Source organism: Streptomyces lacaronensis, from assembly GCF_047337785.1.
Lineage (GTDB): Bacteria > Actinomycetota > Actinomycetes > Streptomycetales > Streptomycetaceae > Streptomyces > Streptomyces lycopersici.
The window spans coordinates 9,561,767-9,618,812 of record NZ_JBLHDK010000003.1; the positions used below are offsets into that span (position 1 = coordinate 9,561,767).

The window sequence follows — 57,046 nt, forward strand, 5'->3', positions numbered from 1 at the left end:
TACGGCTGCCAGGAGTTGGAGTTTTTCGTAGTCCGGTGAGCCGGGCGTGGCGGAGAAGACCAGCAGTTCCTGGGCCTGGTCGGGGTCCACCAGCCGCTGGCAGTACAGCTCCATCTCGCCCAGCTCCGCATGCCGGTAGCGCTTCAGGTCCTGATGGTGGGTGACGTCCACCTCGTGCAACCGCCAGAGTTCGGCGAATTCCGGACTGACCTCCAACAGTGCCGCGACGATGTCGCCGGCCCTGCCCTGAGGGTCCGCCGTGTACGCCACCCGGATTTCCACGGTGAAGACCCTGCCCCGCAGGGCGTGGTCCTCGACGGGATAGAGGTCGCGTTGCGCCGGGTCGGTGAACCAGCGATAGACCAGGTAGCGGGACATTCCGCTGAAGCGGGTGTAGTCGCCCAGCAGAGCGACTGCCGGGCGGGTCTGCAGCAGCGTCTCACCGAAGCGGGACATCACCAACGCGGGTGTGTCCGAGAGCCGCTCGACGATGCGCATCATGGTCGGGCTGACGTGATCCTCGCGCAGTACCCGCCGCGGCGCAGGGTGCCCGGCGAGGTCGAAGAGGTAATCCCGCTCACTCAGGCTGAGATGCAGCCCCCGGGCGAGTGCGGCGAGCACATGCTCGGACGGCATCGGGCCACGCTGCTGCTCGATCCGACTGTAGTAATCGACCGACATACCGGCCAGCGCCGCCACCTCCTCACGCCTGAGCCCACCGGTACGACGCCGAGAGCCGCGGGGAAGTCCGACGTCCTCCGGTTGCAGCACCTCCCGGCGTGCCCGGAGAAAATCGGCCAACAATGCCCGGTCCATCTCAACCTCCGCGAAGGAGACGCATCCGGGTCGCCGTACTGATGGAAACGCACTGCCTTCATGTGTCTTTTCTGTTTTCGCCCGAGAGGTCGCGGTGGCGCCGGGTACATCCGCAGGCTGTTGATCTTTGACGGTTGAAGTGCAGCCAAGGATAGGAACAGTCGTGCGAGGAAAGCGTGTACTTTTGCGACACCAGATGGGATTCCGGCGACATCATCAGGGAGACCTGTACCCCTGCCGGAATTCAGCGCTTCCACGGCCGACGGCTTCCAGGGAACGATGCGCTCGGTGACCCTGCAGGACACCGCCGTCAACGAACTCTGGGGCTCTCCCCCCCCGTGAGCACGCGCGCAGTCGGCAGACATGAGCACGATGAGATCAGGTTGTACGTCGGGCTGCGCGGCGCAGTGGCTCTGCAGGACCCACACGATCAGGGCCGTGACGCGTACGTCTCGGCCGGCACCTACTTCATGCACCACGTCGTGACGGAGAATCACTCCACACCACGCCCGAGATCGGCACCCGCATCTTCATCTTTCCCGGCGATGCCCTGCGCTCCCTGGTCGCCGGGAAACCCACGCGCCGGGCAGGCCAACTCGCCCGCGGCGCAGATCCTCATGGCACACACCAGCATGGTCCAGCGGACCGTGCGCGACCTCAGCCCGGCGGGCGCGCACGCGTCCCGCAACGCCCTGCTCGAACTCTGCCGAAGAACTGGCAGGTCGGCGCAATCCACCGTACCGGAAAAGGCCTTGCGCGCAGTCGGATCACCTTAACTTGACCTTAGGCCTGTGCGGCGTGGTCGTGAGGTGGGGCCTTGCTCCTTGAGACACGAGACACTGGATCCTGAGGATCCGAGAACGGACATCTCGTGGTCATGAAGCACTATAGGCCGCAGTTCAAGGCGGACGCTGTCGCGCTGTACAGGTCGCGGCCCGAGGCGACGATCCGGCAGGTCACTGCCGGTCTGGGAATCAACACCGAGACCTTGCGTGACTGGGTCGGGGCAGCTGGCGCGAGCCGGCCGCGGGGACGCCGGGCGGAGGTGCCGACCGAGCCGCCGACACCATTGGAGACGGAGAACGCCGTTCTGTGCCAGAAGACGTTGTGTGACGACAAGCGACTCATCCCTCCCCATCGTGTGGTTTGCCACGGACAACTTGTCCGTGGATAAGTACGGCCTTCATCCGGGTTGTGGGTCACGCGATGCTTGATCAGTCGCACACGGGAGGTTGAGATGGACCGGGCATTGTTGGCCGATTTTCTCCGGGCACGCCGGGAGGTGCTGCAACCGGAGGACGTCGGACTTCCCCGCGGCTCTCGGCGTCGTACCGGTGGGCTCAGGCGTGAGGAGGTGGCGGCGCTGGCCGGTATGTCGGTCGATTACTACAGTCGGATCGAGCAGCAGCGTGGCCCGATGCCGTCCGAGCAGGTGCTCGCCGCGCTCGCCCGGGGGCTGCATCTCAGCCTGAGTGAGCGGGATTACCTCTTCGACCTCGCCGGGCACCCTGCGCCGCGGCGGGTACTGCGCGAGGATCACGTCAGCCCGACCATGATGCGCATCGTCGAGCGGCTCTCGGACACACCCGCGTTGGTGATGTCCCGGTTCGGTGAGACGCTGCTGCAGACCCGCCCGGCGGTTGCCCTGCTGGGCGACTACACCCGCTTCAGCGGAATGTCCCGCTACCTGGTCTATCGCTGGTTCACCGACCCGGCGCAACGCAGCCTCTATCCCGTCGAGGACCACGCCCTGCGGGGCAGGGTCTGCACCGTGGACATCCGGGCGGCGCACACGGCGGACCCTCAGGGCAGGGCCGGCGACATCGTCGCGGCACTGCTGGAGGTCAGTCCGGAATTCGCCGAACTCTGGCAGTTGCACGAGGTGGACGTCACCCACCACAACGACCTCAAGCGCTACCTGCATGGGGAGTTGGGTGAGCTGAAGCTGTACTGCCAGCGGCTGGTGGACCCCGACCAGGTTCAGGAGCTGCTGGTCTTCTCCGCCGTACCCGGCTCACCGGACTACGAAAAACTCCAACTCCTGGCAGCCGTAGGCGATTAGGCCTCGTCAGTTGTCGTTCGGTTCACACACCGAAGTTGTCGCTTCGCGTATGCGGCAAAGCACGTCCTAAGAGTGCTTCGAACAAGAAATGAGGATCACATGACGCTCTGGACCCCGACTGCTGTCGGTGCTGCGGTCGGCAACCAGGCCGGACTGCGCATATGGCCCGACGGCTTCCACGTTCTCGACGGCGCAGCTCCCGAGGTCACCGTGCCCAGGGCCGCCCACGCCGGCGTGCGCAGGGCCGAGTCATGACGATGGCCTATCTGGCGCAGCCTGAGCAGCAGCAGAAGCTCGAATGGCTCGACGGGGGGACGTTCTCCGTGCTGCTCGACAAGGAAGCCACCGAGGGCAAGCTGACCGTGGGCCGCTTCGACGTCGCCCGGGGCGAAGCGCCCCCGTTGCACCTGCACACCCGCGAGGACGAGGTGTTCATGCTGATCAAGGGCACGGCCCTGGTCTGGTCCGGGGAGGAGGAGCACGAACTGCGCGAGGGCGGGATCGTGTACCTGCCCCGCAACGTCCCGCACGCCTACCGCATCACCTCCGACCGCGCCGACCTCCTGATGATCGACACACCCGGCGGCATCGAGGGCATGTTCCGCCACGCCGGACGCGACCTCACCACCCCACGCCCCGACGGCTTCGACATCCCCACATCCCTCCTGGCGGAAGCATCCGAACTCTACGGCGGTACCATCCTCGGCCCGCCGCGCTGAACCCGAGGACGCCGCGGGTCCTCGGCCGGCTGACCGACTCAGGTACGGAACCAGCATGGTCATCCGACCGGAGGCAAGTAGGACCGGTAGATCCGCAATCTCGCCACCGAAGCCGTCCTCGTTGCCCGAGAGGCCCCTCCTGGGCAGGCGGCCCGAAGCTCCGCAGATCCACATCGGGCACGCGCCCATTCAGGTACTTGGCTAGCCACATAATCGGTGATACGTTTTACGTGTCCAGCCACGTAATCGGTGTCACCAGTCAAACCATCGAAGGAGACAGCAGCTATGAAGGCCATCGTTTTCGACACGTTCGGCGGCACGGAGGTCCTGCACGAGGCGGAGACCGAAATCCCCGAGCCCGGCCCCGGCCAGGTCCGCGTCCGCGTCCGGGCGGTCGGCGTCAACCCCGTCGACGGAAAGATCCGCTCCGGGATCATGGAGGCCATCTTCCCCACCACGCTGCCCGCCGTCCCCGGCGGGGAGATCGCCGGGGTCGTCGACGCCCTCGGCGAAGGCGTCGACCGGCTGAAGGTGGGCGACGAGGTGCTTGGCTGGTCCGACACCGGCGCCTACGCCCAGTACGCACTGGCCGACGCCGCCGTCCTCGCCCCCAAACCGGCCGGTCTGGACTGGACGCACGCGGCCGCGCTGCCGGTGGCGAGTGACGGTGCCGACCGGGTCCTGGACCTGCTTGACGTCAAGGCCGGCGAGACCTTGCTGATCCACGGTGCGTCCGGCGCGCTCGGCACCGTCGCCGTCCAGCTCGCCGTCGCCCGCGGCGCCCGCGTCATCGGCACCGCCGGCCCGGCCAACCAGGAGTACGTCACCTCGCTCGGCGCCACCGCGCTGGTCTACGGAGAAGACCTGGTCGAGCGGGTCCGCGCGCTCGCCCCGAAGGGCGTAGACGCCGTGTTCGACGCAGCGGGCAAGGGGGCGCTGGAGGACTCCATCACCTTGCGCGGCGGCACCGACCGGATCGTCACCACCGCCGACTTCCGGGCCCGCGAACTCGGCGTCGTCTTCGCCGAGGGCCCGGCGCGGCGCTCGGCCGCCCGGCTGGCCGAACTCGCCCAGCAGGCCGCCGACGGCGCACTGGTAACCACGGTCGGCGCGACCTACCCTCTCGCCGACGCGGCCAAGGCCCAGCAGACCAGCGACGCCGGCCACAACCGCGGAAAGCTCGTCCTCACCGTCGACTGACCCCCTCTCCCACGAGCCGGCCCTTGCACCCTGCGGGACCGGCCCCGTACGGCCGCCTGCAACCAGCCGGCGGGCCCGTGTCCGCACGCACCCGTCGTGCGTCCAGACCGCACCCTCCCATATCCCTCCCGCACCGAAGGAAGCCCGCATGCCCGCCACCGACCTGAACCCCCTGTGGCAGCCCACCCGCGCCGGAGACATCCGGCTGCCGCACCGGCTGGCCATGGCCCCGATGACACGCAGCCGCAGCACCGCAGAAGGTGTGCCGACCGAGCTGAACGCCGAGTACTACGCCCAGCGCGCCTCGAACGCGCTCATCATCACCGAGGGCACCCAGCCGTCCGCCGACGGGCAGGGCTACCTGCTCACCCCCGGCGTCCACACCGAGGAGCAGGTCGCCGGGTGGCGCAAGGTCACCGACGCCGTGCACGCCGCCGGCGGGCGCATCGTCGTGCAGTTGATGCACGTCGGGCGCATCGCCCATCCCGGCAACACCCCGCACGGACGGCAGCCGGTGGCACCCTCCTCGGTGCGCCCGGCGGGCATGATGTTCACCGCGTCCGGACGGCAGGAGATGCCGCAGCCGCGGGCGCTGTCCGTCCAGGAGGTCGCCGCGACGGTCGAGGACTTCCGCCGCGCCGCCGCGAGCGCGATAGCGGCCGGCGCGGACGGTGTGGAGATCCACAGCGGCAACGGCTACCTCGTCCACCAGTTCCTCTCCTCCAACGCCAACCAGCGCACCGACCGCTACGGCGGCTCGCTCGATGGCCGCATCCGCTTCGCCGTCGAGGTCGCCGCCGCCGTCGCCGACGAGATCGGCGCGGGCCGCACCGGCATCCGGCTGTCCCCCGGCAACCCGTACAACGACATCCGCGAGGACGACACGCACGAGCTGTACCCGGCGCTGGTGCGTGCCCTCGCACCGCTGGACCTCGCCTACCTGCATCTGATTCACTCCGGCGATGAGCAACTGCTGGACACCCTGCGGTCGCTGTGGCCCGGAGCGCTCGTACTCAACCGCGGGGGCGCCGATCTCGCGGCGCGCGCCAAGGACGTCGCCGACGGCCGGGCCGACATCGTCACCGTCGGCGCGCTCGCACTGGCCAACCCCGACCTGGTCGAGCGGGTACGCTCTGGGGCGCCGCTGAACACGCCCGACCCGACTTTCTTCTACGGCGGCGGCGAAACCGGGTACACCGACTACCCCACCCGCCACGACGCCTGAGGAGAAGCGTGACGACCGACCCCGCCCCCATGCCCCCCAGCACGGCGCGCGACGGCCGCCTCAGCTACGCCATCTTCCAACTCGCCCGCGCCCACCGCGGCCACGCCGCCGCCATGCTCCGCAACATGAACCTGCACCCGGGACAGGAACTGCTACTCATGCAGCTCTTCGACCGCGACGGCCAGACCCAGTCCGAACTGCTGGACAGCGTCGGCCTCGACCACTCCACCGTCTCCAAGGCGCTGCGCCGCATGCAGGACGCCGGACTCCTCACCCGGGAGCCTGCCGAACACGACCGGCGCGTCATGATCGTCCACCTCACCGACGCCGGACGCGCCCTGCGCGACCCCATCGCGGACATGTGGCGGACCCTGGAGAAGATTTCCGTACAGGGCCTGACAGCGGAACAGATCGACACGTTCACCAGGACCGCATACGCGATCAAGCAGTCGGTCAACAAACGCGGTCACCAGGTCCCGTCAGGCGAGTAGGCCTCTCGGCCCGGCAAGGGGGCCGGTCGGGCGAGTCCCAGGGGCGGGCCGGTACATACCGAGCCGCGACCCGGGGCCCGGATCCGGTCGACACCGCCTGGGAAGGAGGCAGCCATGTGTACGTCCGGGTCCGGTGCGTATGTGGCGGTAGATCTCGACACTGTCCTCCTGCATGGCGGCAAACAGCCGTTTGGCGGTCTCCTCCTCTGCGGCCACGCCACGGAGCAAAGCCACGAAGGAGTTTGCCGCCGCTGAGGGGCATGCGTCGGACGTATGACCGGGCGATGCGCGTCGGCAACGACTTGGGATCGCCGGCCACCTCTGCCATCAGCCCAGCTCGGCGAAGGCGGCCCGTGCGGCTGCGACGATCGCGGCCCTGCGTTCTTCAGGGGGCCCGTCGGCGCTTCGTCGGCGGCTCGACGATCTCGCCGCTCGCGGTGTTGCTCCCTGTCGGCGTTGGTCCCTCCATACCGAAAGCGCACATCCGGTTACCAGGTAAGTGACCGTCTCGAAATTGGACCCGGGGTCGGCGTACCTCCGTTAGTGACCAAGCGGCCACCTGTGCGCCAAGGCACCTGCCCACCGCTGCGCGACCAACGCGCCGCTGTCCTTCTCTTCGATCAGAAAGAAGTTTCGTCATGACTCCTGAGCCCCTCACCCCCGCCAACACCACCGTCGTCCTCGTCGACTACGCCGTCGGTTTCGCGAACCTTCTGCGCTCCCACAACCTCACTGAACACATCAACAACGTCGTGGGCCTGGCGAAGACGGCGAAGTGGTACGAAAGCGGTCTGGTCGTGACCAACGGCCAGTCGAGCAAGCCGTCCGGACCGCTGTACCCGGAGCTGTTGGAGGCCCTCGGTGACCAGCCGGTCATCGAGCGTGCCGTCGACTTCAACTCCTTCCTGGACGAGTCGTTCGCCCAGGCGGTCCGGGCGGAAGGCCGGAAGAACCTGGTGGTCGGCGGCATAGCCACGGACGGATGCGTGCTGCAGACGGTGCTGGGCGGCATGCGCGAGGGCTACCGCGTGCACGTGGCCGTCGACGCCTGCGGCAGCCCCTCGCTCGAGGCACACAACGCGGCGGTGCAGCGCATGGTCCAAGCCGGCGCGGTACCGGTCACCTGGTTCTCCCTGGCCGCCGAGTTCCAGCTCGACCCCAAGTTCCACGACGCCCCGCACCGCATGCGGCTGATGCAGGAGAACGTGCCGTCCATGGGCATGAGTGCCCGGACCTTCGTTCACGCCCTGGAACTGGGCAAGCGCGCCGCCACGGCCGTCTGAACCCCTGGGGGCGGGCTCCGGCCCGCCCCCACCCCCACCCTGCGGGGGCCGCCCCCGCCTTCAGGAAAGGGATCTCGCCCGTGAACGACATACAGGGGAACTTGCCGCTGTCCGGACGGACCGTCGTGGTGGCGGGCGCGACCGGCGGCATCGGAGAGGGGATGACTCTCGCGCTGCTGCGCCAGGGAGCCACTGTTGTAGCTACCGGCCGCAGCGAGGAACGACTGGCCGGCCTCGTGGCTTACGCCAAGGACGCCGGTGAGGGCACCTTGATCACCCACACGGTCGATGTCGGTCACGCGGACAGCGAGTCGGTGCGCGCCCAACTGTCCGCGTACGGTGCGCTGGACGGTGCCGTCATCACTATCGGCGACTGGGGCAGCCCGGAGCGCACCGGCATCCTCGAGACATCCGACGCCGAGTGGCAGTCGATGATCGCGTCGAACCTGACGAGTCATTTTCACGCGTTGCGAGCGCTCACCCCGCTGCTGTCCCGGGACGGTGCCCTGGTGCATCTGAGCGGGTTCAGCGCGGAGATCCCCTACCCGTTCGCCGCACTCGTGGGCGCGACCAACGCGGCGAAGAAGTCGCTGGTGAGCTCCCTCACGGCGGAACTGGGCGGCGCCGGTCCCCGTGTCCACGAGCTGATCATCGGGCCCATCCGCACCCGCCCGCGTGCCGCGATCGGAGCGGACAGCCCCGGTTGGTTCAGTGCCGAGGACCTCGGCCGGCACGCGGGCCGCCTCATCGCCGGTGACGGCTCACACACCAAAGACCCGCTCCAGTACCTGGTGACCCGCGCCCACGGTGTACGGACCACACCGCCGAAGTGACGGATGCACGCAAGACCCTTCATCCACACGGACAACGCGGAGCACCGATGCAGACCACCGCCGGCCCACCGCCTGCACCCAAGCACACATTTCCCGAGAGCCTTGCCACGGTCACCATCCGGCCCGGCGACCGTGAATACGACGCCGTACGGCACACCTACACCCGCCTCGGATCCCCAGCTGCCGTGATCCGCGTCCGCGACCACCAAGACATAGCGGACACGCTGGCTCATGCCCGCACCACCGGGGTTCCCGTGACCGCCCGTAGCGGCGGCCACGGCATCAGCGGCCGTTCCACCAACGACCAAGGCATGGTCATCGACCTCTCCCGGCTCAACACCGTGGAAATCCTTGACAGCCGGTCCGGCCTGGTACGCGTGGAAGCGGGAGCCCGTTGGGGAGACGTCGCCGCAGCACTCGCACCCCACGGCCTGGGGCTGTCCTCCGGAGACACAGGAGACGTCGGGGTCGGCGGACTGGCCACCGCCGGCGGTATCGGCCTCATGTCCCGTCTGCACGGTCTGACCATCGATCACATGCGTGCCGCCGAACTCGTCCTGGCCGATGGGTCTCTCATCCGCACCGACCCCCAACACCGCCCGGACCTGTTCTGGGCCGTGCGCGGGGCGGGAACCAACTTCGGGGTGGCGACGGCCTTCGAGTTCCAGGCTCAGCCGGTGCGCGATGTGATCGTCGCCATGACCGTCTACGACGCCGCCGACACCGCCGCGTTCCTCACCCGGTGGGCGGCAGCAGTGGAGGCGGCCCCCCGCTCGCTCACCAGTTTCCTGACGTTCGTCGCAGGTCCCGGCGGGAGAGCAGCTGTGGCCCAGGCGATGACCGTGTACGCCGGCACCGACGCGACGCAGGCCCGCGCGGCCCTCGCCCCCCTGTTGTCGGCCGGGCCGGTCCTGCGCAACCACGCAACCGTCACTCCCTACCACCGGCTGCTGCCCGCCGGACACGAGCCGCAGCACGCGCAGCAACCGCTCACCGTGTCGCGCTCCGGACTCCTGGACCACATCACCCCGCCCGCCGCCGAGAGCATGGCAGCGCTCATGAAGGCGGCCGGCATGGTGCAGCTGCGCTCGGTCGGCGCAGCGGTCAACGACACACCGCCCACCGCCATGGCCTACTCGCATCGCACCCAGAACTTCTCCCTGATGGCCGCCACCGTGCCCGCACTGCGCGACGGACTCGACGAGCACTGGGAACGGCTCCAGCCGCATGTGAACGGGCTCTACCTGAGCTTTGAAACGCGTACTGGACGGAGACAACTGCAGGACGCCTTTCCCGGCCCGGTACTCGACCGGCTCGTCTCACTCAAGGCGCAGTACGACCCCGATCACGTCTTCGACAACAACTTCGCCCTGCCGTCGGTGCCGTTCCCGCACTGAATCCGAGGAGAGGACCACCCACCCGATGCCCAGCGCACACCTGACCGAAATCCAGTCCGTCCCCACCTCCGGTGCACGAGGCGTCGAGCCCTTCGACCTGGACGGCATGCATCTGCTCGCCATACCCCAGCTCGCCTATGACATGCCGGACACCCCGGCGAACATGAACGGAGGAGACAGCGACACGGATCTGCTTCTGCTCAAGCGAGGCGAGCGGGGATACGAGCCGTTCCAGCGCGTGCCGGCGCCGGGCGGCGAGGACGCGGAATTCTTCCGCATCGGCGACCGTGCCTTCCTGGCCGTGGCCAGCATCCGTACCGGCAACGGCCCTTACCGGTACGCCGCCTCGTCCCAGGTCCTCGAATGGGACGGCGCCTCCTTCGCCGAGTTCCAGTCCTTCGACAGTTTCGCCGCCAAGCAGTGGAGGCACTTCACGATCGAGGACCGGCACTTCCTGGCCCTCGCCCAAGGGGTCGTCCTTCCGGAACAGGAGGCCGACAACCGGCCTTCGCAAATCTTCCTCTGGGACGGTGAACGCTTCGCCCACTTCCAGGACATCGACTCACGGTGGGCCTACAACTGGCACGCCTTCACCGTCGACGGTCACCATTTCCTGGCGCACGCCGAGCATGTGGGCCCGTCGGTGCTCTACCGCTTCGACGGTGAGGAGTTCCGGCCCCACCAGGAGCTGGCCGACCGGCACGGCCGCGCGTTCGCACACTTCACCGCAGACGGCGAATTCTTCCTGCTGGTGGCCCGGCTGCAGAGCGACTCGCAGCTGCTGCGCTGGGACGGCACCCGTTTCGTCGTCCATCAGACGCTGCACGGACCGGGAGCACGTGAGTTCGCCGTCGTGCCAGGTCCGGACGGGACCGTGTACATCGTCCGCGTGAACTTCGTCCTGGGCACACCGGCAGAACCGACCACCGACCTCGACTCCGAGATCTACCAGTGGCGAGACGGGCAGCTGGTGCGGACGGAGACCTTCCCCACGACGGGCGCCACCGACGCCGCCACCCTCCACGACGACGAGGAGGGTCTGCTCATCGCCGTCTCCCACAGCCTCACCGCCGACGTGCGCTTCGCCGCCCGCACGGTCCTCTACCGCTTCACCCTCTGAGTTCTCCGATTCCTCCGTCCCGCTCCTCCACCCAGCCACAAGGAACGTCCATGACCGCCAACGAAAGCCCCGAGCTCGTCGACCTGTTCACCACCTACACGGCCGGTCCCACCAGCATCGGCTCCCACCTCACCCGTACCGCCGCCGCCGACACGGCCGCCGCGCCACTGATCGTCGCCACCGGCACCGACTTCGCGCTCTACCCCGGCGGCGGCAAGCCCCCCACGGTCGAGGGCTTCCGCTTCTCCACCAAGGGCTTCAAGGAACTCGCCGGGATCTCCCACCTCGGCCCCGCCCTCGCCACCCTGGTGCAGCTGCGGAAGAAATACGGCGCCCCCGGCTGGCGCGCGGACGCGGAGCGGCTTCTGGCCCAGGTGCGGCGCAGCCGGGAGGCGAACAGCGCCGAGTTGTGGCGCGACACCATCGCCGTCGAGACCTACCGCGGCCGTGAGCAGGCCATCGCCGACATGGCCGACTACACCTTCGCCGTCACCGACCGCTTCCTCAGCGCGGCCCTCGATGACGAGAGCCGTCTCGACGCCGCCACCCTGCGCAGCGATTACCTGGAAAAGGGCAGTGCCGAAGGGCACGGAACCATCATTCACATGATGATCGCCACGTTCTTCCTCACCGGGTTGGACATCTCCCGCCGGATCATCAGCTGGTTCCGTGAGCAGGAGATCGACTGGAGCCGGGCCATGGCGGTCATCGCCGGCAAGCAGGGGCGTCCCACCGCCGGTGTCACCTGGAACACCTCCAGCGTCGCCACCATGCTCCTGGGCGCCTCCGGCTACCAACTGCCTCCCGAACGCCTCTACATGGCACCCCACGCGCCCACCTTCACCACGCCGCTGGGCGATGACCTCTCCGAGGTGGCAGCTCTGGAAGAGCCGCTGCGCCAGATCTGGTCCAACACCCGCGCCACCGTGGAACTCGGCGATCTGATGTTTCCCGGACTGCCCCGCTACACCCCCGGACCCCTCGCCCTCCCAGACATCTCCGACCGGTCCGTCAACGAGATAAGCGAGATGCCCGTCATTCACGGCGCGAACGACTGGCGCGCCATGACCACCCGCCTGCGCATGGTGCTGGAGGACCCGAGGCAGCTGCTGTCCGGCTCGGTCACCGACTTTGCCGTCAGCCAGCTCGTCGCCGCCGACAACGATCCGGCCAAGGTGACCGTACCCGGCCTGGACAACGTCACCTACCCGACCGGCCTGTGATCACCGCAAGCGGAAGGCCCCGTGCCGCGGTACCTTCCGCCCGAAGCCAGGAGCACAGCACATGCCCCCGTTGACCTTCGACCAAGCCCAGCATCTCGACGTGGACGGCGGCCGGATCGCCTACTACGAGACGGGCACCGGCCACCACCCCGTCGTATGGGTGCACGGCCTGCCCCTGGACTCCCGGTCCTGGGCCGCCCAACAGGAATTCTTCGACCCCCACGCCCACAACGTCTTCCTCGACCTACGCGGCTACGGCGCTTCCGACAAACTGCCCCCCGCCGTGGACAGCGTCACCGCGCTGTACACTGCCGACCTCGCCGCCCTCATCACCCACCTCGGCCTGCGGAGCCCCACGGTGATCGGTTTCGCCTCCGCAGGGCACGTCGCGCTGAGATTCGCCGCTCAACACCCGCGGCTGCTGGGCAAGCTGGCCGTCCTCAACGGCTCACCCAAGTTCCGTCGCGGCGACGACTGGCCGTACGGCTTCGACGACATCGGCGTCGCCCACTTCACCGATGCCGCCCGTGACAACGGAATCGCGGGACTCACCGACGCGGTCCTCGACCCGGGCCTGGTCTTCGGCGATATCGGCCCTGACCGCGCCGCGGAGCTCGGCTCGTGGTTCCGCGACATGAGCTACAACGCGGGCGTTGCGACCCTGCTCGGCTTCTTCGACAACATCTCACTCGACGACGACCGTCACCTGCTGCCCGCCATCACGGTCCCCACCCTGGTGATGAGCAGCACGATCGGCCAGGAGGTACCTGCGAGCGTCTCCCTCTACCTCCGCCGGACCATCCCACATGCGCGTCTGGCCGAGCTCCCCGGCGCCGACCACTTCGCCTTCGCCACGCGCCCTGACCTCGTCAACTCCTTACTGCTCTCTTTCATCGACGATCGCCCCGTACCCGGCCGATGATCAGTGACCGCTGGTCCGCCTGCGGTCTTCATCGAGGTCGACTCCGCGGAGGCCTTCCGCAACGAGGATCTTGCCTCCCGTCTGTGGGTTTGCGGCGTGCATGCCGAACTCCACGTCCGGGCCGGCGGTTTCCACATCTTCGACGGCGTCACCCCCGCTGCTTGCCTCTCGGCAGCGGATCTTGCCGCCCGCTCCGTCGGGGGGCGCCGCACCCTGGGTGTCTGATTTCCGGACACCCGCCGATGCCCATGCCCGCCTACGAGTGGCAGGCCGGACCAGTTTCCCCGCCGACCTCCAAGAACGGAGTTCTCATGACGATGGCCTATCTGGCGCAGCCCGAGCAGCAGCAGAAGCTCGAATGGCTCGACGGGGGAACGTTCTCCGTGCTGCTCGACAAGGAAGCCACCGAGGGCAAGCTGACCGTGGGCCGCTTCGACGTCGCCCGGGGCGAAGCGCCCCCGTTGCACCTGCACACCCGCGAGGACGAGGTGTTCATGCTGATCAAGGGCACGGCCCTGGTCTGGTCCGGGGAGGAGGAGCACGAACTGCGCGAGGGCGGGATCGTGTACCTGCCCCGCAACGTCCCGCACGCCTACCGCATCACCTCCGACCGCGCCGACCTCCTGATGATCGCCACACCGGGCGGCATCGAGGGCATGTTCCGCCACGCCGGACGCGACCTCACCACCCCACGCCCCGACGGCTTCGACATCCCCACATCCCTCCTGGCGGAAGCATCCGAACTCTACGGCGGCGTCATCCTCGGCCCGCCGCGCTGAACCGCTCACGGACCCGAGTACCCGTGCCGGAACGGCCGCCACCCTGGCTACCGCCCGGGTCTCGAAGGCACTGCCTCCGAGGCGACGGCGGGCCCGTTTCCTTTCCCGCTCCCGACCACCGCGGCCGACGTCAAGCAAGCGCCGGTCGCTCAGGAGACTTTCATGCCCCTCCCTGTCCTGTTCGGCGCAAACGTAGAGCCAAGTGCCCTCCCCGTCGGCCGCTCCACTGAGCAGGCACTACTCATCGACAGCCTCGGCCTTGACCTTCTCACCATCCAGGACCACCCGTATCAAGCGGCGTTCGACGACACCTGGACACTGCTCACCTTCCTGGCCGCGCGGACGCGACATGTCACGCTCGTCCCGACGGTCAGTTCCCTGCCGTTGCGTCCCCCGGCGGTGCTGGCGAAAGCTGCGGCGACCTTGGACAGACTGACCGGCTCCCGGGTCCAGCTCGGCCTGGGTGCCGGCGCTTTCTGGGAAGCCATCGAAGCCATGGGCGGCTCCCGTCGCACGCCCAGAGAGGCCGTCGACGCACTTGAAGAGGCGATCACCGTCATCCGGGCCATGTGGAGTGGCGAGCGCAGTGTGCGGACGCACGGCGCGCACTACTCGCTGGCCGGCGTCCACCCCGGTCCGGCGCCGTCCCCCGGTCTGGGGCTGTGGCTGGGCTCGTACGGGCCCCGCACGCTGGCGCTGACCGGTGCGAAGGCGGACGGCTGGCTTCCCTCGCATGCCTACCTCGGACTCGACGCACTGCCCACGGCTGTCCGCCGCATCGACGACGCAGCTCTGGCGGCGGGCCGCGATCCGGACACGATCCGCCGGGTCTACAACATCGCCGGTGTCATCCAACCGGGGTCGGCCGGCCCGTTCCAGGGGCCCGCCGCCCAGTGGGCCGAGCACCTTGTCGCGCTCGTGCGCACCGTCGGGATGAACGGTTTCGTCATCTGGCCGGAACGAGACCACACCCGACAGATTCGCGCGTTTGCCGCCGAAGTCGTACCCGCGGTCCGCGAAGCCCTCGCACGGAAGACCTGACCACTCCGTGCTCTCGGGCCGGGCAGCACCCTCACACGACGGCACCCGCCGTACCTGTCGGAGTCCTTCCTTTCCCAGGGCAGCGCCTTCCTTCTCACCGGCCACGAGGGCGGCACGGTGAACCGCCCCTGTCCGCCCGCCCTCGAGAACGCCGACCACCCAACGATGCCCGCATCCGCCGTGTCGCCGCGCGCACCGGAGCCCGCGTCACCTCCACCGACCAGGTACTGGCCGAGCTCGCCGCCGGCTCCGCCGGCCCTCACGGACAGAAATTTCTGGTCTTTCTCTTCGACCCAGCCCCAGGTGATCCCATGAGCGACGAAACGCCCCTCCCCGACGGATTCGAGAGCATCACCGTCACGGCGAACGGCACCCGGCTGCATGCCGTGGTCGGCGGGTCCGGTGCACCCGTACTTCTTCTGCCCGGCTGGCCCCAGACATGGCGGGCCTGGCGACACCTCATGCCGGCCCTCGCCGCGCACGGTTACCGCGTCGTCGCGCCCGACCTGCGCGGCATGGGTGCCTCCAGCCGTCCCCCGAGCGGATACGACAAGGACACACAGGCAGAGGACATGCGTGAGCTCCTCGCGCAGCTCGGCATCCATGGCGGCGTGCGCGTCGTCGGGCACGACATCGGTGGCATGGTGGCCTTCGCCTACGCCCGTCGCCACCCCGAGGAGGTCGAACTCCTCGTCCTCGTCGAACTCGCCCTACCCGGCTTCGGCCTGGAGCAGGCGATGGACGTGGCCTCCGGCGGTCTGTTCCACTTCGGCCTCTTCATGACCGAAGAACTGCCCGAGCTGCTCCTCGAAGGCCGGGAGAGCGAATTCCTTACCTGGTGGTTCAACTGGTTGTCCGCGGTACCCGAAGCCTTCCCGCCGGAAGAGGTCGCCACCGTCGCCTCCTCCTACCGCGGATACGAGGCACTGCGCGCCGGCTTCGCGCACTACCGCACCCTCCTTGAGGACGGCCGCGTCAACCGGGCCTGGCACGAAACCGGAGCAACCCTTCCCATGCCCGTACTCGCCGTCGGCGGCGAGCACAGCACAGGCGCCCGACTCGCCGACAGCCTGGACACGGCCGCGCCGCACCTGACCGGCGCGGTGATTCCGGGCAGTGGCCACTTCGTGCCCGAGGAACGCCCCGACACCTTCGCCCGCGAGCTGCTCCCCTTCCTGTCTGCCCCGCCCCGGCCCGCCGGGCGCATCTGATAGCTCAGCACGGCTGGGAGTGCCCTACGGCACCTAACGGCGCCACCTCGCCCTGGCCACGGAACGGCTCATCGACCAACTGCTGCGCCAGACAACTACCGCGTCTGCAGCTCACCGACCCCGAGTCCGACAACCTAGATCATCTCTGCTGCATCGCATGGTTTTCCACGGACAACTTGTCCGTGGATAAGTACGGCCTTCATCCGGGTTCTGGTTCACGCGATGGTCGTACTGCCAGTGGCTGGTGGATCCCGAGCCGGGCCAGGAGCTGTTGCTCTTCTCCACCGTGTCCGGCTCACCGAGCCACGAAAAGCTCCGGTTCCTGGTAGCCGTAGGCGCCTAGCCTCGCCGGCTGTCGGTGGGCTCATAGATCGAAGTTGTTGCTTCGAAAGTGAAGCAAAGCATGGCCTGAGAGTGCTTCGAAAGCGAAGCACCTCACGTTATATCGAGAGACGAGGGTTTCCCATGAAGGCAGTGCGTTTCCACGAGTATGGCGAACCGAGCGTCCTGCGTTACGAGGACATCGAGCAGCCCGTTCCCGGCGTCGGACAGGTTCTGGTGCGGGTCGCCGCGACATCGTTCAACGGCGTCGACGGCAACATCCGCGGGGGCTTCATGCAGGGCCCCATCCCGGTGACGCTGCCGCACACTCCCGGCATCGACGTCTCCGGTACGGTCGAAGCGCTGGGTGAGGGCGTGGCCGGCCTCGAGATCGGCGACCGGGTCGTCGGCTTCCTGCCGATGTCGGGCGATGGCGCGGCCGCGGAGTACGTGGTGGCTCCGGCCGGGATTCTGACGCCGGCGCCCACGAGCGTCCCGCTTCCCGATGCCGCCGCGCTGCCGTTGGTGGGTCTCACCGCGTGGCAGGCGCTGTTCGATCACGCGAAACTGACGGCGGGACAGCGCGTGCTGGTCAACGGCGCGGGCGGAGCGGTCGGCGGCTACGCCGTGCAGCTGGCCAAGAACGCCGGCGCGTACGTGATAGCCACGGCTGGCCCGCGCAGCAGCCGGCAGGTCGAGACGGCGGGTGCCGACGAGGTCGTCGATCACACCACCACCGAGGTGACCGAGGCGGTGACCGAGCCGGTCGACGTCGTGCTCAACCTCGCGCCGATCGACCCGGCGCAGCTGGCCGCGCTGCCCGCCCTGATCGCTCCCGGTGGAGTGCTGGTGAACACCACGGTGTGGATGCCCGCACCCAGCGACGAACAGCGCGGCGTGCGCGGCATCGACCTATTCGTCCGCAGCGACGCCGAGCAGCTGTCGCGGCTGGTGGCACTGATCGACTCCGGCGAGCTGCGCGTCGACGTCGCGCAGCGAGTGCCGCTGGCGGAGCTGCCGGCAGTCCACGCCCAGGCCGCCACGGGCGAGCTGCACGGCAAGGTCGTCATCGTCGCGCCCGCCGCCTGACACCGACCGGCCGGCCTCGAAGGGAATCTGATTCGAAAATCAACCACCCACCCAGGTCAGACCGCTTCCGTTGATTGGAGGGACACTTGATAACCGAGCATGTTGAGCTGGCTGACCAGGCGTCGCGTCTGCCGCGCCCGGCCGGTTCGCTGGATGAAGTAGTCGCCTCCGAGGTCGGCGTACTCGGCGTCGTGGGTGAGCATGTGCCAGACCGAGGTCAAGATCGTGTGGCCAACGGCGACCAGGGCGCGTTTCTTGCCGCGGCGTACCACGATGCGTTTGTAGCGGGCGGCCAGGTAAGTGTCCTTGCTGCGGGCGGCAGCGGTGGCCGCGAGCCCAAGCGCACCCTTCAGCCACGGGTCGCCGGGCCGGGACTTGCCAGAGGTGTGCTTGCCGGCAGACTCATGGTTGCCCGGACACATACCGGCCCACGAGGCCAGGTGGGCAGCGCTGGGGAAGCGGCTCATGTCGACGCCGATCTCGGCGAGGATCACCTCTGCGGACTTGGCGTTCACTCCGGGGATCGTCGTCAGCAGCTCGACTTGCCGTCGAAAGGGCGCGAGCTGCCGGGTGATCTCCTCGCTGAGCCGGGCCTCGGTCGCGGTGACCGCATCGATGCGGCCGAGCATGGTGCGAGCGAGGAAGGCATGGTGGTCGGTGAACCGGCCGGTCAGCGCCTGGACCAAGATCTCGCGTTTGGCCCGCATGCTGGCCTTGGCCATCTCCGCCAACACCCGCGGATCGCGTTCACCGGCGATCAGGGCCTCCAGCATCGCGCGGGCGGACTTGCCCAGCAGGTCGGAGACGACGGCGGACAGTTTGATCCCAGCGTCCTCCAGGAGCTTCTCCAGCCGCTGGGCCTCACGCGTGCGTTCGCGGATGACCTCGGTGCGGTAGCGGGTCAGGTCACGAAGCTGCCGGATCTCGGGTGGCGGGACGAACGAGGGACTCACCAGGCCGTGTTCGACCATCTTGCAGATCCACTCGGAATCGGCGACGTCGGTCTTGCGGCCGGGGACGTTCTTCATGTGCCGGGCGTTGAGCAGCCAGCACTCGATGTCGTTCTCCAGCAGGTAGAACACCGGTTTCCAGTACGAGCCGGTGGCCTCCATGCCGACCACGGTGATGCCCTCGGCCAGCAGCCAGTCGCGCATCGCCAGCAGGTCGCGGGTCATGGTGGAGAAGGTGCGTACTTCTTTCCGGCGCCGCTTGCCCGGCCCCGGAACGTGGACGCAGACCTTCACGTCCGCCTTGCCGATGTCGATCCCGGCGCATCGTTCGTGGACAACGTCCATGCCCCGGTCCTCCCCTCACGCGGTGTGCTGTTGTGCAGCAGCCGTCCGGCGGGGACCAAGCAGGCAAAAGAATCTGATTCACATGCTCGAAGCAACACTTCCGGGTGCCTGACGACGGGTCCCCGGCGTCCTACTCAATGTCGGGTTCCGGTGGCACCAAGACTCCGCGACGTCAGCCGGACGGCCGTAGCCCGATTTTCTCCCCTTTGGGGGGTCGCCGTCAGGAGATCGGATTACTCAATGACGAAGTCAAGCTGCCTGTGTGACCGGTGGGGCGGAGGTGAACAGCCTCTTGTCGCGCAGCATGGCCCACAGCACGTCGACCCGTCGTCGGGCGAGTGCGAGCAGGGCCTGGGTGTGCAGCAGTCCCTGGGCGCGCTTCCTGAGGTAGTAGTCCCGGGATGGTCCCGGCCGCATCATCGCGGTCTGGGCGGCCATGTAGAAGATGTGCCGCAAGCGCCGGTTGTAGCGCTTGGGCCGGTGATAGTTGCCGGTGCGTCGGCCGGAGTCCCGGGCCACCGGGGCCAGGCCCGCGTGCGAGGCGAGAGGCCCGGCATCGCGGTAACGGGACAGGTCACCGACGATGGCGATGAACTCGGCGCCCAGGATGAGGCCCATGCCGGGCATGGACTCGATGATCCCGGCGCGGTCGTCGGCGTGGAAGGTCTCGTGGATCTCCCGGTCGTTGTCCTTGATCCGCTCGTCCAGGGCCAGGAGCTGGTGGGCGAGGTCGCAGACCAGCTTCGCGGCCCGCTTCTCCCCGGGCAGTGCGGTCATCTGCGACTGCGCGGCCTGAACGGCCTTGGCCGCGATGTCGGCAGCGCCACGGACCTTGCGTCGCTCCAGCCAGGTCGTCAACCGCTTGACGCCGATCCGGCGCAGGGCGGCCGGAGCCTGGTACTCGGTCAGCATCACCACCGGCCCCTTGGCGGCGGAGTAGTCGAAGGCTCGCTCCAGCGCGGGACAGATCCCGACCAGCAGGTCGCGGAGCCGGTTGACCAGCCGGACCCGGTCGGCGATCAGGTCGGCCCGGTAGTTCGTCAGCACCTGGAGCGTGGTGACCGGCTCCGCGGGAGTGTCCAGGGCGGCGAAGTCCTTCGGGCGCATGCGGGCCTGGTCGGCGATGACGCGGGCGTCCCTGGCGTCGGTCTTGCCCTCGCCCCGGTAGGCGCCGGACATGCGGTTGACCGTCCGGCCGGGCACGTAGACCACCTGCTGGCCATGGGCGATCAGCAGGGCCAGCAGCAGCGTGGAGGCCCGGCCGGAGATGTCCACCGCCCACCGCACCTCGTTGGCCCGCTCGCGGGCGGTCTCGATCAGCGTCAGGATCTGGGCCTCGTCGTTGATCACCTTCGTCGAGAACAGCGTCTCGCCCTCGGCGTCAAGGGCCACTGCCCAGTGGTGCCCCTTGCCGGCGTCGATGCCGAACCCATATCCGCGCGTGAGACGCACTCAAGCCCGTCGCTCCGTTCTGCCCAGACCAACAACGTCGTGGCCCGAGGAACACTCCGCCGACAGGTCCCTAACCAGCGATGACCGCAGTTCTCAATCAGTGGTCGAAGCGTCCCGGAGGACCGGGCGGCCATTCCTCTCGAGCCATCAACGGCAAACAACCATCAGCCACACCCGGTCCTCCCGGACCGCCTCACATTCTTAGGGAAACGACCATGACACTGTCCCTGGATCCCGAGATCGCCGAGGCGCTGGCCCCGATGGCCGGCGCGATGGCCGAGGGCAAGCCGCCGGCTGTGGGCGACATCGCGGGCCGCCGCGCCATGTGGGAACCGATCATCGGCGCCGCGGGAGCCGCGCAGCCGATCCCGTCCGACGTGACGACACGCGAGCACTACGCGACCGCAGACGACGGCACGCACATTAAAATGCGCTGGTACGTCAAGGACGGCGCCAAGCCCGGCCCGGCCGTGCTGTTCTTCCACGGCGGCGGATACATCTTCGGCCACATCGACCTGTTCGACGGCCCGGTCTCCCGCTACGTGTCCTCCAGCGGCGTGCCGATGCTGTCGGTCGAGTACCGCCGCGCCCCCGAGCATCCCTTCCCGACACCGCTCGAAGACGCCTACACCGCACTGCGCTGGCTGCACGAACACGCCGCCGAGCTGGGCGTCGACGCCGACCGCATCGGTGTGATGGGCGACAGCGCCGGAGGCGGCATGGCAGCGGCCCTGACGATCCTCGCCCGCGAGCGCGGCGGCCCGCGGATCGCCCGGCAGATCCTGCTCATGCCGATGCTCGACGACCGCACCATCACGCCCGACCCCCACATCGAGCCCTACGTGCTGTGGTCCTACGACGACAGCCTCACCGCATGGCCGGCACTGCTCGGCGAGGCCGTCGGCGGCTCCGTCGTCCCGCCCACGGCAGCTCCCGCCCGTCTCGAGGACGCGACCGGCCTGCCGCCGGCCTACATCGAGGTCGGCCAACTCGACGTCTTCCGCGACGAGGACACCGCCTACGCGACCAAGCTCAGCCGCGCCGGCGTGCCGGTGGAATTCCACCTTCACCCCGGTGCCCCCCACGAATTCGACTCCATCGCCTTCAACTCCGACGTCGCGCGGCGTGCCATCACCGATCGGGTCCGGGTGCTCAAGTCGATCTGAGCCGCAACCACCGACCTGCTGTCATTCACCGGCGGCGACAAGGCACGGAACCCAAACCGTTCGTCGAACGGTCCCGGATTGAAACATTTCATGTTCGTTCATGGTTCGCAGTGAATACACATCACCAAGACAGGAGAGCATAGATGTCCGACGAGAAACCGATCACGGCAAAGGGTGCGACCGAGCCCCAGGGGGGCGCAGTGGTGGCCCAGGCGATACCGCTCCTCATCAGCTCAGCCGACAACACTGTTCCGATCACAGTCCAGCGGCGAACATCGGTAGCGCCCGCCAACGCGTTCCGACTGATCGTTCCTATCGACCTGTCGATCGTTTTCCACCGGGTGGCACCGTTTCCCGGCGTCAAAGGTGTGACAAACCAGACGGAAACATGGGATCACGTCGGCCCCACCAGGAACCCGCAGTTCGACGACGGGTCGCAGGCCGACGAACAGTTGATCGAGTACGCGGAAGGCTCGAGCTTTGCGTATCAACTGACGGGGTTCACGAACATCCTCTCCCGACTCGCGGCCGGCGTTCGAGGCGAATGGAACTTCAACCCCGACGGCGATGGCACCCTCATTCGATGGACCTACGAATTCAAGCCACTTCCGGGTCGTCGCTGGATTCTCGCCGGTCCATTCACTCCCCTCTGGCGCCGATACATGATGGCCGCCCTCGGGAGGTGCCTGCAAGTGATCGAATCCGAAGAAATCAACTCCTGAACTTGTTTTTCAACGGCCGTGCCGTCAGCCTTGCCGACCTCGTCCACGTCATCTGCACCAGGTGGAAGATCGAAGAGGACTTCCAAGGCGCGAAGGGAACCACCGGCCTCGACCAGGGCCAGGTGACCTGCTGGAGCTCATGGATGCGCTGGAGCCTGAGCAGCCTGATGGCCGCCGCCGTCCTGACCGTCACCCGCGCCCGCACCCAAACTGCCGACGCCGCAGGGACCGGCCTCCTCCCGGCCAGCCCGCGCGAACTCCTGGCCGTCCTCCGCGCCACCGTCGTCCCGATACCCCGCCGTGACCTGGACCACGTCCTACACTGGTCCGCCTGGCGCTGTACGTGCCAGAAACCTCATCCGTGCTGGTCACGACAGGCGAGCGCTGCGGTGGGTCCGCCGGTCAACTGTGACCGTAGAGGCCCCCCGTTGCCGACCCAGCCTCCCCACACCAGCATTGTGGAGTGCTACTGCGACTGCTCTACCTGTGAGCTACTGCGCCACCGTCAAAGGCATCCTGCCCCAAACGGCCCGGACGGCCCCGCACCGTACGTTCCATCCGCGCCCTGGTGTTGCGGCTCGCGCAGGAGAATTCCAGCTGGGGCTACCGGCGCATCCACGGCGAACTCGCCTCATTCGGCATCAAGGTCGCCGCCAGCACCGTATGGAGCTGAAGGGTGTCTTTATTGCCGTACGGTGGTTGACCTGGTGCTTTGCGATCGCCTGCGTGTGGGCAGATCAATGATTGTGGGTCTGCGACTGCTCTACCTGATCTTCTGTCGACTACTGGGCTGCTTACTCTTGCTGGGCCGATCGACCGCCGCGAACAATGCTGAGATCCTCGTGCTTCGTCATGAGGTCGCTGTGCTTCGTCGGCAGGTCGAGCGGCCGCGGTTTTCGTAGGCTGATCGTGCCGTGCTCTCCGCTCTCGCGCGGCACCTTCCCCCGGTCTTCCGTCGCCATCGGCTGGTCACCCCGGGCACGCTGCTGACCTTGTGGGTGCCGGAAACTGTGTCATCCCTATGCGACCTGCGTGTATTCGTGGATGAGGCCGCCGAGTCGATCGCGTCGATGGATGCGAGTGTTGTCGGTGGCGGTGGGTGGTTTGGGCTCGGTGAGTCGGTTCGGCGCCCGTTGTCCGAGGGATCGGTGCGGCCTGTGTCTGTTGTAGTGCTCTGCGTACTCACTGACGACGAGGCGTAGGTGGCGCTCTCCCGTGATCAGGATGCGGTCGGTTGCCTCACGTCGGCATGATCCGATCCAGCGTTCTGCGATCGCGTTCATCCGTGGCACGGCGGGCAGGGTGGGACCACGCGTATGCCGGTCGCCTGGAAGACGGCGTCGAAGCTGTCGGTGAAGTAGGCGCCGCGGTCCCGGATGAGGAATCTGACCGACTCGACGTGGTCGCCGAGGTCCATGAGGTAGTTGCGGGCTTGTTGGGTGATCCAGGGTCCGGTCGGGTGTCGGGTGATGCCGGCGATGTGCACCCGCCGGGTGCCGTGGTTGATGAAGAACAGCACGAACCAGCGCCGCAGGAAGACCGTATCGATGTGGAACAGGTCGGTGGCTACGATCGCGGAGGCTTGGGCTTTGAGAAAGGTGGCCCAGGAGCGGTCCGTAAGCTGTGGCGACGGGTCGATCCCGGCCTTCTTCAGGATCGACCAGACGGTGGAGGCGGCGACGTTGTGCCCCAGGCCGCCGAGCTCTCCGTGAACGCGGCGGTATCCCCATCCAGGGTTCTCCCGCGCCAGACGCACGACCAGTTGCCGCAGGGCCTCTGGTTTCGGTGGTCGGCCCGGACGGCGGGATGGGTAGGTCCACTTCCAGGCGATGAGCCGTGCGTGCCAGCGCAGGACCGACCGAGGAGAGACCAGCAAGGCCACGTGGGTACGCCGCTGCTTGCTGACGAGCCGGTGCAGTGCTGCCATGACGGCCCGGTCGCTCCAGGAGAAGGCGGCCGTGGCTGGGCGCGTTGTGCGATGGCGAGTTGATGCCGGAGCATCAAAATCTCTGTGTCCTTCGAGGCATCCGAGCGGGCGAACAGGGCAAGCCATTGGAAGGTCTGGCAGGCGAGCAGGTAGATAAGCCGTATCACCACGACCGGCATGGTGCCTCATGAACCGCTGATTGCTCCTGAGGTCTGGCAGATCCGAACCAGCAGGTCAGTCCGGGTGACATAATTCCCGGCACCCACACCCTGGGGTGAACGTCAAGGAGAACCGAAGACCCGTGATCAGTCAGCCGACCTGCGTGGATGATTTATCGGCACCCGCAGTCCCAGGGCGACCGATTCCTCGACATCAAGGGCGTCCAGCAGGGCCCGGGCCCCGCCGCGAACTGTTAAGAGCCGGGACATGAGGTCCCCTGAAGGCGCGGACTTGGCACCTGGCGCTGTCGGCGGCAGGGCGGGGGTACGGGGCGACGAATCCGGGTGGCCGTCGCCGGTGTCGATTCCGGGTGTCATCCCTCTTTCTGGGCGTCGTGGTCACGGGTGAGCAGGACCGCCAGTTCCTCCAGGGCCGCTTCCGCGCCCTCTCCCTCGGCGGTCAGCACCACCGAGTCGCCGTGGCTGGCGCCCAGCGCCAGCACGGACAGGAGACTGCGTGCGTCAACGGGGTCCCGGCCGTCGCGGGCGATGGTCACCTTGACCGGCTGCCTGGCGGCGGTTTGGACGAACGCGGACGCCGGCCGGGCGTGCAACCCGCTGCGGGAACCTATGGTGACGACACGCTGGGGCATCGTGGGTGCTCCTTTGTCTGAGGGTGGGGGAGTCGGACCGCCGGGGGTTTCCGCACGCGGCTGTTCGGGTTTGTCGCGTCGCGGAAGGCGGCGTCCTGTTCGGTGAACCGTTCCTTGCACGGAACGGAGACGACCCGCCACGTCCCGCTGGGCGAGCGCGTCTGTGGCCTCCAGGGCGAGGGACACCTCACTGCCGCTGGCCAAGAGCATCACATCCGACCCGATAGGCGCGCTGGTTCTGAACGGAATTCGAGAAACGGAATTCGAGAAGTCGACCTGTATCACAGATACCGGCTCTGATTCCCGGACGCCCGGACGCCCGGACGCCCGGACGCCCGGACGCCCGGACGCTCGGGCGGCTTCGAGCGGCCGGTCCGGTCAGTCCGTCCGGTGCAGTTCGATGTAAAGACGGCTCGTGTGGAGCGCGAGGTACGCAATCTCTTCGGATGTGAGTGGGGTTCCCGTCGCAGACTCAAACAAGTGTGCGAGCTTCTCGGCGGCGGTCGTAGCTGCGGGGTAGGAGGCCATGACCGATGCCATCAGTTCGATCGGAGAGTCTTCGAGTTGCTTGTTGTCGAAGGTGCGAATCCAGAGGTAGCGGAGGTGTGTGACGAATCGGGCAGAACTCATCGATGTCTGATCGACCGGCTGGCCCCATTCCGTCTCCAGGAGCGCGAACGCTTTGGTGATGGTGTCGGCCATGGAGAGCGTCTTTTCCAGGTCTCCGCCTGACCATTGGTACGTGACAAAGTGAAGTGCGAAAGCGGACCACTCGTCGGCTTGCAGTCTGACGCCCAGCCGATCGTGCACGAGTTGGAGTGCGCGTCGCCCCGCGTCGGCTTCCTTGGGGAACACCTGGGCAACCTCCCATCGCAGCGGGAAGTCAACCTCGATCCCTTCGCGGGCCCTGCTCACGGCGAAGGACAGGTGGTCGAGCAGCGGCAAGAGGAGTCGCTGGCTCGCTTTGAGCCCGAGAACGTCGCTTGCCATCGATACGATCTCGCGTGTGACCTCGGTTTCCTCAAGCGACGCGTCGCCAAGGAGCTCGGCGACATGTGACGCGCCGTAGTTCTGGTCGGGTACAAACCGCTGAACGCTGGGAGCGGCGGAATCGATCGGGTCGCCCACCTTGGCTGCGTATCCCAATCCTTTGCCGATCAGTACGACTTCCGAGTCATCGTCTGCGACGCACAGGACGACGTTGTTGTTGTAGATCCGCTTCACCGTGACGAGGGAAGTGGTCATGTTGCGCCTCGTGCTCGCGGCGTCGTCTCGGCGATCCCGCTGTGGGCGGTGGGGCATCGTGCGCCCATGACAGAACCCTTCTGCGCTTTAGCGGCCTAGACCGGGCTGACGAGCGCAACCGGGTCGCCGCCCTTCGCCGTCAGATCGACCGACGACAAGGCGAACGTTTCGCCATTGGTGATGATCACAGGCGTCAGCATGGACGGTACCTTGTGTGTGACCTCGGTGAGGTCGCACAGGATGATCTCATCGCCGACCTCGACACGATCGCCGACTGCACGCTTCGCCGAGAAGCCGGCGCCGTTGAGGCTCACTGTGTCGATGCCGACGTGCACGAGCACCTCTGCTCCGGCCTTGGACCGGATGGCAAAGGCGTGCAGGGTGTCGGCCACGAGAACCAGTTCGCCGGCGATGGGGGCGCGGAAGACGCCGTCCGACGGGTTGACGGCGAATCCGTCGCCGAGGATCCGGTTGGAGAACATCTCGTCGGGGACCTCGTCCAGTGCGGCCAGGCGTCCCCTGGCGGGAGAGTGGATGTCTTCGGTGGCCGGTGTCTCCTTGAAGACATCTGCCATGCTCATGTAATTCCTCATTTCTCATCTGTCTGCGTCGACGGCGGTCGCGTCGACGTGTGTTGTTCGTATCGGTTGGTCGGTTAGTCGCCGGTGGCCGCCGCCGCGGGTTCCGCGTCGAGCTCGCGGCCGTTGGATGCGATCACCCGCTGGTACCAGGCGAAGCTGTCCTTCCGGTAGCGCTCAAAGGTTCCCTCGCCCTGGTCGTTGACGTCCACGTAGACGAATCCGTAGCGCTTCTTCATCTCGCCCGTGGAGACGCTCACGAGGTCGATCGCCGCCCATGGGGTGTACGCGATGAGGTCGACCCCGTCGTCGATCGCCTCGCGCATCTGCTCGATGTGCGCGCGGAGATAGTCGATGCGATAGGAGTCGTGGACTCGGCCCTCGACGAGCTCGTCCGTCGCGCCCAAGCCGTTCTCCGTGATCATGATCGGGACGCCGTACCGATCGTACACTTTATTGAGGGTATAGCGGAGGCCCTTCGGGTCGATCTGCCAGGCCCACTCCGACTCCTTGAGGTAGGGATTGCGGGCTCCGCCCATGATGTTGCCCGAAGTCTGTGCGACGTCCTTGTCGGAGCTGGTGCACACGGACATGTAATAGCTGAATGCGTAGAAGTCGTGCGGGTTCTCCTTGAGGATGCGGCGATCAGCATCGGTGATATCGATCGCGAGTCCCTCATCCGCCATGTACTTGAGTTGGTAGTAGGGGTACTCGCCGCGCAGCTGCACGTCGGAGCAGAAGTTGTTCCGGAGCGCGTCGTGACGCTGCGCGAGGACCACGTCATCCGGGTTCGGCGTCAGCGGGTACAGCGTGATGTGGCACGTCATGGAGCCGAACCTGAAATCCGGGTTGGTCTCCTTGCCGAGCTTCACCGCACTGGCGGCAGCGACAAGCACGTGATGCATCGCCTGAAAGCGGCGCTGCGGGTCGTCCGCCCCGTCGCCGAAGTGCGTCATGTCCGGCGGAATGATTCCGCCGTGAAGGAATACCGTGAGAGGCAGGGTGAGGTTGTTGATCTCGTTGAACGGGATCCAGTAGGTGACGTCTTCCCGGTAGCGTTCGAACAGCACCTTGCAGAGCTTGAGATAGCAGTCGATCATCTCCCGCGATGCCCAGCCGTCGAACTTCCGCGCGAGGTGAAGGGGGAGTTCGTTGTGCGAGATGGTAACCAGCGGCTGGATACCATGCCTGCGCAGCTCAGCGAACACCTTGTCGTAGAAGAGAAGCCCCTCTTCGTTCGGCTCGTCCTCGTCTCCCTGGGGGAAGATGCGGGTCCAGGCGATCGACAGTCGGAAGATCTTGAAGCCCATCTCGGCGAACAGCGCGATGTCTTCCTTGTAGCGGTGGAAGAACCCTGATGCTTCGTGTGCGGGGTAGTGGCCGTCGGCGGTCAGGGCGATCGAGATCCGCCGGGGTGAGGTGTGCGAGCCGGCGCACATGACGTCGGAGACGCTGATGCCCTTCCCGCCTTCTCGCCAGGCGCCTTCGATCTGGTTGGCTGCGGTTGCGCCACCCCAGAGGAAGCCGTCGGGGAAACCTTCTGCGTTAACCATCGTTCCCTCTTCGTCGCCTTCTGTTCTTTCGAGTCAAGGCTCATCCTGCGGAAGTGCGGTCCCGCCCCGGGACGGAGGAGTCAGCGCTGCGGGGCGCTGAGACCGTCGCCTTCGAGACGTTCGCGGACGCATCCTCGTTCACACGGGCGGCTGGCTTGGCGCGCGATTCATACCCGCCGACGTGGAGGATCGCCACCGTCACCAGCATGGAGACACCGACGCCGATCATGTAGAACACGAAGGTGGAACCGAAGGCCAGGATGATCGTTCCGAAGGGCACGAAGCCGAAGCCGCCGTAGGTGACCTGGAGCGCGCCCATGATGCCGCCACCCACCGCGCCGCCGGTCATGACTGCCCAGAGGACCTTCTTGAAGCGAATGACGATGCCGAAGAACACGGGCTCGGTCACTCCGATGAAGGCGGAGATGCTGGTGGATCCGGCGACCTGCTTGAGTTCCTTGTCCCTCGAGCGGATGAAGACGTAGATCGCGGCGGCGGCCATGGCGGCGTTGGAGCATGCGATCACCGGGTAGATGAAGTCGTGGTCGGCCGTCTTGAGGTTCGAGAGGATGATGGGGGTCAGCGCCACCTGCATGCCCGTGGAGAGAATGAAGGGATAGAGCGCGCCCAGGACGATGCCGCCCAGGAATCCGAACCGTGTGTACAAGTCGTAGATGCCCTGTGCGACGAAGTCGCCGGCGGTTCCGCCCAGGGGGGCGAGAATCCACAGAGCGACGAAGGCGCTCACGAGTAGGGACACGGTCGGGACGACGATGAGCGCGATCATCTTCGGGACGATCCGGCGGAGGCCCTTCTCGACCCAGGACATGAAGTACACGGACAGGATGATCGGCACGATCGAGCTCGAGTAGTCGCGAAGCCCGATATGGATCAGACCCAGGTCGACGGTTCCTGCCCCCTTGTTGACGAGGGCGACGAAGTTCGGGTGGATCAGAATCGCGCCCAGCACCGCGGCCACGTACGGGTGTGCTCCGAACCGCTGGGCACAGCTGAAGGCGAGGATGACCGGGAGAAAGTAGAACGCGGCGTTGCTGAATGTGTAGAGCAGCTGGTAGGCGCTGGACTTCGGGTCGACCCATCCCAGGGTCTGCATGGAGAACAGGATTCCCATGATCATGCCGCAGCCGACGATGGCCGGGATGATCGGTGCGAAGATGCTCGACAGCGTTTCAAGCAGAGCATCGAACCACCGCCGGAGGTTGATGCGGCGTGGGCGCTTCGCGTCGGTGGGGGGAGTCCCAGGCGCCGCAGCGGTCGCACGCGCATCGGGGCGAGCGTCGAGTCCGTCATCCGTACCCGCAGCGAGTACCGCACTGACCTCGCGGTAGTACTCTTCGACACCGCCCTGACCGATGACGAGCTGTAGCTGGCCCCCGCGAGAGACCACACCCTGAACTCCATCGATCGCGCCGAGCCTGTCGCGGTCCGCGAGATCGTTGTCGACGAGGTTGAACCGCAGTCGAGTGACGCAGTGGATAAGCTCTCGGACGTTCTCTGCCCCGCCCACGGAGTGCACGATCTCGCGGGCCTTTTCGGTGTCGATCACTTTGCCTCCTTGCCCAAGTGCTGCGCACCGCAAAGGGGCAAAAAAAATACCCAGACGAGAGGCACCGAAGTGCTTCCCATCTAGGTTATTGCCTTTGCAGTAACAAGCCTAGGTTAACGCCATGAGACGCTTGGGCGAGATTTTAGCCGTTGGGCCGCGATGCGTCAAAGCGTCTTCGGCATGTCATCGTGGCAGGCCCCAACACCTTGATGCCACGCCGGTAATGTACGCAACCCGGTCTCGGTCGAGGCCCAGGGCTGACGCGTTCTCAGCCGGCGAGATCAGCTGATCGCCTGCGTACGCGCCCGCCGCGCGGGATGGTTCCTCCGGTTCACCAAGGAGGGACGCGACCCTGATGATCAAGGTCGTCGTTCCGGAATCGTCGCAGCGAGATGTAGGGACTTCTTGGCCGCCCGCTGTCTGCTGACCGGTTTGAGGCCTGGGTTGTCACGGCTGAGTAGGCCAGTCGCAGCAGCACGATCATCTTGCCGCGGTGAGCACCAGCCTCGCGAGAGCGCTCGCTCGGGCGACCACGCCGATCGACCTCCCGCACACCGTGCGCACCGCCTCCCACCAGGTCGGATGGGTTCTTCGGCAGGCGCAGAGTGCAGGGACACGGAACACCTCGGAAACGACGAACGGCCTTGTGCGTGCCGGAATCTATGTCACCCCTATGCGACCTGCGAGTATTCGTGGATGAGGCCGCTGAGTCGATCGCGTCGGGAGATGCGGGTATTGCCAGTGGCGATAATTGGTTCGGACTCGGTGAGTCGGCCTGGCGCCCGTTGTCCGAGGGATCGATGCGGCCGGTGACTGTTGTAGTGCTCCGTGTACTCGTCGAGGACGAGGCGGAGGCGGCGCTCTCCGGTGATCAGGATGCGGTCGGTTGCCTCGCGTCGGCATGATCCGATCCAGCGTTCGGCGATCGCGTTCATCCGTGGTACAGCGGGCAGTGTGGGGATGACGTGTACGCCGGCTGCTTGGAAGACGGCGTCGAAGCTGTCAGTGAAGTAGGCGCCGCGGTCCCGGATGAGGAACTTGATCGACTCTGCGCGGTCGCCCAGGTCCATGAGGTAGTTCCGCGCTTGCTGGGTGATCCAGGGGCCGGTCGGGTGTCGAGTGATGCCAGCGATGTGCACGCGGCGGGCGCCATGGTCGATGAAGAACAGCACGAACCAGCGCCGCAAGAGGATGGTGTCGATGTGGAAGAGGTCGGTGGCCACGATTGCGGAGGCCTGCGCTTTGAGGAAGGCATCCCATGAGCGGTCCGCGCGTTGGGGTGCGGGGTCGATCCCGGCCTTCTGCAAGATCTCCCAGACGGTCGAGGCGCCGACTTTGCGTCCCAGGCCGAGCAGTTCGCCGTGGATCCGTCGATATCCCCACCCCCGGGTTCTCCCGCGCGAGGCGCAGGACCAGGTGCCGCAGTGCTTCCGGCTTCGGAGGTCGGCCCGGGCGGCGGTGTGGATAGGTCCACTTCCGGGCGACGAGGCGTGCGTGCCGGCGTAGGACCGACCGCGGTGTGACCAGCAATGCCAGCCGTGCGCGCTGCTTCTTGTTCACCATCCGGAGCAGCGCCGCCATGACAGCCCGATCGCTCAGGAAAACCGAGGCCGTGGCTGGATGCGTTGCGCGACAGCGAGCTGTGCCGGAGCGTCAAGATCTCGACGTCCTTCGCCGCACTCGACCGGGCAAGCAGCACAAGCCATCCGAAGAGTGGCACGTTGGTTGATAGATCAGACGTATCGCCACGACCCAGCAGGATGCCGCACAGCACCCGCCGGCCTCCCGCGCTCGGGTAGATCCGAACCCGCAGGTCACCTCGGGTGACGCAGTTTCCGGCCCCCACAGGATACGCACAGCCCGCGCCGAATGCACCGACCGAATCCTCATCACCGGCGAACGACACCTCCGTGCCGTCCTCACCACGTACGCCGAGCACTACAACACCGGACGGGCCCACCGCAGCCTCGACCTACGCGCCCCGGACGACCGCCCGAGCGTCATCCCCCGGCCCGCTGCCGTAGTCCGACGGCGACAGCTACCCGGCGGCCTGCTCAACGAGTACCACACCACGCCACCCCAACGACTTCTCCATCCACAAGAAGCACCAAGCTCAGCGGCCTGATCGGAATATTGACACCCTTGACGGGACCGCGACCGCGAACGTGGGACGGCGGTGGCTGGGCCGATACGGCAAGACCGGCGGCCTGCCGAAGGCCACCCGGCAGCACCATCCGGCCCGAGACGATCGCCGACCTCATTCTGCGGGCTGCGCCCCCGCGTGGCTCGATGTGTCTGGTTCGCCGGTGTAGCCCCCGTGAACGCGGGAGACTCCTTGAGGGGGATCGATCTCGGTCGCGTGCATGAAATCCAAAAAACGAGCCGCGACGGGCGAGAGATCCTGAGAGCAGCGGTACATCACGCCGATGACCCTGGTTGCTCCCGGAGAATCCACGGGTACCGCGACGAGATCATCCACACCGAAACCCTGCAACTCCAAGGCCGGCAGAGCTGCCACGCCCACGCCGGCCCGTAGCAGCCCGCGGATCGTCGCCGCGCTACAGGCATTGAAGTGGTGGCTCACCGAGATCGAGTACTTGCTGAACGCAGTGTCGGTGATCGCTCGGATGCTGGTTCCGGGCCGCGTTGCGACCACGGTCTCACCGTTGAAGTCCGCCCACGAGATGGAACTCTGCGCCGACCAAGGATGGCTGTGGTGCGCGACGCCGTAGAACTGTTCCCGCAGCAGTGGTGTGAAGCAGAAGCCGTCTGGCAGGTCACCGTGAGCGGTCAAGCCGAGTTCGACAGTCCCACTTTCGAGGCGTTCGACAACTTGATCCGCGGCCCCGTCGATGATCTCGAACTCGACCTCGGGGTGATCCAGCATGAAGCCGCGCATCACGCCCGGCAGCACAGCCGCCGCGAGCGACGGAAGCGCGGCTACGGCGATGGTTCCGGACTGGGCCGCCACGTACGACATGAAGCGGCTCAGTCGTGTGTCCATATCGTCGAGGACGGCGCCTGTCATGAGGAGAAAGGCATGCCCCGCGGCCGTGATGTCGAGCTGCCGAGTGGTTCGGTCGAACAACCGCACCCGCAGGAGACGCTCGACTTCCTTGATCCTTCTGCTGAGGACTGACTGAGAGATGTGCTCTGCCGCGGCTGCTTTCGTGAAACTGCCGGATGCGGCGAGTGTCCGGACCGCGCGAAGCTGCTGCAACGTCAGGTCAGGGACCGGCATGGCTCCACCTCTTGCCGCATACTCGGGCGGACGTGGCAATCATGACTCAACCTGCGGTCCGGCAACGTAGTAGCCGTTGTCGGCGTGCCCAGCCAGCTCCGAGCGCCTGACCGTTTCCCGCGGCATGCCGCAGGGCACAGAGGTGGCGGACAACAACGGCTGACGGCCACGGCAGGCACGGGACAGGACGACGTGATCGTTGATCAACACGTAGAGCGCACGAGAAGGATGTTCAGGTCTTCGTTCACACGTCAACCTTGAACGCCCTCCTCCCACGCCTGCGGACCGACCTCAGTTCACGCGGTCTTCACGCGATCAACCGCCTAGTTCGACCTCGAGCGCACGTGGTTCGCGATCGCCGCGTCGTCGTTCGCTCCGTACATGTCGTCGATCAACGTTGCGAACGAGCTCACGATGGCATTGCGCTTGATCTTGCCGTTCGCGGTCCGTTCGCCGCGCTCGACTTCCAGTGACCGCGGCAGAACGCGAAAGTCCTTCAACTGCTCTACGCGCGCGAGGTCCGCGTTGACCCGAGCGACCTCCGCTCGCAGGCGTTCGGCCAGCACCTCTGCCGACCGGGCGTCTGCGGTTGTGCTCGGGCTCGGCTCGAGCAGGACGGTGAGGTATTTGCGGGCATCGCCGACGACGATCGCTTCGTTGATCAGCGAGCTCTCCTTCAACCGATTTTCGATGGGCTGAGGATTGATCGTTTTGCCGCCTCGGGTGATGATTACGTCCTTCTTCCGGCCGATGAGTCGGATGTCGCCGTGGGTTGTGCGCTCCATCAGGTCACCGGTGCGGAACCAGCCATCCTGGAAAACAGCCTCGGTCTCCGCCGGGTTGCGCCAGTATCCGTCGAAGAGCAACGGCGCGCGGAGCAGCATTTCGCCATCGTCCGCGACCTTCACCTGGAACCGCGGGTCCGGGAATTCCCTGCCGATGAAGCCCGGACGGGGGAACGGCTGGTTGAAATGAGCTATGGGACACCCGGCGGTCTCGGTGAGACCGTAGTTCTCGCGAAGATCGAGCCCCCAGATCTGCCAAATCGCGATGACGCTTTCGGGCATCGCGGCAGATGCGGTGTAGGCAACCCGGATACGATCCATTCCGACGGTTGCCCGCAGTGGCAAGAACACCCAACGAAGTGCGGCAGCGTACGCGATCCGCAACAGTACCGAGGGCCGGCGATGGGACCAGCGGCGTTCGGCTACCCTGCGGCCGGTCCACATGGCGGCGTCATAGGCGTAGCGACGAAGGCGCGGCCAGACCTCCGTCTGTGCGATCAGTTCGCCGGCGATCTTCTCGTAGAACCGCGGCGGCCAGAGCACTGCCGTCGGCCGCACCAAGCGCAACACATCTTCGTAGTCACCAATGCGGCAGTATGTGACCACCAGCCGTGAGAGCAGCGGCGCGAACACCGACACCAGCGCCGGCGCCACGTGGGCCAACGGCAGGAAGCCCACGGCATCGTGCTCGTGGCGGAGGAGCTGCGGGTAGAGGCCGACGAAGGTCTGAACCGAGTGCTGAAGCGTGCGGTGCGAGTGGGTGACGCCTTTCGGAGCTCCCGTGGATCCCGACGTGTAAAACAGCACGGCGGCATCGTCGAGGGAGCCGCCGGCGACCAGCTCGGACAGAGGATCGGCGCTGTCGTCGGCGTACTGTGTTCCTTCTTCGCACAGCGCTTCCCACGTTGTCCTCTTGATCACCTCGGGTAGCTCCGACGGAGTGGCGTCGATTCCGACCACGAGCCGCAGCTTCGGTGTGTGTGCGGCGACCTTCGCCACCTTGCTGAGCTCCGTCGGCGTCTCGCCGATGAAGGCGACGGCCTCGCTGTGTACGAGGAGTTGCTCGATCTCGGCAGGTGAGTTGGTCGGATAGACGCCGATCACGACGCCGCCGACACTCTGCACGGCCAGCGCGGCGAACACCCACTCCGGGCGTGCGCTGCTCATCACCGCGACGCGATCGCCGTGCCGCACACCTTGCGCGACAAGGCCGAGCGCGAGATCTTGCACGCGATCCCGGTACGTCCGCCACGTGATCGTCTGCATCACCCCGTCACGCCAGTAGCGCAGCGCGACGGCGTCGGGTTCCCTGTTCGCGCGATCGAGCAGCAGCCCCGGCAGCGTCCGGGTTGGCTCGAAACTGGTCAGATCCATGACACGGCCTCTCTTCCAGAGCCGACAAGCCCGGGCCCGATGAGATTCATGCGGCACTCTCCCCGAGGTGCAGGAAGCCACCTCGGTACCACGTCACCGGCTTGCCGCTACCTGTCCGCGCGTCGTGTACACGGCCGATGAGGATTACGTGGTCTCCGCCGGGTGCGACGTGCTCCAGTTCACAATGGATGACTGCCGCCGCATCGGGCAGTAGCGGGTGACCGCTTTCGTCGAATTCGAAGGCTCCGTTCGCGAACTTGTTTTCACCCTTTGTCGCGAACTTGATCGCCAACTCGGCGTGCGCGGGAGTCACGATGTTGACGATGAACCGCTCGGCCGCAGTGAAGACGGGGGAGCAGTCCGCTCCTCGGTCCAGGCACACCAGGACGAGCGGCGGATCGAGCGACAGCGCCGCGAAGGAACTCGCGGTGAACCCGTGCAGCGTGCCTGACGCGCTTCGCGTCGTCACGATCGTCACGCCTGAGGGGAAGCGGGCCAACGCCGAACGGAAGGCGTCCGGGTCCAGCCCTTGAAATCGATCAACCATGAAATCCCTCGCGGGCGGCTCGGGCGGCAGGGTCGTTGAAGACCGTGCACGCGTCGGCGACCGTGACGCGGAGCTGCTCTTCGACCGGCCAACGGGAAGTTCCTGAGTGCAGGGCCCGTTTCAGCGCCGCGAACACGGCAGGTGGTTTCGCCGCTGCCGCCCGCGCGTCCGCCATCGCGATCGCGAGCAGGTCGTCCGGCTCGACCACCTGGTCGACGATGCCCATCCTCTGCGCATCGAACGCGTCGACGGGCTCTCCGCCCAGCAGGAGGCGCCGGGCCGCGCGGTCACCCAGGACCCCGCGCACTCGAGTGATCCCCTTTACGGCCGGCAGCATCCCGTGGTTGATCTCCGGGAAGACGAAACGCGCCTCAGTCGACGCGTACACCGTGTCAGCGAACAGTGCCATTTCGATGCCACCACCGACGCACCAGCCGTTGACCGCACACACCAGCGGCCGGGCAAAGTCCTCCAGTGCGCAGAGCAGCGCGTGAAACGACGCCATCCGCTCGACCATCGAATCGGCGCCGAAGCCGACAGCTTCCTTGATGTCGCCACCCGCGCAGAAGAAGCGCTCACCAGCTCCCGTCAAGACCACTGCGGGGGTGCCGGGGCCGCTGGCAAGGGTTTCCAGCGTCTTTGACAGCTCGCTGACGAGCGAATTGCTGAGTGCGTTCGCCGGCGGGTGGTTCAGGGTGAGTACAACCACGCCGTCCACTTCGTCGGACGCGTGCACAGCGCTGGGCGCTGTGTTGTGCGAGGCAATGCTCATGCTCGCCTTCCCTCAGTTCGCCGGTCCGCCGGCGGCGCGAGCGGAGGGGAAGTCCACGGGGCGCTTCTCCCGGAAAGCCTGGCGTGCTTCGGCGTAGTCGGCACCGGCGAAGTCGAGGATCTCGAGTGCCGAGGACAGCTCGTGCTGGGGCATCGCGTTGGTGAGCCAGGAGTTGAGCGCACGCTTGGTGAAACGGAGCGCCTGCTGGGAACCGCGGGCCAGCTGGGACGCGACCTCGAGCGCGCGGGGCAGCACCTGCTCGCGGGGAACGGACAGACTCACGAGCCCGATCCGCTCGGCCTCGGCGCCCGTCAGCTTCTCGGAGGTGAGCACGTAGTACTTGGTCTTGGCCATGCCGACAAGCAACGGCCAGATGAGTGCGGCGTGGTCGCCGGCGGTCACACCGACCTTGGTATGGCCTTCGATCAGCACCGCGTCGTCCGCGGCGATGCTGATGTCGGCGAGAAGCGCGGTCGACAGCCCGTAGCCGACCGCGGGGCCGTTGATCGCGGAGATGATCGGCTTCTCGATGCGCAACATCGTCGCGACCCGCTTGCGTTCGGTCTCCAGCATCGCGAGCGCATCCTGGGGCGTGGGATCGGGCTGAGCGACGTCCATCCCGGTACAGAAGGCCTTGCCGGCCCCGGTGATGACGACGACCCGGGTCTGGTCGTCGCGCTCGACGTCGGCCCAGATCTGGTTCATCTCCTCGAACATCGGCAGGGTGAGAGAGTTGTACCGGTCGGGTCGATTGATCGTGATCTGGAGGACGCCGTTGTCGTGGCGTTCGGTGAGGATGTCGCCGGTGCCGTGGTTGTAGAGGTCGGTCATCGGCTGGTCTCCTTGTGGTGTGTGGGGTTGTGCTGGGAGTGGAACTGGCGGAGTGCTTCTTGGTGGGCGGGGCGTGCGGCTCGGATGTCGGCGAGTACGTCGTCGGCCGGGCGGACCACGTTGCGGGGGTTTTTGAAGTGGGGGATGACGTATTTGCCGAAGAGTTCGATCGAGCGCATGAGCTGGTGGTGGGGGAGGCTGTCGACACGTAGGACGAGTGCGTCGACGCCCATGTCGGCGTATCGCTGAACGTGTTCGATGCAGTGGTCCGGGTCGCCGACCAGGAAGCCTTGGGAGCGCTCGAACATGTACTCCTCGTCGTCGAAGTCGATGTCTTTGACGGCTCCCATGTAGGCGTAGTCCTGTGAGAGCTTGGAGAGTCGTTCGTAGGCGTCGGTGGAGAGTTTGGCCATCTCGAAGAGGGGTTTGGCCTCGGTGCGGGCCTGTGCTGTTGTCTCGGCGCAGTGCATGCCGCCTGAGATCGCGACCATCTTGCGTGGTGTGATCGGGTAGGGGTGGTCGGTGGCGGCGAGTGTCTTGTCGTAGAGCTTCACCATGTTTTCGACGAGGTCGTATCCGAGGTAGAGGCCGCCCATGATGGCGCCGATGCCCATGGTGGCCGCGGTCTCGACCGAGCTGGGGCTGCCGGCGGCGGCTGAGATGGGCGGGTAGGGCGTTTGGAGGGGCTTGGGGACCAGGCTGCGCGGCGGAACCTTGTAGTGCTCGCCCACGTACGAGAACACGTCGTTGAGGAACGCGCTCCGGATCAGCTCGATGCCCTCACGCCACTGAGCCTTGTTCTCGGAAGGGTCCACCTCAAACGCGCGCAGGGCGAGGGTGGTGTTGCCGCGTCCGGTGCCGAGTTCGACGCGGCCGTTGGAGAGGATGTCCTCGGTCGCGACGCGCTCGGCCACGCGCAGTGCGTGGTTCATCCGTGTCGGCAGCAGTGTCACGAGGTGGATGAAGCGGATCCGGCTGGTGAGAGCCATCAGGTACGGGTAGAGCACCTCCGGAGCGGAGACCGAGGCCGTCCCGAGGGCGACGTGCTGCTCGGAACTGCCGAAGGCATCGAAGCCGACGCGCTCGGCGAGCAGTACCTCCTCGACCAGTTCCCGGTAGCGGTGCTCATGCGTGAGCCCGACCGGGGTGTCCCCCTCGGTCATGAGGATGAAGTCCATACCGACCCTTCCGTCGAATGTTATTCGTCGATAACGTAGGACGTGGCTCAGCCCAGGTCAAGGCCCCAGAAAGAGCGACAGGCGTTAGTTCTGATTAACGTGCGCGGGCCTGGACTGCGGGCCTCTCCCCATCCGTCGAGTAGTGACGCATCCGTGAGGTACTGGCCGAGCGGGCACAGAAGGAGGAGTGACCACACGTGAGCGAGTTGCGGATTGAGCGTTTGACCTCGCCCGACATCGCGAGCGCCATCGCGAGCGGTATGCGTACGGCGGTCTTGCCGCTGGGCGCCACGGAGCAGCACGGTGCGCACCTGCCGATGTCGGTCGACAGTGATCACGCCGATCGACTAGGTGTTCTTGTCGCCGAGCGGCTTGGCGACGCGCTCGTGCTGCCGACGGTGCGGATCGGCTGCTCGTCGCACCACCTCGGCTTCGCCGGAACGCTCTCGGTGCAGGCCGAGACGCTCGAGGCGATCTGCGCCGACTGCTGCGCGAGCCTCGCCCGGCACGGCTTCCGCAGGGTGCTGATCTTCTCGGCGCATATCGGCAACTACCCGGTGCTCGGTGACATCGAGCCGAAGCTCGCCGCGCGGCTTCCCTCCGGCCTGGATGTCATCGCGTTCGCAGACTCGGCAGCGGTCCTCCGCGCGTGGCGCGACGCCGCTCAACGCGTCGCCGGCCTCGCCGACCACGTCGGAGGCCATGCCGATGTCGCCGAGAGTTCGATCATGCTGGCCGTGCGGCCGGACGCGGTGAGGAACGATCGCGCCGCCGCGGGTTTCACCGGGTCCATGGATGACGCGTTGCTGGCCCGCGTATTCACTGACGGTGTCAAGGCAGTCGCACCCAGCGGGGTGCTCGGTGATCCGCGCGGCATGTCGTCTGAGCTGGGCTTCGCCTGTCTGACCGCGGTGGCCGACCTGCTCGCGGAACACGCAAGGGCACGTTATCGGCCGCTCACCTAGACTAGACTCTATATGTGTCGAGCTCACCTACCCCCCGTACCGCGTCTCCCCGCGCCACCCGTCGGCAGGTGCTGATCAAGGTCGCCGGAGAGTTGTTCAACGAGCGTGCCTTCGATGCGGTCACCACTGAGATGATCGGCGCGCGTGCCGGTGTGACCGGCCCCGCGCTCTACCGGCACTTCCCGAGCAAGCAGGCGTTGCTGATCGCCGTGCTCGAGGATCCGCTGGACGAACTGCTGGCTCATGCCCGCAAGACGGCAGCCGAGGTGACGGATCCCCGCAAGGCACTTGAGGAGATGATCGATTACCACGTCAAACGCAGTCTCCAGAACGTTCCGTCCACGCTGGTGTTCCTGAAGAACGAACACAACGTCCCGGAAGACGAGCGCCATCGCATGCGGCGCATGATGCGCCTCTACGCCGAAGAGTGGAGCGGACTGGTCACCCGGCTGCGGCCCGACCTGTCAGACGCGCAGACCCGCGTTCTCACACACGCCGTCTTCTCGATGATCAACGCGGTGCCCCAGTTCAACAGCGGCCTCGATCCCGACATCGTCGCGACGACCATCCGCACCGCCGCGATCAACGCGCTACTCGTCCCCGCGGACGCGATCTGACAGGGGTGGGGGTCTTCAAGGACGCGGCTCGTAGCCGCTGACCTGATCCAGGCCGGGGTTGGTGACCGTGAGGTGACCCGGCGCTTCGGGATGACCCGGATGTCGGCGAACCGCTGGCGGCGAGCGTCGCCCTCCACGTCGCGCGCCGCCGGGGGGCGATCGGGCACTACACGCCATCGCCTCCCTCCTGCGTTACTCCAGACTGACCGGCGCCCCGGTCGGGCTCGCCATGAGCCGCGTATGGGCCCGCTTCCCTTCGACGCCGCAGCGGTCATGCGCAGCGAGCCGGTGATGTGGTGCCGCGGTGATTTCCTCCACCTCGGAGCAGGGTGTTACATGAAACGTATCGAGCCCGGCTCGTCAGCTCTCGTGGATCCGCGGAGAGGCTGTGCGATGGATCTGATGAATTTTGAACCGATCCGGACGCATCCGCAGCTGTTGCTTGATCGTGCGCGCTCCGACCCCGACATTGTCGCGCTGCGCCACTGGCGCGATGGGGTTGTGCACGCGATCACGTGGCGGACGTACCGAGATCGAGTACGCGAGATCGCGCTCGGCCTTGTCGACCACGGCGTGCGGCACGGCGATCGCGTCGCGGTGATGAGCAGCGCACGCCCCGAATGGGCCTTCGCCGCACTGGCCGTGCAGAGTGTCGGCGGCGTGGTGGTGGGCGTCTACCCGACCAACTCGCCCGCCGAGATCGAGCAGATCCTGGCGCACAGCGAGGCAGTGGCCTTTATGGGCGAGGCAACCACGGAGCTCGACAAGGTGGCGGAGATCGCGGCCCGCACACCCAAGCTGCGGCTCGTCGTCGGCATGGACACCGCCCCGCCGGCGCTGCCTGGGGCAACCACCGGGACAACGTGGGAGGAGCTGCGCACAGAAGGGGCGCGGCATCCGAGCGTCGTATCCGACCGTCTGGTCGAGATGGTCGCTGCCACGGCACTCGACGACCCCGCCGTTCTCTTCTACACGTCGGGCTCCACGGGAGCTCCGAAAGGCGTCACACACTCGCACCGTACGCTTCAGCACTCGGTCCAGACCGTCGTCGGCCTCTATCCGGAGCTCGACAGCCGTGAGCTGGACATCGTCGGTTTCCTGCCGCTGGCCCACGTGGCGCCGGCGCTGCTGCTGATCTTCACTCCGCTGCTCTCACATCTCATGGTGACGTACTGCCGCATCGAGGACTACGAGGACGCGTTGCGCACCGTGCGACCGACGGCGCTGCTGTGGCCCCCGCGCTTCTACGAGAAGGTCGCCGGCGAGCTGATCGCACGAACGCGGGCTTGGCCCCGGGTGCGCCGGTACGCCTACAAAGGCGCGATGTGGGTCGGTCGCCGAATGGCCGAGCGCCGTTGGTCCGGTGGTCATCCCTCGGTATTGCTGCGGATCGCATACACCGCAGTGCTTCACCGTATCTTCCTGCCGTTGCGGGCAAGCGTCGGATTGGACCGCCTGCGCGTCGCTTTCACCGCCTCTGCCGCGATGCCCGAGAACGTCATCGCGCTGTGGCAGATCTGGGGGCTGGATCTCCGCGAATGCTATGGCCTCACCGAAACAGCCGGCTGCCCCGTTGCTCATTTCGACCAGACGTTTCCGCGCCCGGGATATATTGGTCGAAAATTCCCGGACCCACGCTTCCAGGTCGAGGTCGCGCATGATGGTGAAATGCTGGTCCGCGCACCATTGCTGTTTCGCGAATACTGGCGCAACCCCAAGGAGACAGCTGCCGTTCTGCAGGACGGCTGGTTCCGTACCGGCGACCTGATCGAGCGTACCGCGCACGGTGAGATCCGCCTCATCGGCCGAAAGAAGGACGTGATCATCACCAGCGGCGGCAAAACGATCAATCCGCAGCCGATCGAAACCCGGCTGAAGGAGAGCTCACTGATCAGCGAAGCAATCGTCGTGGGCGACGCGCGCAAGTGCCTCACCGTGCTGCTCGAGCCGAGCACACAGGCCAAGGCGCTGACTACGACGGCGCTGTCCGAACGCCTGCGAGCCGAGCTCGGGCGAGTCAACACGGACCTCGCACGCGCGCAACGGCTGAAGGACTTCCGTGTGCTGCCTCGGCCCCTCGAGGCCGAACGCGGCGAGCGGACCGCGAAAGGCAAGGTCAAGCGGAACGCGGTAGTGAATTCATTCGCTACGCTGATCGACGAAATGTACGGCGGGAATGACGACACAGTGATCGCGAACCACCTACGGCCGCGGTCGCATTAGTGAAGGCTCCCGATCTGACACGACAACAGCGCCGAGCAGTGCAAGCCGACGCCGCGGCGCAGACCTTTCTTGCGCGTCACTCCCAGATCATGTCTCTTCTGCATCCATACTTGTGGAATTTGAATTAGTCCAGTCGTATCAGTGCATTGCGCGTCTGTGTACGACGGGTCAGAGTCAGCACATGCGAAGTGCATCGAGTGTGTGCGTACGCAGTTCCTGCTGACCCACGAGGTATGGCATGCGATCGGCGGCGCTCCATCAATGCGTCCCATCTCCGATGGCCATCCCGTAGTCGTCGAATCAGCAGTCACCGACGAGGTAGCCCTGACGGCTGCGCCGCTCGATTCCAGAGAGATTGGGGCTTCAGCCCCCTGAGGCAGCACCGGGCACCGGCAACTGTCGACCTCGCCACAGTGCCTCGGAGCCTGACCCGACGGAAGGGTCCAGTCAGGACCCACCCCCCCTGATCGCGCCGAGCAACGTGACGGCGTCGACCTCGCGCGGCGAGGGCGGCCGAACGGCGCATCTCCCATCCTGGTGTGACAAGGAGAGTCAGTGACGACGGCACAACATTCCCAAAAGACGATCAGCTTGAGGTCCGCCCGGCGTGCATCGCTGGCGGGCGGCGTCGGGACACTGATCGAGTACTACGACTTCAGTGTCTATGGGTTTCTGACGCTCACCATCGGACCGTTGTTCTTCCCCAGCGACAATCCGACGGTCTCGACCCTGTCCGCGCTCGCGGTGTTCGCGTCGTCCTACCTCATCCGTCCGCTCGGTGGCTGGTTCTTCAGCCGCCTCGGCGACCGCCGCGGCCGCCGGACAGCCCTCGTCGCGACGATCGTGATGATGGGCGTGGCGTGCGGCGTGATGGGCCTGCTGCCCACCTACGGACAGATTGGAGTCGCCGGGACGATTGCAATCATCGTTGTGCGACTCGCCCAAGGGTTCGCTGCCGGTGGTGAGATCGGTGGCGCTGCCACCTACATCGCCGAGCTGGCGCCGCCCGGCAAGCGGGGCTTCTACGGATCGACGGTTTCCATGGGGTCTACTCTCGGGTTCGCCGTGGCCGCTGGCGTCGTAGGGCTGGTCCGGCTGCTGGTTCCGGCCGACCAGATGGCAACGTGGGGCTGGCGGATTCCATTCCTCCTCTCGCTGGTCCTCACTGTGGTGTGTCTGCAGGCTCGGCTGCGGGTCGAGGAGTCGCCTCAATTCCAAGAGCTGAAGGAGAAGGCCGCGATCGTGCGCAGCCCGATGCTGGCCGCTCTGCGTAGCCACCCGCTGTCGGTTGCCCGTGTGGCGGGCCTGGCTATCGCGTTCAACGGCACCGGCTACTTCGGCGTTGCCTACTTTGCCATCTTCCTGCAGGAGGAAGGATTCTCCGCCACAGGCGTCGCCTGGACATCAGCGTTGTGCATCGCCCTGGCCACCTTCACCTACCCATGGGCGGGCAAGTTGACGGATCGCTACGACCGCAAGCCCATCCTGCTGGCGTCCTACATCATCTTCGCCGTCATCGCTTGGCCGGTCTTCGCACTCCTCATCGCGGCAACCAACCTCTGGGCCGTCGGAGCCGTCTATCTGGTCTTCATGTTCTTCACCGGGTGGGCGCAGGTGCCTACGTGGCCGTTGGCCACGGAGCTGTTTCCGGCAAGCGTGCGCTACTCAGGCATCGCGATCGGCTACAACCTGGGCGTGATCATCGGCGGCATCACGCCACTCGTCGCCGCTGCCCTCGTGGCCGGCACCGGAAGCAGAACCAGCCCTGTCTACTGGATCCTCGCCGTAACGCTCATCGGAGTGATCACCGTCGCGCGACTGCCGAAGACCGCGTCGAAGCCGCTACCCGCCTAAGCGGACGGCCAGGTCCACGATCTCCTGCACCCGCGCGGAAGCCGCCCGGGTGCAGGAGATCGTCGAGCCTGCGGATACCACGACCGCGGCGAATCAGCCCGCATGCCGACCGCGTGCTGTCCGCGGGCGGGCTGTGCTCCTCCGCCCGACGTCCTTTCCCGTCGTACGCACCGCACCGGCGACCGGTTGAGAACTCTCTGGTGAGGTGAGGCTGCCGATCCACCCGAGGAAGAGTGCCGCCGGCACGGACACCATGCCCGCGTTGTAGTACGGATACCAGTTGAAACTCAACTCCGGCCATAGTGAGTTCTCGGTACCGGTGACGACGGGTGAGGAGAGCACGAGGGACAGCAGCAGTCCCCCGTGGACGGACCAGAGAAGCCCCCGGCGATTGAACTTGGGCCAGAAGAAAGTGTAGATCAGCGCCGGGAATACACTCGAGGCCGCAACGCAGAGAGCGAAGATGACCAGGGACTCGACCGGGTACCGGCTGATGGCTGTGGACAGCGACAGACTCACGGCGACCAGGGCGACGAGGGTCAGACGCAGTACTCGCGCTTCTCCGGTTCGGGTGCGCGGGCCCTTGCCCTGAGGGAACACATCACGCGCGAAAGTGACAGCGGCAGCGAAGGCCACACTTGACACGGTCGTGAGCGCGGCGAGGAAGGCCACGGACGCCATGGCCGTGATGAGCGCGACGCGCGCCACTGAGCCGTGCGGGAGTACTTCCGAAGCCAGCAGAATCGGGGACCCCTGCCCAACTTCGTCAACCGCTCGGATGACGTCGCCTCCCACCACGGCCGCGGCCGCGAAGCCTGCCGCACTCAGGAGGACGACAAAGGCAGCACCCAGTCCCGAGGCAATGCTCATGGACCGGCGTGCCGAGCGCCCGGTGCGGGAGGCGCTCACCCGCAGGATCAGGTTCGGCAGCACGGCCGTACCGAGGATGACGACGATGTGTTCGCCGATCGCGTTGAGTGATCCGAGGTTCGCGATGCGCGGCCAGAGTCCGGGGCTCAGATATCCGCTCGGCGACACGCTCTTCTCCGCCGCCGCGGAGAGCAGATACCCGGGGTTCCACTCGAATCTGCTGAGGGCCAGCAGCGTGATCAGCGAAAGCGTGATCAGGGTGACGACCACCTTGACGACTTGCATGAAGCTGGTGCCTCGCAGATCTGCCACGACGGCGAAGAAACCGACGAGAAGCCCCATCAGCACCGTGCAGACCACTTGGGTTCCATGGTTCGACCGGCCGATCAGGAGGGCCACGCTGATGCCGGTGGCCCGCAGTTGGACCATGAGAAGGGGAATGGTGATCGCGAGTGTCACCAGAGCCGCGGCAGTCCGCGACGCGCGCCCCGCGGCATGCACGGAGAAGAGGTCACCGAGAGTGTAAAGCCCGCTGTCGCGTATTTTTTGAGCAAGGAGCAGCAGTACACCGAGGGCGAGCATGAGGTCGATGGCGATGTTGAATCCGTCGTAGCCGTACAGAGCGATAAACCCGGACGTCACCAACAGGGTGACGACCGTGATCTGCTCGCCCGCCATGGCGAACCCGTTGAAGACCGGAGAGAGCGACCGATCCGCGAGGTAGAGCCTCTCCGGCTCGTGTTCCTGACTCGAGGCAAGCGTGAAAAGCCACAGCAGAGACAGCCCGATGAATACCAGGAAGGCGACGATCACGGGGCCTCTGGCGTCTGAACCGATCGGGTCGAGTACACCTGCGCCCACGATGTGCACGGTCACCGCTTCACCGCCAGGGATCATCGACGGGGGGCGCACCCGGCGCCTCGGCCTGGGGTACGTCGGAGGTCCGGGGCCGCTCGACGGGTTCGCAGGCTGTGCATCGCGTCTCGTACACCCACACGGTGGCGACGAAGAGGCCGCATTGCAGGACGCCCCAGACGAGGCCGAGGGGGATGTGTCCGTACACGTGAACTGCGGGAAGGGCGGTCAGCAAGGACAGCGCGATGCCGACGACAAGAGGGACGGCGTTGGCGGCGACGAACGCACGTCGGGCACGACGCGTGGTTCCGCGGAGACTTTCACCGTGTCGCGGTCGGAGGGCATCGAGCGATGGGTCCGGTGCCAGTGAGTGATCCGGTGAGGGCGAGGAGAAGACGGGGCGCACGGAAACCTTCCGGGCTTCGAGGGCGGGTGACTCGGCCGACGCGTATGGGTGCGTCGGACACGCGGCTTGTTCCGGCGCGCGAAAGGTCGAGGATCTGGCCGACGGCCGGGGAGGGACACGAACAGGAATCTCATGGGCATCAGATGGCGTCTCGGTCCGGGGCACGGCGGAGGCCGACCCGCTACCGGACTGACCGCTACCGCGGCCCGTAGATCACTACGGTGTTGCCCCATGGGTCCCGGGCCACGGCCCGGACCTCGTGCGGGCCCTGCTCGGGCTCCCGGACGACGGATCCGCCGCCTTGTACGAGGGCGGTGAGCGCCGAGGTCACGTCGGGGACCTTGAACGACGCCGCGGGCACCCCACCGGTGACGTCCTCGGCAGGGCCGGTCAGGGCCAACGTGGTACCGCCGGCGTCGAGGGCGGCGTAGCGGTCGCCGTCGACGAACTTCGTGGCCAGGCCAAAGGTGTCGGCGTAGAAGCGCACGGCGGCGTCGATGTCGGCCACCGGGTGCAGCACGTTTCCGATCTTCACGAGGTCGACCTCCACGGAATCACTCACCGGACGGCCCCGCAGTACGGCCCGAGCGGAGGGTTCCACCACACCGCGCGCCGCGCGTGGATGAACCACTCGTGCGATCCACCGGAGCTGACGAGCCGGGTCCGATGTCAGTCATGTAACGCTCTGCCCGAGGTGGAGGAAATCACCGCGGTACCACATCACCGGCTTGCCGCTGCCTACGCGCGCGTCGTGCACACGACCGATGAGAATGACGTGATCTCCGCCGGGGATGGCTTGCTCCAGCTCGCAGCGGATGACCGCCGCGGCTTCGGGCAGTATCGGGTGTCCGCCCTCGTCGGACTCGAAGCTTCCGTGTGCGAACTTGTCCTCGCCCTTCGTGGCGAACCTCATGGCCAACTTCGCATGCGCGGGCGTCACGATGTTCACGACGAACCGCTCAGCCGCTATAAAAGCTGGGAAGCAGTCCGCTCCTTGGTCCAGGCACACCAGAACAAGTGGTGGATCGAGCGACAGCGCCGCGAAGGAACTCGCGGTGAACCCATGCGGGGTGCCCCCGGCACTTCGGGTCGTCACGATCGTCACGCCGGCAGGGAATTGGGCCAACGCCGAACGGAAGGCAGCCGCGTCCAGCCCCTGGACTTGATCAGCCATTCCACACCTCGCGGACAGCTCGGACGGCGGGGTCGTGGTAGCCGCCGAAGGCATCAACGTCGACGTGCGCCGCGAGTGGCGCCTCCTCGACCGGCCCTCGGTAACGGTGCTCACGTGCGAGCCCGGTCGGGATGTCCCCCTCAGTCATGACGATGACGTCCATGTCGATCCTTCCTCGAATGTTATTGACTAATAACATATGACGCGACTTGGGTACGGTCAAGTTCCCGGATAGAGAGGTGAATCCGTTAGTGCGCAATAACGAAGCGGGAGTCGCGTCAGTCCGCGGTCGCCTGTGCGGCCCTGTGTGGCTGTCGGTCGCGATGTGACCGGGGTCGCTCTGGTCGCGGCCCCTCCCGTGCGCGCCCGGTCGACCTCTGTTGTTATCGCAAGGTAACGCCCGTCGCTCTTCCTGGGGCCTTGACCTGGGCTGGGCTACGCCCTACGTTATCGCTCAATAACATTTGACGGAAGGGTCAGTATGGACTTCATCCTCATGTCTGAGGGGGACACCCCGGTCGGGCTTACGCATGAGCACCGCTACCGGGAGCTTGTGGAGGAGGTTCTGCTTGCGGAGCGGGTTGGCTTCGATGCCTTCGGTAGTTCCGAGCAGCATGTTGCTCTGGGTACGGCTTCGGTCTCCGCTCCGGAGGTGCTCTACCCGTACCTGATGGCTCTGACGAGCCGGATGCGGTTCATCCACCTGGTGACGCTGCTGCCGACGCGGATGAACCATGCGCTGCGCGTCGCGGAGCGTGTGGCGACCGAGGACATCCTGTCCAACGGCCGTGTCGAGCTTGGTACCGGGCGCGGCAACACCACGCTCGCCCTGCGCGCGTTTGAGGTGGACCCTTCCGAGAACAAGGCTCAGTGGCGTGAGGGCATCGAGCTGATCCGGAGCGCGTTCCTCAACGACGTGTTCTCGTACGTGGGCGAGCACTACAAGGTTCCGCCGCGCAGCCTGGTCCCCAAGCCCCTGCAGGGTCCCTACCCGCCCATTTCGGCTGCCGCCGGCAGCCCGAGCTCGGTCGAGACGGCCGCCTCGATGGGTATCGGCGCCATCATGGGCGGCCTCTACCTCGGGTTCGACCTCGTCGAGAACATGGTGAAGCTCTACGACGACACTCTCGCCGCCACCAACCACCCCTACCCGATCACGCCGCGCAAGATGGTCGCGGTCGCCGGTGGTATGCACTGCGCCGAGACCACTGCCCAGGCCCGCCTCGAGGCGAAGCCCCTGTTCGAGATGGCCAAGCTGTCCACCGACGCATATGAGCGCCTGTCGAAGCTGTCGAAGGACTACGCCTACATGGGCGCTGTCAAGGACATCGACTTCAACGACGAAGAGTACATGTTCGAACGCTCCCAGGGCTTCATGGTCGGCGACCCCGAGCACTGCATCGAACACGTACAGCGATACGCGGACATGGGCGTCGAAGCACTCGTCCTACGTGTCGACAGCCTGCCCCACGACCAGCTGATGCGCTCGATCGAACTCTTCGGCAAGTACGTCATCCCCCGCTTCAAGCACCCCCGCAACGTCGTGCGCTCGGCCGACGACATCCTCGCCCAGATCCGAGCCGCCCGCCCCGCCCACGAAGAAGCACTCCGCCAGTTCAACGACACGCACAACCCCAGCCACCACAAGGAGACCAGCCGATGACCGACCTCTACAACCACGGCACCGGCAACGTCCTCACCGAACGCCACGACAACGGCGTCCTCCAGATCACAACCGGCGTCCCGGCGCACGGAGCGGTGCGATGACCCGCGACCCGGGCTCCTTGTCCTTCGAGCCGTTGACCCCGACGTCGTATCTGGATCGTGCGGCGGCGGCGCATGGGGGTCGGGTCGCGGTGTTGGATGGGCGGTCCCGGTGGACCTATGCGGAGCTGCGTGATCGGTGTCAGCGGTTGGCGGGCGGGCTGGCACCGTTGGCCGGGGGGCGTCCGGTGGCGGTGCTGGCGCCGAACACGCATGTGTCGCTGGAGGCGCACTACGGGGTGGTGTGGGCGGGGGTGCCGCTGGTCGCGGTGAACACCCGGCTGTCGGTGGGCGAGGTCGCCTACATCCTGGAGCACTCCAAGGCGGCCGTGCTGATCCACGACCCGTCGTTCGACGCGTTGGTGGACGAGGCCCTCGCCCGGCTGGCCGCCCCACCGCACCGGATCAGGGCGGGGCGGGAATACGAGGATCTGCTGGCCGCGGCGGAGCCGCTGCACCTGACCCCGACCGACGAACGGGCGCTGCTGTCGATCAACTACACCTCGGGGACCACGGGCCGCCCGAAGGGCGTGATGTACCACCACCGGGGCGCGTTCCTCCAGGCCGTGGCGATGGTGGGGCACACCGGACTGACGCCGTCGAGCGTGCACCTGTGGACGCTGCCGATGTTCCACTGCAACGGATGGACATTCCCGTGGGCGGTGACCGCGGCGGCTGGGACGCACGTCTGCCTGCCAAAGGTGAATCCGGCGGAGATCTGGCGACTGCTCCGGGAGAAGGGCGTCACGCACCTCAACGGGGCGCCGACGGTGCTGTCGATGATCGCCTACGCCCAAGAGGCCGCACCACTGGACCGCACGGTGCGGATCGCCACCGGTGGGGCGCCGCCGTCACCGGCGATCCTGCGGCGGATGGCGGAGCTGGGGTTCGAGGTCACGCACCTGTACGGGCTGACCGAGACGTACGGCCCAGCGATGCTGTGCGACTGGCGCCCGGAGTGGAACGACCGCGACGCCGCGGCACAAGGGCGGCTCAAGGCGCGCCAGGGCGTCGGGAACATGATCTCGTGCGTGCCGCGGGTGATCGCGGACGACGGCACGGACGTCCCCGCGGACGGTGTCACCACGGGGCAGATCGCGCTGCGGGGCAACAACCTCATGCTCGGCTACCTCGACGACCCGGAGGCCACCCTGGCAGCGGTGCCGGACGGATGGTTCCGGACCGGGGACATCGGCATCCTGCACCCCGACGGGTACGTGGAGCTGCGTGACCGCTCGAAGGACGTGATCATCTCGGGTGGGGAGAACATCGCCTCGGTCGAGGTGGAGCAGGCGATCATGGATCATCCGGCGGTACTGGAGGCGGCGGTGATCGCGGTGCCGGACGAGCGCTGGGGTGAGGTCCCTGCCGCCTATGTGAGCCTGCGGGAAGGCGCCACGGCCACCGAGGCGGAGATCATCGAGCATGTGAAGGGCAGGCTGGCCCGGTTCAAAGCGCCGAAGTCGGTCACGTTCACCGAGCTGCCGAAGACCTCCACCGGGAAGATTCAGAAGTTCGTGTTGCGGGACAAGGCATGGGCCGGGAGCGAGAGCCGCATCCGGTGAACGACGGGAGCGGACCGGTGGCACGCGAGGACGTCGTCGGGGAGTGTCAAACCGCGTGCTTCCACGCGGCAGAGCGTCCGGTGGGCGATCAGAAACGCCAGGGCCTGCGGCAGGTGGTCGCCGTCGTCCTCATGTGGCGAGGGCGCGTCGGGTTGTTCAAGCGCAGTGGATCTGTCCAGCATGACGCAGGCTTGTGGCACTGCATCACCGGATATCTGGACGCTGACAGCGACCCGGTACGGCAAGCCATCCAGGAGATCTGGGAGGAGACTCTGCTCCCCGCCCGCGCTCTGGAGCAGCTGACTGCGGGCCCCACGCTGCGTCTCGCCGACCCACGTGGCGGGCCGGACTGGACCGTGCACACTTTTTTGGCCCGCACCAGTCAACGTCGGCTCACTCTCAACTGGGAGCACAAGACATACCGGTGGGTATGGCCTTGGAGGCTGTCGCAGTTCGATGGGCAGGTCGCATGGCTGACAGACGTCCTGCGAGCAGTCGGCTCTCTGCCGTCAGCCAAGGCGCGTGATGGGGTCGCGTCCTAAGGCCGGTGCGAACCGGTCCAGCGCCCTGGGTCAGCCGATCAGGTGGCCCGAATTCAAGCAGAATGCTCGATCTAAAAGGCACATCCTGTGCAGTCGCGGAGTTATCCGTCTCCTGACGGAGCATAACGCGAAATCCCTAAGGCGTGGTGCCGAATACGGAGGTGGTCTGTGATGGTGGCGGAACTGAAGTCGGCCGGCGGCAACGGCGGTCCTGCCCAGGCGGAGGAGCTTGTTGCGCTGGAGTCGGTCGAACAGCGGGTGCGGTGGCTGTCCACCGCGATCATCGATCACGCCAACCGGGTACGGCCGAACCCTTCGGGGCTGAAGGTGGGCGGTCACCAGGCGTCCAGCGCCTCGATGACCTCGATCATGACGGCGCTGTGGTTTCACGCGCTGACTGCCGAGGACCGGGTGTCGGTCAAGCCTCATGCCTCACCGGTGTTGCACGCCATCAACTACCTGCTGGGCGAGCTGGACGAGTCCTACCTGACCACGCTGCGCGCCTTCGGCGGTCTGCAGAGCTACCCCAGTCGTTCCAAGGACCCCGACCCGGTCGACTACTCCACCGGTTCGGTCGGTATCGGCGCCACCGCTCCCCTGTGGGGCGCTCTCGCCCGGCGCTACGTGGAGGGGCGCTTCGGCGGTGCCGGGAAGGGGCGCCAGTACTCCCTGCTCGGCGATGCCGAGCTGGACGAAGGCGCGATCTGGGAGGCCATCCAGGATCCGATGGTGCCGGGCCTGGGCGAAGTGGTGTGGGTCGTCGACCTCAACCGGCAGTCCCTCGACCGAGTCATCCCCGGCATCGCCGCGGACAAGTTGCAGGGTATGTTCGCCGCGGCCGGGTGGCAGGTGATCTCCCTCAAGTACGGGAATCTCCTGCAGGAGTTGTTCACCCGGCCCGGCGGCGAGGCCCTGCGCGCTCGTATCGATGCCATGGGCAACCCCGAATACCAGCGCCTGCTGCGCTGCTCCGCCGACGAGCTGCGCGAGCGCTTGCCCGGCACCGGCTCGACCGCCGGGCCGATCGCCGACCTCATCGCCCCCCTGGACGACGCCTCGCTCCTGGCGGCGCTGCGCAACCTGGGCGGCCACGACATCGGCGCGCTGTCGGATGCGTTCGCCGGTGTCGACGACACCCGCCCGACCGTGATCTTCGCCTACACGGTCAAGGGCTACGGGCTCCCCACCGAGGGCCACCCGCAGAACCACTCCTCGCTCCTGACAGCCGACCAGATGAGTGCGCTGGCCGACCGCCTGGGAACCGATCTCGACGACCCGTGGACGCGTTTCGGTGAGGGTTCGGCGGAAGCGGCCCTGTGCGCGGCGGCCGCCCAGCGGCTGCGCCGCCCCGAACAGGCGCCCCAAGAGCCCCCTGCCGTCCCCGCCGACCTGGCGCGCCCGGCCCCCACCGGCATCGGGAACACTCAGCAGGCGCTCGGCCGCGTCCTGCTGGATCTCACCCGGCGGGCGCCGGAGGCGGCCGCCCGGATCGTCACCGTCAGCCCGGACGTCAGCTCCTCCACCAACCTGGGCGGCTGGCTCAACAAGGTGGGCGTGTGGTCGCCCACCGAGCGCACCGACTGGTTCGCCGACGACGCCGAGACCATCCTGCACTGGCGCGAGCAGCCGGCCGGTCAGCACGTGGAGCTGGGCATCGCGGAGACCAACCTGGTCGGTCTCCTCGGCGAGCTGGGCGCCACCTGGAGCCGGTGGGGCCAGCCGTTGCTGCCGATCGGCGTCGTCTACGACCCCTTCGTCAACCGGGCACTGGAGCCTTGGTCGTTCGGCATCTACGCCGGTGGCCAGTCGATCCTGGTCGGCACCCCCTCCGGGGTCACCCTCGCCCCGGAGGGCGGTGCGCATCAGTCGATCACCACCCCCTCGCTGGGCATCGAACAGCCCGGCTGCGTCACCTATGAGCCGGCGTTCGCCATCGACACCGAATGGTGCCTGCTCACCGCACTCGGCAACTTGGCCAGTCCAGGGGGCAGGTCGGCCTATCTGCGACTGTCGACCCGACCCATCGACCAGTGGACAGCCGCGGTGCCCAGCGACCCGGCCGCTCGCGAACGCCGTCGCCGGCAGGTGACCGCCGGGGCCTACCGGCTGCGGCAGCACGAGAAGCCCGTGGTGACACTCGCCGCGATGGGCGCTTTGGTCCCGGAGGCCCTGGCCGCCGCCGACCGGCTCGCCGCCATCGGCCACGGCGCCGACGTGGTATGCGTGACCAGCCCGGACCTACTCTTCCGCGCGCTCCAGGCCCGTCGCGGCCTGTCGGATGACCCGGCCTGGATCCTCGACCAGGTCTTCCCCCTCGACCGGGCCACCCCGCTGGTCACCGTCCTGGACGGGCATCCCCACACCTTGGCTTTCCTGAGCACGATCCAGAACGTTCCCGTCAGTACCCTCGGCGTGACCCGGTTCGGCCAGTCCGGGGCGATCGAGGACGTCTACCGCTACCACCGCATCGACACGGACAGCATCGTCACCACCGCCCTCGACCTCATCGATTGAGCGAGAGCCCGGCAGCCTCTGCGTGCAGGGGATTCGCCTCTCATACCCCGTCCGGCGGCACGCCCCTGTCTTGCCGAAAAGACGTGCCGCCGGACGGTCCCGGTGCAGCCGACCCGCACCACCCTCCATGGGGCAACAGCTCCCCACCCACTCCGTCCGGCGGCACGGTGCGGCACCCGCCCTGACAAGCCGCGCCGTGCCGCTGGACGGTCGCAACCAACCTGTCGACCCTTCCCACGGCGAGCCGAGCAGACGCTCCACCCAGACGATTGGACATGTGATGAAGGCTCTGAGCGGAATCGAACGAAAGTGGTCCGGGGCTCCGGCCGTTCCCCGACCAGCCGCACCGTCAGCCAGTCGTCCGTATCTGGCCGTGGGTGGCAGGATCGGCGAGGTCGTCTCCAAGCCGTCGGCAAGCGCCTCCGTCGCCGATGAGCTCCAGCAGCGCAATGACGAAGGGTTCCTCCGCTGATGCGCATCGTCCTCGTCGGGCCGCCGGGTGCTGGAAAGGGCACTCAGGCCACACGCCTGGCCGGGAAGCTGTCGATCCCGCACATCTCTACGGGCGATCTGTTCCGGGCCAACATCAGTCGGCAGACCGAGCTCGGGAAACTCGCGAAGGTCTCCATGGACGCCGGCAACCTCGTCCCCGACGAGCTCACCATCGCGATGGCGAAGGACCGCATGCAACAGCCGGATGCCGAGGACGGCTTCCTGCTCGACGGTTTCCCGCGCAATGTCTCGCAGGCCGAGGCGCTCGACGAGCTGCTGACGACCGAGGCCATCAAGCTGGACGCGGTTCTTGACCTCGAAGTCCCCGAGGGAGAGGTCATCAAGCGCATCGCCGGCCGGCGCATCTGCCGCAGCCGGTCGGCACACGTGTTCCACGTGTCGTACAGCCCGCCGAAGAAGCAGGGCGTGTGCGACGTCTGCGGCGGTGAGCTCTACCAGCGCGACGACGACTCCGAGGAGACCGTCCGCAAGCGGCTCGAGGTCTACCACACGCAGACCGAGCCGATCATCGAGTACTACAAGACCCAGGGCCTGGCGGTCACGATCTCCTCCCAAGGCCCGGTGGACGAGGTCACGCGGCGGGCGCTGGAAGCCCTCGAGCGCGAGGACGACGGCGAGTAGCCGCCAGCACGTCTTCCACCACCACAAATGGCGGCGGCGGGCGTATGCCCAGAGCGGAGTGTCCTTTGGCGTCCGGGGAGACCTGACCGGCAAGAACGTCGCAAAGCATCCATCGAGGGATGGCTGGGCGCACCAGGCTCCGGCAACGGCATCTGGGCCTTCCGGCAAGTCTCACCAGGGATGGGACCGGTTCACCCAGATTGCGGACCGGCACGAGATGGAAAAAGTGCAGGCCCACCACTTGGCCGGGAGTCCACAGCCTACGACGCCTACCGCGCGCACCGGAGACGCCCGCGTTGGTGATCCAGCGCTTGACGCCGTTGAGCACCCAGTGGTCGCCGTCGCGGACCGCCTTGGTCTTCATGCCGGCCGCGTCGGGGCCGGAGAGGATGACGGGCAGAGAGCCCAGCTTGTTCACGGTCGGGATCAGGAGCGCGGAGACACAGACCGCGCCACCTTCTCGATCACGATCACGGTGGCGAGGGCGTCCGCGCCCGCCCCGCCGTACTCCTCGGGCACGTGCACCGCGTGCAGGTCATTCGCGACGAGGGCATCGAGGGCCTCCTGCGGGAAGCGGGCCTCCTCGTCCACCGCGGCGGCGTGGGGCGCGATCTTCGCCTCGGCGAGCGAGCGGATGGCGTCACGGAGCATGTCGTGCTCCTCGGACGGGCAGTACAGGTCGAAGTTCGGCAAGACCACGAACGGGCTCTGGCGTAGATGGTCGACTACTTGGAGCAGGGCGCCCAGGACCCCGATCCCGTGGGCCGTGCCTGCGGAGCGGCCCGGCTGGTCATGCGCATGTATGCCGAGCGATGCGGTCTTCGCGCCTGGCTGCGCTCCGGCGCCCGGGGGCGACGTGGCCATCGGGGTGGACCAGGCTCTGAGACTCGTCCACCGCACTTGGGGTGATACGGGGGAATCGCTCATCCTGGTCGCCAGAAGCAGCACGCCGATGTGGCAGACCGTCCAACGCCTCGAAGATGCCTGGGTGGAAGCACCTACCGATGGTCTCCAAGAGGGAACTGAGTTCCCTGGTATCTGATAATCAGTACCCTCCCAGGACGTGCTTCCCTTGAGTGCCTTGCCATCATGGACTGTCCGCAGGGGCGATGATGGCTCGTTAGTCGCTTCGGTGGCTGACGGGGGAGGAGGGTGCCTGCTGAGCTGTAGTTTTCCCCCAGCGGCTCAGGGAGGTTGACTCCGCGTTCTCTGCATCCGGTCCGATGCGTTCTGGACGGCGTTAGTCTGTCTCGCGGTCAGGCCGGGTGCGAACGTGGCGGTCGCGTCCAGCGCCATAACCGGCAGCGGCCATGACCAGGCTCAATGCGGTGAGGAGAAGGAGAGCACCAGTCCAGCTGCCGGTGGTGTCGTGGAGGACGCCCAGAAGGAGGGGTCCGGCCGCGGCGACGAGATAGCCGATGGACTGAGCCATCCCGGCCAGGGCTGTGGTCTCGCTGGGACCAGTGGCACGTTGGCTTTGGAAGCTCAGGGCGAGCACGAGACAGACACCGGCGCCCAACCCGAGAAGAGTGCACGCCGCGAGTGCGAGCGCTGGAAAGAGGAGCAGAAGCGCGAAGCCTGCGGCGACGATCGCTGAGCCCGCGGCCGCAGCGAAGCGCTGGTCGTGGCGGCCCCGAGTGATCAAAGGCAGCAACATGCTCGTGACCAGTGCGACGAGCTGGTAGTAGAACAGCATCCAGCCGGCAGCTGTGGTGCTCATGCCCTGCTGACTGAGGATGCTGGGCAGCCAAGCGACGGCGGTGTAGAAGGCAAGGGATTGCAGGCCC

At 66.8% G+C, this 57,046-nt stretch carries 51 protein-coding genes and 4 pseudogenes (2 of these 55 cut by a window edge); 31 read left to right on the plus strand and 24 right to left on the minus strand.

Annotation, left to right across the window (positions count from 1 at the left end):
- Positions 1–816, minus strand: partial view of a helix-turn-helix transcriptional regulator gene (locus tag ACMTAK_RS41695; RefSeq protein ID WP_413810932.1) — the 5' portion only. The gene continues 9 nt to the left of window position 1, outside the view; only the first 816 of its 825 coding nucleotides appear in the window; its start codon is at positions 814–816; its stop codon lies beyond the left edge, outside the window.
- A gap of 877 nt (positions 817–1,693) precedes the next feature.
- Between ACMTAK_RS41695 and ACMTAK_RS41700 the strand changes: the two genes are divergently transcribed.
- The 17 genes from ACMTAK_RS41700 (at position 1,694) to ACMTAK_RS41780 (ending at position 17,732) form a co-directional block, all read left to right on the plus strand.
- Positions 1,694–1,990 carry a transposase gene (locus ACMTAK_RS41700; RefSeq protein ID WP_413813160.1) on the plus strand — a complete coding sequence of 99 codons (297 nt, stop codon included), beginning with the start codon at positions 1,694–1,696 and terminating at the stop codon, positions 1,988–1,990.
- Between the two features lie 63 nt (positions 1,991–2,053).
- A complete protein-coding gene (locus tag ACMTAK_RS41705; RefSeq protein WP_413810933.1) occupies positions 2,054–2,878 on the plus strand; it encodes a helix-turn-helix transcriptional regulator in 825 nt (274 codons plus the stop codon).
- A 99-nt stretch (positions 2,879–2,977) separates the two neighbouring features.
- The gene (locus ACMTAK_RS41710) at positions 2,978–3,133 is read left to right on the plus strand and encodes a hypothetical protein (RefSeq protein ID WP_413810934.1); all 156 of its coding nucleotides are present in this window, start codon (positions 2,978–2,980) and stop codon (positions 3,131–3,133) included.
- A complete protein-coding gene (locus tag ACMTAK_RS41715; RefSeq protein WP_413810935.1) occupies positions 3,130–3,597 on the plus strand; it encodes a cupin domain-containing protein in 468 nt (155 codons plus the stop codon). Before ACMTAK_RS41710 ends, ACMTAK_RS41715 begins: the two co-directional genes overlap by 4 nt.
- A gap of 285 nt (positions 3,598–3,882) precedes the next feature.
- Entirely contained in the window at positions 3,883–4,797 is a 915-nt protein-coding gene (locus ACMTAK_RS41720) for an NADP-dependent oxidoreductase (protein WP_413810936.1), read from the plus strand.
- A 148-nt stretch (positions 4,798–4,945) separates the two neighbouring features.
- Entirely contained in the window at positions 4,946–6,022 is a 1,077-nt protein-coding gene (locus ACMTAK_RS41725; RefSeq protein ID WP_413810937.1) for an alkene reductase, read from the plus strand.
- A gap of 29 nt (positions 6,023–6,051) precedes the next feature.
- The gene (locus ACMTAK_RS41730) at positions 6,052–6,513 is read left to right on the plus strand and encodes a MarR family winged helix-turn-helix transcriptional regulator (RefSeq protein ID WP_413813161.1); all 462 of its coding nucleotides are present in this window, start codon (positions 6,052–6,054) and stop codon (positions 6,511–6,513) included.
- 638 nt (positions 6,514–7,151) lie between these two features.
- Positions 7,152–7,796 (plus strand): isochorismatase family protein, encoded by a 645-nt coding sequence (locus ACMTAK_RS41735; protein ID WP_413810938.1) that lies wholly within the window; start codon positions 7,152–7,154, stop codon positions 7,794–7,796.
- An 80-nt stretch (positions 7,797–7,876) separates the two neighbouring features.
- Positions 7,877–8,629: an SDR family NAD(P)-dependent oxidoreductase gene (locus tag ACMTAK_RS41740; RefSeq protein ID WP_413810939.1), complete on the plus strand. Its 753-nt coding sequence runs from the start codon at positions 7,877–7,879 to the stop codon at positions 8,627–8,629.
- A gap of 47 nt (positions 8,630–8,676) precedes the next feature.
- Positions 8,677–10,026, plus strand: a complete 1,350-nt coding sequence (locus ACMTAK_RS41745) for an FAD-binding oxidoreductase (RefSeq protein WP_413810940.1) — start codon at positions 8,677–8,679, stop codon at positions 10,024–10,026.
- Between the two features lie 25 nt (positions 10,027–10,051).
- Positions 10,052–11,146, plus strand: a complete 1,095-nt coding sequence (locus ACMTAK_RS41750) for a hypothetical protein (protein ID WP_413810941.1) — start codon at positions 10,052–10,054, stop codon at positions 11,144–11,146.
- Positions 11,147–11,196: 50 nt separating this feature from the next.
- A complete protein-coding gene (locus tag ACMTAK_RS41755) occupies positions 11,197–12,369 on the plus strand; it encodes a DUF5624 domain-containing protein (RefSeq protein WP_413810942.1) in 1,173 nt (390 codons plus the stop codon).
- Positions 12,370–12,430: 61 nt separating this feature from the next.
- Positions 12,431–13,291 (plus strand): alpha/beta fold hydrolase, encoded by an 861-nt coding sequence (locus tag ACMTAK_RS41760; protein WP_413810943.1) that lies wholly within the window; start codon positions 12,431–12,433, stop codon positions 13,289–13,291.
- Positions 13,292–13,602: 311 nt separating this feature from the next.
- Entirely contained in the window at positions 13,603–14,070 is a 468-nt protein-coding gene (locus ACMTAK_RS41765) for a cupin domain-containing protein (RefSeq protein ID WP_413810944.1), read from the plus strand.
- Positions 14,071–14,232: 162 nt separating this feature from the next.
- On the plus strand, positions 14,233–15,111 hold the full coding sequence (locus ACMTAK_RS41770) for an LLM class flavin-dependent oxidoreductase (protein WP_413810945.1): 879 nt from the start codon (positions 14,233–14,235) through the stop codon (positions 15,109–15,111).
- A gap of 311 nt (positions 15,112–15,422) precedes the next feature.
- A complete protein-coding gene (locus ACMTAK_RS41775) occupies positions 15,423–16,322 on the plus strand; it encodes an alpha/beta fold hydrolase (protein ID WP_413810946.1) in 900 nt (299 codons plus the stop codon).
- A gap of 465 nt (positions 16,323–16,787) precedes the next feature.
- Positions 16,788–17,732, plus strand: coding sequence for an NADP-dependent oxidoreductase (locus tag ACMTAK_RS41780; protein ID WP_413810947.1), 945 nt, complete (start codon positions 16,788–16,790; stop codon positions 17,730–17,732).
- A 56-nt stretch (positions 17,733–17,788) separates the two neighbouring features.
- Here the strand turns inward: ACMTAK_RS41780 and ACMTAK_RS41785 are convergent, their stop codons facing one another.
- Together ACMTAK_RS41785 and ACMTAK_RS41790 are read right to left on the minus strand one after the other, a co-directional pair.
- Entirely contained in the window at positions 17,789–19,027 is a 1,239-nt protein-coding gene (locus tag ACMTAK_RS41785; RefSeq protein WP_413804555.1) for an IS110 family RNA-guided transposase, read from the minus strand.
- A 249-nt stretch (positions 19,028–19,276) separates the two neighbouring features.
- A pseudogene (locus tag ACMTAK_RS41790) lies at positions 19,277–20,483 on the minus strand (IS110 family RNA-guided transposase).
- A gap of 211 nt (positions 20,484–20,694) precedes the next feature.
- Between ACMTAK_RS41790 and ACMTAK_RS41795 the strand changes: the two are divergent.
- The 4 genes and pseudogenes from ACMTAK_RS41795 to ACMTAK_RS41805 all read left to right on the plus strand — a co-directional run.
- Complete coding sequence (locus ACMTAK_RS41795; protein WP_413810948.1) at positions 20,695–21,645, plus strand: alpha/beta hydrolase; 951 nt, start codon at positions 20,695–20,697, stop codon at positions 21,643–21,645.
- Between the two features lie 143 nt (positions 21,646–21,788).
- Positions 21,789–22,367, plus strand: a complete 579-nt coding sequence (locus ACMTAK_RS41800) for an SRPBCC family protein (protein ID WP_413810949.1) — start codon at positions 21,789–21,791, stop codon at positions 22,365–22,367.
- A gap of 17 nt (positions 22,368–22,384) precedes the next feature.
- Positions 22,385–22,705: pseudogene (locus ACMTAK_RS52740) on the plus strand (IS701 family transposase); the annotation flags it as partial.
- Between the two features lie 176 nt (positions 22,706–22,881).
- Positions 22,882–23,034: pseudogene (locus ACMTAK_RS41805) on the plus strand (integrase); the annotation flags it as partial.
- A 127-nt stretch (positions 23,035–23,161) separates the two neighbouring features.
- Here ACMTAK_RS41805 and ACMTAK_RS41810 read toward each other — a convergent pair.
- From ACMTAK_RS41810 to ACMTAK_RS41850, 9 genes are all read right to left on the minus strand, one after another.
- Positions 23,162–23,329: a hypothetical protein gene (locus ACMTAK_RS41810; RefSeq protein WP_413810950.1), complete on the minus strand. Its 168-nt coding sequence runs from the start codon at positions 23,327–23,329 to the stop codon at positions 23,162–23,164.
- Positions 23,330–23,386: 57 nt separating this feature from the next.
- Complete coding sequence (locus ACMTAK_RS41815; RefSeq protein ID WP_413810951.1) at positions 23,387–23,650, minus strand: integrase core domain-containing protein; 264 nt, start codon at positions 23,648–23,650, stop codon at positions 23,387–23,389.
- The gene (locus ACMTAK_RS41820; protein ID WP_413810952.1) at positions 23,647–24,294 is read right to left on the minus strand and encodes a hypothetical protein; all 648 of its coding nucleotides are present in this window, start codon (positions 24,292–24,294) and stop codon (positions 23,647–23,649) included. Before ACMTAK_RS41820 ends, ACMTAK_RS41815 begins: the two co-directional genes overlap by 4 nt.
- A gap of 532 nt (positions 24,295–24,826) precedes the next feature.
- Positions 24,827–25,105, minus strand: coding sequence for an HPr family phosphocarrier protein (locus ACMTAK_RS41825; protein WP_413810953.1), 279 nt, complete (start codon positions 25,103–25,105; stop codon positions 24,827–24,829).
- Positions 25,106–25,483: 378 nt separating this feature from the next.
- On the minus strand, positions 25,484–26,350 hold the full coding sequence (locus ACMTAK_RS41830) for a PRD domain-containing protein (protein WP_413810954.1): 867 nt from the start codon (positions 26,348–26,350) through the stop codon (positions 25,484–25,486).
- 95 nt (positions 26,351–26,445) lie between these two features.
- Positions 26,446–26,925 (minus strand): PTS sugar transporter subunit IIA, encoded by a 480-nt coding sequence (locus ACMTAK_RS41835; protein WP_413810955.1) that lies wholly within the window; start codon positions 26,923–26,925, stop codon positions 26,446–26,448.
- Between the two features lie 80 nt (positions 26,926–27,005).
- Positions 27,006–28,481, minus strand: a complete 1,476-nt coding sequence (locus ACMTAK_RS41840; RefSeq protein ID WP_413810956.1) for a glycoside hydrolase family 1 protein — start codon at positions 28,479–28,481, stop codon at positions 27,006–27,008.
- Positions 28,482–28,521: 40 nt separating this feature from the next.
- On the minus strand, positions 28,522–30,048 hold the full coding sequence (locus ACMTAK_RS41845) for a PTS transporter subunit EIIC (protein ID WP_413810957.1): 1,527 nt from the start codon (positions 30,046–30,048) through the stop codon (positions 28,522–28,524).
- A gap of 671 nt (positions 30,049–30,719) precedes the next feature.
- Entirely contained in the window at positions 30,720–31,355 is a 636-nt protein-coding gene (locus tag ACMTAK_RS41850) for an integrase core domain-containing protein (protein WP_413810958.1), read from the minus strand.
- Positions 31,356–31,897: 542 nt separating this feature from the next.
- On the opposite strand from ACMTAK_RS41850, the gene ACMTAK_RS41855 reads away from it, so the two are divergent.
- Positions 31,898–32,173 carry an integrase core domain-containing protein gene (locus ACMTAK_RS41855; protein WP_413813162.1) on the plus strand — a complete coding sequence of 92 codons (276 nt, stop codon included), beginning with the start codon at positions 31,898–31,900 and terminating at the stop codon, positions 32,171–32,173.
- 132 nt (positions 32,174–32,305) lie between these two features.
- Here ACMTAK_RS41855 and ACMTAK_RS41860 read toward each other — a convergent pair whose 3' ends face one another.
- From ACMTAK_RS41860 to ACMTAK_RS41885, 6 genes are all read right to left on the minus strand, one after another.
- Complete coding sequence (locus ACMTAK_RS41860) at positions 32,306–33,289, minus strand: LysR family transcriptional regulator (RefSeq protein WP_413810959.1); 984 nt, start codon at positions 33,287–33,289, stop codon at positions 32,306–32,308.
- A gap of 323 nt (positions 33,290–33,612) precedes the next feature.
- A complete protein-coding gene (locus ACMTAK_RS41865; RefSeq protein WP_413810960.1) occupies positions 33,613–35,448 on the minus strand; it encodes an AMP-dependent synthetase/ligase in 1,836 nt (611 codons plus the stop codon).
- Positions 35,449–35,494: 46 nt separating this feature from the next.
- A complete protein-coding gene (locus tag ACMTAK_RS41870; RefSeq protein WP_055554848.1) occupies positions 35,495–35,995 on the minus strand; it encodes a flavin reductase family protein in 501 nt (166 codons plus the stop codon).
- Positions 35,988–36,767 carry an enoyl-CoA hydratase/isomerase family protein gene (locus ACMTAK_RS41875; RefSeq protein ID WP_413810961.1) on the minus strand — a complete coding sequence of 260 codons (780 nt, stop codon included), beginning with the start codon at positions 36,765–36,767 and terminating at the stop codon, positions 35,988–35,990. The genes ACMTAK_RS41870 and ACMTAK_RS41875 overlap by 8 nt, the downstream gene beginning before the upstream one ends.
- Before the next feature lie 12 nt (positions 36,768–36,779).
- Positions 36,780–37,598 carry an enoyl-CoA hydratase/isomerase family protein gene (locus ACMTAK_RS41880; protein WP_413810962.1) on the minus strand — a complete coding sequence of 273 codons (819 nt, stop codon included), beginning with the start codon at positions 37,596–37,598 and terminating at the stop codon, positions 36,780–36,782.
- Positions 37,595–38,776, minus strand: coding sequence for an LLM class flavin-dependent oxidoreductase (locus ACMTAK_RS41885; protein WP_413810963.1), 1,182 nt, complete (start codon positions 38,774–38,776; stop codon positions 37,595–37,597). Before ACMTAK_RS41885 ends, ACMTAK_RS41880 begins: the two co-directional genes overlap by 4 nt.
- Before the next feature lie 197 nt (positions 38,777–38,973).
- On the opposite strand from ACMTAK_RS41885, the gene ACMTAK_RS41890 reads away from it, so the two are divergent.
- The 4 genes from ACMTAK_RS41890 (at position 38,974) to ACMTAK_RS41905 (ending at position 44,435) form a co-directional block, all read left to right on the plus strand.
- Entirely contained in the window at positions 38,974–39,741 is a 768-nt protein-coding gene (locus tag ACMTAK_RS41890) for a creatininase family protein (protein ID WP_413810964.1), read from the plus strand.
- Positions 39,742–39,809: 68 nt separating this feature from the next.
- Complete coding sequence (locus tag ACMTAK_RS41895) at positions 39,810–40,358, plus strand: TetR/AcrR family transcriptional regulator (RefSeq protein WP_351906170.1); 549 nt, start codon at positions 39,810–39,812, stop codon at positions 40,356–40,358.
- A gap of 393 nt (positions 40,359–40,751) precedes the next feature.
- Complete coding sequence (locus tag ACMTAK_RS41900; RefSeq protein ID WP_413810965.1) at positions 40,752–42,581, plus strand: AMP-dependent synthetase/ligase; 1,830 nt, start codon at positions 40,752–40,754, stop codon at positions 42,579–42,581.
- A 555-nt stretch (positions 42,582–43,136) separates the two neighbouring features.
- A complete protein-coding gene (locus ACMTAK_RS41905) occupies positions 43,137–44,435 on the plus strand; it encodes an MFS transporter (protein WP_413810966.1) in 1,299 nt (432 codons plus the stop codon).
- A 93-nt stretch (positions 44,436–44,528) separates the two neighbouring features.
- Here the strand turns inward: ACMTAK_RS41905 and ACMTAK_RS41910 are convergent, their stop codons facing one another.
- The 4 genes from ACMTAK_RS41910 to ACMTAK_RS41925 form a co-directional block, all read right to left on the minus strand.
- Positions 44,529–46,181: a sodium:solute symporter family transporter gene (locus ACMTAK_RS41910; protein WP_413810967.1), complete on the minus strand. Its 1,653-nt coding sequence runs from the start codon at positions 46,179–46,181 to the stop codon at positions 44,529–44,531.
- Between the two features lie 581 nt (positions 46,182–46,762).
- Entirely contained in the window at positions 46,763–47,128 is a 366-nt protein-coding gene (locus ACMTAK_RS41915) for a VOC family protein (RefSeq protein ID WP_051574088.1), read from the minus strand.
- Positions 47,129–47,239: 111 nt separating this feature from the next.
- Positions 47,240–47,740 carry a flavin reductase family protein gene (locus tag ACMTAK_RS41920; protein WP_413810968.1) on the minus strand — a complete coding sequence of 167 codons (501 nt, stop codon included), beginning with the start codon at positions 47,738–47,740 and terminating at the stop codon, positions 47,240–47,242.
- Positions 47,733–47,903 (minus strand): hypothetical protein, encoded by a 171-nt coding sequence (locus ACMTAK_RS41925; protein ID WP_020867429.1) that lies wholly within the window; start codon positions 47,901–47,903, stop codon positions 47,733–47,735. Before ACMTAK_RS41925 ends, ACMTAK_RS41920 begins: the two co-directional genes overlap by 8 nt.
- 318 nt (positions 47,904–48,221) lie before the next feature.
- Here ACMTAK_RS41925 and ACMTAK_RS41930 point away from each other — a divergent pair, with 318 nt between their 5' ends.
- From ACMTAK_RS41930 to ACMTAK_RS41950, 5 genes are all read left to right on the plus strand, one after another.
- Positions 48,222–49,403, plus strand: coding sequence for an LLM class flavin-dependent oxidoreductase (locus ACMTAK_RS41930; protein ID WP_413810969.1), 1,182 nt, complete (start codon positions 48,222–48,224; stop codon positions 49,401–49,403).
- A 100-nt stretch (positions 49,404–49,503) separates the two neighbouring features.
- Positions 49,504–51,069: an AMP-binding protein gene (locus ACMTAK_RS41935; RefSeq protein ID WP_413810970.1), complete on the plus strand. Its 1,566-nt coding sequence runs from the start codon at positions 49,504–49,506 to the stop codon at positions 51,067–51,069.
- Positions 51,039–51,611, plus strand: a complete 573-nt coding sequence (locus ACMTAK_RS41940) for an NUDIX domain-containing protein (RefSeq protein ID WP_413810971.1) — start codon at positions 51,039–51,041, stop codon at positions 51,609–51,611. The genes ACMTAK_RS41935 and ACMTAK_RS41940 overlap by 31 nt, the downstream gene beginning before the upstream one ends.
- A 171-nt stretch (positions 51,612–51,782) precedes the next feature.
- Entirely contained in the window at positions 51,783–54,125 is a 2,343-nt protein-coding gene (locus ACMTAK_RS41945) for a transketolase-like TK C-terminal-containing protein (RefSeq protein WP_413810972.1), read from the plus strand.
- Between the two features lie 471 nt (positions 54,126–54,596).
- Positions 54,597–55,259, plus strand: a complete 663-nt coding sequence (locus ACMTAK_RS41950) for an adenylate kinase (RefSeq protein ID WP_413810973.1) — start codon at positions 54,597–54,599, stop codon at positions 55,257–55,259.
- Between the two features lie 283 nt (positions 55,260–55,542).
- Here ACMTAK_RS41950 and ACMTAK_RS41955 read toward each other — a convergent pair.
- A pseudogene (locus ACMTAK_RS41955) lies at positions 55,543–55,910 on the minus strand (acyl-CoA dehydrogenase family protein); the annotation flags it as partial.
- A 589-nt stretch (positions 55,911–56,499) separates the two neighbouring features.
- Positions 56,500–57,046: the 3' end of an MFS transporter gene (locus ACMTAK_RS41960; RefSeq protein WP_413810974.1), read on the minus strand. Its footprint extends 728 nt past the window's final position; only the last 547 of its 1,275 coding nucleotides appear in the window; the start codon falls outside the window, past its right edge; the stop codon is at positions 56,500–56,502.

What these genes read in the sequence shown, in the direction of transcription:
- ACMTAK_RS41700 (WP_413813160.1), top strand. Translation starts at nt 1,694, where the DNA reads ATGAAGCACTATAGGCCGCAGTTCAAGGCGGACGCTGTCGCGCTGTAC.
- ACMTAK_RS41780 (WP_413810947.1), top strand. Translation starts at nt 16,788, where the DNA reads ATGAAGGCAGTGCGTTTCCACGAGTATGGCGAACCGAGCGTCCTGCGT.
- ACMTAK_RS41925 (WP_020867429.1), bottom strand. Translation starts at nt 47,903, where the DNA reads ATGGACGTCATCGTCATGACTGAGGGGGACATCCCGACCGGGCTCGCA.
- ACMTAK_RS41835 (WP_413810955.1), bottom strand. Translation starts at nt 26,925, where the DNA reads ATGGCAGATGTCTTCAAGGAGACACCGGCCACCGAAGACATCCACTCT.
- ACMTAK_RS41860 (WP_413810959.1), bottom strand. Translation starts at nt 33,289, where the DNA reads ATGCCGGTCCCTGACCTGACGTTGCAGCAGCTTCGCGCGGTCCGGACA.
- ACMTAK_RS41865 (WP_413810960.1), bottom strand. Translation starts at nt 35,448, where the DNA reads ATGGATCTGACCAGTTTCGAGCCAACCCGGACGCTGCCGGGGCTGCTG.
- ACMTAK_RS41765 (WP_413810944.1), top strand. Translation starts at nt 13,603, where the DNA reads ATGACGATGGCCTATCTGGCGCAGCCCGAGCAGCAGCAGAAGCTCGAA.
- ACMTAK_RS41830 (WP_413810954.1), bottom strand. Translation starts at nt 26,350, where the DNA reads ATGACCACTTCCCTCGTCACGGTGAAGCGGATCTACAACAACAACGTC.
- ACMTAK_RS41880 (WP_413810962.1), bottom strand. Translation starts at nt 37,598, where the DNA reads ATGACCGACCTCTACAACCACGGCACCGGCGACATCCTCACCGAACGC.
- ACMTAK_RS41710 (WP_413810934.1), top strand. Translation starts at nt 2,978, where the DNA reads ATGACGCTCTGGACCCCGACTGCTGTCGGTGCTGCGGTCGGCAACCAG.
- ACMTAK_RS41935 (WP_413810970.1), top strand. Translation starts at nt 49,504, where the DNA reads ATGACCCGCGACCCGGGCTCCTTGTCCTTCGAGCCGTTGACCCCGACG.
- ACMTAK_RS41900 (WP_413810965.1), top strand. Translation starts at nt 40,752, where the DNA reads ATGGATCTGATGAATTTTGAACCGATCCGGACGCATCCGCAGCTGTTG.
- ACMTAK_RS41725 (WP_413810937.1), top strand. Translation starts at nt 4,946, where the DNA reads ATGCCCGCCACCGACCTGAACCCCCTGTGGCAGCCCACCCGCGCCGGA.
- ACMTAK_RS41945 (WP_413810972.1), top strand. Translation starts at nt 51,783, where the DNA reads ATGGTGGCGGAACTGAAGTCGGCCGGCGGCAACGGCGGTCCTGCCCAG.
- ACMTAK_RS41950 (WP_413810973.1), top strand. Translation starts at nt 54,597, where the DNA reads ATGCGCATCGTCCTCGTCGGGCCGCCGGGTGCTGGAAAGGGCACTCAG.
- ACMTAK_RS41770 (WP_413810945.1), top strand. Translation starts at nt 14,233, where the DNA reads ATGCCCCTCCCTGTCCTGTTCGGCGCAAACGTAGAGCCAAGTGCCCTC.
- ACMTAK_RS41815 (WP_413810951.1), bottom strand. Translation starts at nt 23,650, where the DNA reads ATGAACGCGATCGCAGAACGCTGGATCGGATCATGCCGACGTGAGGCA.
- ACMTAK_RS41885 (WP_413810963.1), bottom strand. Translation starts at nt 38,776, where the DNA reads ATGGACTTCATCCTCATGACCGAGGGGGACACCCCGGTCGGGCTCACG.
- ACMTAK_RS41940 (WP_413810971.1), top strand. Translation starts at nt 51,039, where the DNA reads ATGGGCCGGGAGCGAGAGCCGCATCCGGTGAACGACGGGAGCGGACCG.
- ACMTAK_RS41870 (WP_055554848.1), bottom strand. Translation starts at nt 35,995, where the DNA reads ATGGTTGATCGATTTCAAGGGCTGGACCCGGACGCCTTCCGTTCGGCG.
- ACMTAK_RS41825 (WP_413810953.1), bottom strand. Translation starts at nt 25,105, where the DNA reads ATGCCCCAGCGTGTCGTCACCATAGGTTCCCGCAGCGGGTTGCACGCC.
- ACMTAK_RS41920 (WP_413810968.1), bottom strand. Translation starts at nt 47,740, where the DNA reads ATGGCTGATCAAGTCCAGGGGCTGGACGCGGCTGCCTTCCGTTCGGCG.
- ACMTAK_RS41755 (WP_413810942.1), top strand. Translation starts at nt 11,197, where the DNA reads ATGACCGCCAACGAAAGCCCCGAGCTCGTCGACCTGTTCACCACCTAC.
- ACMTAK_RS41785 (WP_413804555.1), bottom strand. Translation starts at nt 19,027, where the DNA reads ATGGACGTTGTCCACGAACGATGCGCCGGGATCGACATCGGCAAGGCG.
- ACMTAK_RS41930 (WP_413810969.1), top strand. Translation starts at nt 48,222, where the DNA reads ATGGACTTCATCCTCATGTCTGAGGGGGACACCCCGGTCGGGCTTACG.
- ACMTAK_RS41760 (WP_413810943.1), top strand. Translation starts at nt 12,431, where the DNA reads ATGCCCCCGTTGACCTTCGACCAAGCCCAGCATCTCGACGTGGACGGC.
- ACMTAK_RS41730 (WP_413813161.1), top strand. Translation starts at nt 6,052, where the DNA reads ATGCCCCCCAGCACGGCGCGCGACGGCCGCCTCAGCTACGCCATCTTC.
- ACMTAK_RS41775 (WP_413810946.1), top strand. Translation starts at nt 15,423, where the DNA reads ATGAGCGACGAAACGCCCCTCCCCGACGGATTCGAGAGCATCACCGTC.
- ACMTAK_RS41800 (WP_413810949.1), top strand. Translation starts at nt 21,789, where the DNA reads ATGTCCGACGAGAAACCGATCACGGCAAAGGGTGCGACCGAGCCCCAG.
- ACMTAK_RS41720 (WP_413810936.1), top strand. Translation starts at nt 3,883, where the DNA reads ATGAAGGCCATCGTTTTCGACACGTTCGGCGGCACGGAGGTCCTGCAC.
- ACMTAK_RS41750 (WP_413810941.1), top strand. Translation starts at nt 10,052, where the DNA reads ATGCCCAGCGCACACCTGACCGAAATCCAGTCCGTCCCCACCTCCGGT.
- ACMTAK_RS41820 (WP_413810952.1), bottom strand. Translation starts at nt 24,294, where the DNA reads ATGGCAGCACTGCACCGGCTCGTCAGCAAGCAGCGGCGTACCCACGTG.
- ACMTAK_RS41705 (WP_413810933.1), top strand. Translation starts at nt 2,054, where the DNA reads ATGGACCGGGCATTGTTGGCCGATTTTCTCCGGGCACGCCGGGAGGTG.
- ACMTAK_RS41840 (WP_413810956.1), bottom strand. Translation starts at nt 28,481, where the DNA reads ATGGTTAACGCAGAAGGTTTCCCCGACGGCTTCCTCTGGGGTGGCGCA.
- ACMTAK_RS41715 (WP_413810935.1), top strand. Translation starts at nt 3,130, where the DNA reads ATGACGATGGCCTATCTGGCGCAGCCTGAGCAGCAGCAGAAGCTCGAA.
- ACMTAK_RS41810 (WP_413810950.1), bottom strand. Translation starts at nt 23,329, where the DNA reads ATGGCGACGGAAGACCGGGGGAAGGTGCCGCGCGAGAGCGGAGAGCAC.
- ACMTAK_RS41745 (WP_413810940.1), top strand. Translation starts at nt 8,677, where the DNA reads ATGCAGACCACCGCCGGCCCACCGCCTGCACCCAAGCACACATTTCCC.
- ACMTAK_RS41735 (WP_413810938.1), top strand. Translation starts at nt 7,152, where the DNA reads ATGACTCCTGAGCCCCTCACCCCCGCCAACACCACCGTCGTCCTCGTC.
- ACMTAK_RS41875 (WP_413810961.1), bottom strand. Translation starts at nt 36,767, where the DNA reads ATGAGCATTGCCTCGCACAACACAGCGCCCAGCGCTGTGCACGCGTCC.
- ACMTAK_RS41795 (WP_413810948.1), top strand. Translation starts at nt 20,695, where the DNA reads ATGACACTGTCCCTGGATCCCGAGATCGCCGAGGCGCTGGCCCCGATG.